This is a genomic window from Vreelandella olivaria (assembly GCF_023507745.1).
Taxonomy (GTDB): Bacteria; Pseudomonadota; Gammaproteobacteria; order Pseudomonadales; family Halomonadaceae; genus Vreelandella; species Vreelandella olivaria_A.
The window spans coordinates 57,672-112,171 of sequence record NZ_JALPZO010000028.1 but is presented as its reverse complement, the minus strand read 5'-3'; the positions used below and the strand labels follow the sequence as shown (position 1 = coordinate 112,171).

Annotated in this window: 56 protein-coding genes (1 of these 56 only partly in view); 26 read left to right on the top strand and 30 right to left on the bottom strand. The window is 52.2% G+C overall.

Annotation, left to right across the window (positions count from 1 at the left end):
- Positions 1–310: 310 nt before the first annotated feature.
- From HP566_RS02650 to HP566_RS02620, 7 genes are all read left to right on the top strand, one after another.
- Positions 311–583, top strand: coding sequence for a hypothetical protein (locus HP566_RS02650; protein WP_249975714.1), 273 nt, complete (start codon positions 311–313; stop codon positions 581–583).
- 147 nt (positions 584–730) lie between these two features.
- Positions 731–1,981: a hypothetical protein gene (locus HP566_RS02645; RefSeq protein ID WP_249975713.1), complete on the top strand. Its 1,251-nt coding sequence runs from the start codon at positions 731–733 to the stop codon at positions 1,979–1,981.
- Between the two features lie 71 nt (positions 1,982–2,052).
- The gene (locus tag HP566_RS02640; protein WP_249975711.1) at positions 2,053–3,270 is read left to right on the top strand and encodes a hypothetical protein; all 1,218 of its coding nucleotides are present in this window, start codon (positions 2,053–2,055) and stop codon (positions 3,268–3,270) included.
- 266 nt (positions 3,271–3,536) lie between these two features.
- A complete protein-coding gene (locus tag HP566_RS02635) occupies positions 3,537–3,740 on the top strand; it encodes a hypothetical protein (protein WP_249975710.1) in 204 nt (67 codons plus the stop codon).
- Positions 3,741–3,871: 131 nt separating this feature from the next.
- The gene (locus HP566_RS02630; RefSeq protein ID WP_249975708.1) at positions 3,872–4,069 is read left to right on the top strand and encodes a helix-turn-helix transcriptional regulator; all 198 of its coding nucleotides are present in this window, start codon (positions 3,872–3,874) and stop codon (positions 4,067–4,069) included.
- Positions 4,070–4,583: 514 nt separating this feature from the next.
- Complete coding sequence (locus tag HP566_RS02625) at positions 4,584–4,925, top strand: type II toxin-antitoxin system RelE/ParE family toxin (protein WP_096650070.1); 342 nt, start codon at positions 4,584–4,586, stop codon at positions 4,923–4,925.
- Entirely contained in the window at positions 4,912–5,223 is a 312-nt protein-coding gene (locus tag HP566_RS02620; RefSeq protein WP_249975707.1) for an addiction module antidote protein, read from the top strand. Before HP566_RS02625 ends, HP566_RS02620 begins: the two co-directional genes overlap by 14 nt.
- A gap of 280 nt (positions 5,224–5,503) precedes the next feature.
- On the opposite strand, the gene HP566_RS02615 is transcribed toward HP566_RS02620, so the two are convergent.
- Positions 5,504–6,406 carry an extracellular catalytic domain type 1 short-chain-length polyhydroxyalkanoate depolymerase gene (locus HP566_RS02615; RefSeq protein WP_249975705.1) on the bottom strand — a complete coding sequence of 301 codons (903 nt, stop codon included), beginning with the start codon at positions 6,404–6,406 and terminating at the stop codon, positions 5,504–5,506.
- Positions 6,407–6,536: 130 nt separating this feature from the next.
- Entirely contained in the window at positions 6,537–7,901 is a 1,365-nt protein-coding gene (locus HP566_RS02610; RefSeq protein WP_249975704.1) for a PLP-dependent aminotransferase family protein, read from the bottom strand.
- Positions 7,902–8,054: 153 nt separating this feature from the next.
- Between HP566_RS02610 and HP566_RS02605 the strand changes: the two genes are divergently transcribed.
- The 3 genes from HP566_RS02605 to HP566_RS02595 all read left to right on the top strand — a co-directional run bounded on the left by HP566_RS02605 (position 8,055) and on the right by HP566_RS02595 (position 10,976).
- Positions 8,055–8,288: a hypothetical protein gene (locus HP566_RS02605; RefSeq protein WP_249975702.1), complete on the top strand. Its 234-nt coding sequence runs from the start codon at positions 8,055–8,057 to the stop codon at positions 8,286–8,288.
- Positions 8,289–8,290: 2 nt separating this feature from the next.
- On the top strand, positions 8,291–9,643 hold the full coding sequence (locus tag HP566_RS02600) for a tripartite tricarboxylate transporter permease (protein ID WP_249975701.1): 1,353 nt from the start codon (positions 8,291–8,293) through the stop codon (positions 9,641–9,643).
- A 67-nt stretch (positions 9,644–9,710) separates the two neighbouring features.
- Positions 9,711–10,976 carry a hydroxymethylglutaryl-CoA reductase, degradative gene (locus tag HP566_RS02595; protein WP_249975700.1) on the top strand — a complete coding sequence of 422 codons (1,266 nt, stop codon included), beginning with the start codon at positions 9,711–9,713 and terminating at the stop codon, positions 10,974–10,976.
- A 14-nt stretch (positions 10,977–10,990) separates the two neighbouring features.
- Here HP566_RS02595 and HP566_RS02590 read toward each other — a convergent pair whose 3' ends face one another.
- Positions 10,991–11,203, bottom strand: a complete 213-nt coding sequence (locus HP566_RS02590) for a hypothetical protein (protein WP_249975699.1) — start codon at positions 11,201–11,203, stop codon at positions 10,991–10,993.
- A 155-nt stretch (positions 11,204–11,358) separates the two neighbouring features.
- On the opposite strand from HP566_RS02590, the gene HP566_RS02585 reads away from it, so the two are divergent.
- From HP566_RS02585 to HP566_RS02555, 7 genes are all read left to right on the top strand, one after another.
- A complete protein-coding gene (locus HP566_RS02585) occupies positions 11,359–12,360 on the top strand; it encodes an aldo/keto reductase (RefSeq protein ID WP_249975698.1) in 1,002 nt (333 codons plus the stop codon).
- 99 nt (positions 12,361–12,459) lie between these two features.
- The gene (locus HP566_RS02580) at positions 12,460–12,627 is read left to right on the top strand and encodes a hypothetical protein (RefSeq protein ID WP_249975697.1); all 168 of its coding nucleotides are present in this window, start codon (positions 12,460–12,462) and stop codon (positions 12,625–12,627) included.
- A 360-nt stretch (positions 12,628–12,987) separates the two neighbouring features.
- Positions 12,988–13,668, top strand: coding sequence for a Bax inhibitor-1/YccA family protein (locus tag HP566_RS02575; protein WP_249975696.1), 681 nt, complete (start codon positions 12,988–12,990; stop codon positions 13,666–13,668).
- Positions 13,669–13,766: 98 nt separating this feature from the next.
- Positions 13,767–14,156: a sulfurtransferase complex subunit TusD gene (gene tusD, locus HP566_RS02570; RefSeq protein WP_249975723.1), complete on the top strand. Its 390-nt coding sequence runs from the start codon at positions 13,767–13,769 to the stop codon at positions 14,154–14,156.
- A 10-nt stretch (positions 14,157–14,166) separates the two neighbouring features.
- Positions 14,167–14,532, top strand: coding sequence for a DsrE family protein (locus HP566_RS02565; RefSeq protein ID WP_249975694.1), 366 nt, complete (start codon positions 14,167–14,169; stop codon positions 14,530–14,532).
- Between the two features lie 13 nt (positions 14,533–14,545).
- A complete protein-coding gene (gene tusB / locus HP566_RS02560; protein WP_249975693.1) occupies positions 14,546–14,833 on the top strand; it encodes a sulfurtransferase complex subunit TusB in 288 nt (95 codons plus the stop codon).
- Between the two features lie 2 nt (positions 14,834–14,835).
- Positions 14,836–15,183, top strand: coding sequence for a TusE/DsrC/DsvC family sulfur relay protein (locus HP566_RS02555; RefSeq protein WP_249975692.1), 348 nt, complete (start codon positions 14,836–14,838; stop codon positions 15,181–15,183).
- A gap of 36 nt (positions 15,184–15,219) precedes the next feature.
- Here the strand turns inward: HP566_RS02555 and HP566_RS02550 are convergent, their stop codons facing one another.
- Complete coding sequence (locus HP566_RS02550) at positions 15,220–15,852, bottom strand: helix-turn-helix domain-containing protein (protein ID WP_249975691.1); 633 nt, start codon at positions 15,850–15,852, stop codon at positions 15,220–15,222.
- 84 nt (positions 15,853–15,936) lie between these two features.
- Entirely contained in the window at positions 15,937–16,878 is a 942-nt protein-coding gene (locus tag HP566_RS02545) for a histone deacetylase family protein (protein ID WP_249975689.1), read from the bottom strand.
- Positions 16,879–16,983: 105 nt separating this feature from the next.
- Between HP566_RS02545 and HP566_RS02540 the strand changes: the two genes are divergently transcribed.
- Positions 16,984–19,731 (top strand): GNAT family N-acetyltransferase, encoded by a 2,748-nt coding sequence (locus tag HP566_RS02540; protein WP_249975688.1) that lies wholly within the window; start codon positions 16,984–16,986, stop codon positions 19,729–19,731.
- Between the two features lie 102 nt (positions 19,732–19,833).
- On the opposite strand, the gene pdxH is transcribed toward HP566_RS02540, so the two are convergent.
- A complete protein-coding gene (gene pdxH / locus HP566_RS02535; protein ID WP_249975687.1) occupies positions 19,834–20,478 on the bottom strand; it encodes a pyridoxamine 5'-phosphate oxidase in 645 nt (214 codons plus the stop codon).
- Positions 20,479–20,585: 107 nt separating this feature from the next.
- Here pdxH and HP566_RS02530 point away from each other — a divergent pair, with 107 nt between their 5' ends.
- Positions 20,586–21,272, top strand: coding sequence for a cytochrome b/b6 domain-containing protein (locus tag HP566_RS02530; protein WP_249975686.1), 687 nt, complete (start codon positions 20,586–20,588; stop codon positions 21,270–21,272).
- A gap of 54 nt (positions 21,273–21,326) precedes the next feature.
- Here the strand turns inward: HP566_RS02530 and HP566_RS02525 are convergent, their stop codons facing one another.
- The 3 genes from HP566_RS02525 to HP566_RS02515 are packed head-to-tail and all read right to left on the bottom strand — an operon-like array spanning position 21,327 to position 22,873.
- Positions 21,327–21,722: a DUF2069 domain-containing protein gene (locus HP566_RS02525; RefSeq protein WP_249975685.1), complete on the bottom strand. Its 396-nt coding sequence runs from the start codon at positions 21,720–21,722 to the stop codon at positions 21,327–21,329.
- The gene (gene wrbA, locus HP566_RS02520) at positions 21,719–22,345 is read right to left on the bottom strand and encodes an NAD(P)H:quinone oxidoreductase (protein ID WP_249975684.1); all 627 of its coding nucleotides are present in this window, start codon (positions 22,343–22,345) and stop codon (positions 21,719–21,721) included. Before wrbA ends, HP566_RS02525 begins: the two co-directional genes overlap by 4 nt.
- Positions 22,346–22,402: 57 nt before the next feature.
- Positions 22,403–22,873: a gamma-glutamylcyclotransferase family protein gene (locus tag HP566_RS02515; RefSeq protein WP_249975683.1), complete on the bottom strand. Its 471-nt coding sequence runs from the start codon at positions 22,871–22,873 to the stop codon at positions 22,403–22,405.
- A gap of 120 nt (positions 22,874–22,993) precedes the next feature.
- Between HP566_RS02515 and smrA the strand changes: the two genes are divergently transcribed.
- The 3 genes from smrA to HP566_RS02500 all read left to right on the top strand — a co-directional run bounded on the left by smrA (position 22,994) and on the right by HP566_RS02500 (position 25,385).
- Positions 22,994–23,587: a DNA endonuclease SmrA gene (gene smrA, locus HP566_RS02510; RefSeq protein ID WP_249975681.1), complete on the top strand. Its 594-nt coding sequence runs from the start codon at positions 22,994–22,996 to the stop codon at positions 23,585–23,587.
- A 158-nt stretch (positions 23,588–23,745) separates the two neighbouring features.
- Positions 23,746–24,075: a helix-turn-helix transcriptional regulator gene (locus HP566_RS02505; RefSeq protein ID WP_249975680.1), complete on the top strand. Its 330-nt coding sequence runs from the start codon at positions 23,746–23,748 to the stop codon at positions 24,073–24,075.
- A complete protein-coding gene (locus HP566_RS02500) occupies positions 24,069–25,385 on the top strand; it encodes a type II toxin-antitoxin system HipA family toxin (protein ID WP_249975679.1) in 1,317 nt (438 codons plus the stop codon). Before HP566_RS02505 ends, HP566_RS02500 begins: the two co-directional genes overlap by 7 nt.
- 75 nt (positions 25,386–25,460) lie before the next feature.
- Here HP566_RS02500 and HP566_RS02495 read toward each other — a convergent pair whose 3' ends face one another.
- The 4 genes from HP566_RS02495 to metH form a co-directional block, all read right to left on the bottom strand.
- Positions 25,461–26,006: a DUF934 domain-containing protein gene (locus HP566_RS02495; RefSeq protein WP_249975678.1), complete on the bottom strand. Its 546-nt coding sequence runs from the start codon at positions 26,004–26,006 to the stop codon at positions 25,461–25,463.
- The gene (locus tag HP566_RS02490) at positions 25,996–27,651 is read right to left on the bottom strand and encodes a nitrite/sulfite reductase (RefSeq protein WP_249975677.1); all 1,656 of its coding nucleotides are present in this window, start codon (positions 27,649–27,651) and stop codon (positions 25,996–25,998) included. The genes HP566_RS02495 and HP566_RS02490 overlap by 11 nt, the downstream gene beginning before the upstream one ends.
- Positions 27,652–27,764: 113 nt before the next feature.
- A complete protein-coding gene (locus HP566_RS02485) occupies positions 27,765–29,096 on the bottom strand; it encodes an MATE family efflux transporter (protein WP_249975676.1) in 1,332 nt (443 codons plus the stop codon).
- The gene (gene metH / locus HP566_RS02480) at positions 29,096–32,791 is read right to left on the bottom strand and encodes a methionine synthase (RefSeq protein WP_249975674.1); all 3,696 of its coding nucleotides are present in this window, start codon (positions 32,789–32,791) and stop codon (positions 29,096–29,098) included. Before metH ends, HP566_RS02485 begins: the two co-directional genes overlap by 1 nt.
- Positions 32,792–33,087: 296 nt before the next feature.
- Here metH and nfuA point away from each other — a divergent pair, with 296 nt between their 5' ends.
- On the top strand, positions 33,088–33,693 hold the full coding sequence (gene nfuA / locus HP566_RS02475) for a Fe-S biogenesis protein NfuA (RefSeq protein ID WP_249975672.1): 606 nt from the start codon (positions 33,088–33,090) through the stop codon (positions 33,691–33,693).
- A 63-nt stretch (positions 33,694–33,756) separates the two neighbouring features.
- Here the strand turns inward: nfuA and HP566_RS02470 are convergent, their stop codons facing one another.
- On the bottom strand, positions 33,757–34,800 hold the full coding sequence (locus HP566_RS02470; protein ID WP_249975671.1) for a DNA-binding protein: 1,044 nt from the start codon (positions 34,798–34,800) through the stop codon (positions 33,757–33,759).
- A gap of 288 nt (positions 34,801–35,088) precedes the next feature.
- On the opposite strand from HP566_RS02470, the gene HP566_RS02465 reads away from it, so the two are divergent.
- Together HP566_RS02465 and HP566_RS02460 are read left to right on the top strand one after the other, a co-directional pair.
- On the top strand, positions 35,089–36,210 hold the full coding sequence (locus HP566_RS02465) for a tyrosine-type recombinase/integrase (RefSeq protein ID WP_249975722.1): 1,122 nt from the start codon (positions 35,089–35,091) through the stop codon (positions 36,208–36,210).
- Between the two features lie 34 nt (positions 36,211–36,244).
- Positions 36,245–36,661, top strand: a complete 417-nt coding sequence (locus HP566_RS02460) for a SufE family protein (protein WP_249975670.1) — start codon at positions 36,245–36,247, stop codon at positions 36,659–36,661.
- An 11-nt stretch (positions 36,662–36,672) separates the two neighbouring features.
- Here the strand turns inward: HP566_RS02460 and yidD are convergent, their stop codons facing one another.
- From yidD to gorA, 10 genes are all read right to left on the bottom strand, one after another.
- Positions 36,673–37,011 (bottom strand): membrane protein insertion efficiency factor YidD, encoded by a 339-nt coding sequence (gene yidD / locus HP566_RS02455; protein ID WP_249975669.1) that lies wholly within the window; start codon positions 37,009–37,011, stop codon positions 36,673–36,675.
- Complete coding sequence (hisI, locus tag HP566_RS02450; RefSeq protein WP_249975668.1) at positions 37,012–37,479, bottom strand: phosphoribosyl-AMP cyclohydrolase; 468 nt, start codon at positions 37,477–37,479, stop codon at positions 37,012–37,014.
- Between the two features lie 2 nt (positions 37,480–37,481).
- Positions 37,482–37,928, bottom strand: coding sequence for a transcriptional repressor (locus HP566_RS02445; protein WP_249975667.1), 447 nt, complete (start codon positions 37,926–37,928; stop codon positions 37,482–37,484).
- Positions 37,929–37,959: 31 nt separating this feature from the next.
- The gene (locus HP566_RS02440; RefSeq protein ID WP_249975666.1) at positions 37,960–38,958 is read right to left on the bottom strand and encodes an alpha-L-glutamate ligase-like protein; all 999 of its coding nucleotides are present in this window, start codon (positions 38,956–38,958) and stop codon (positions 37,960–37,962) included.
- Positions 38,955–40,478 (bottom strand): inactive transglutaminase family protein, encoded by a 1,524-nt coding sequence (locus tag HP566_RS02435; protein WP_249975665.1) that lies wholly within the window; start codon positions 40,476–40,478, stop codon positions 38,955–38,957. The genes HP566_RS02440 and HP566_RS02435 overlap by 4 nt, the downstream gene beginning before the upstream one ends.
- Positions 40,479–40,516: 38 nt before the next feature.
- Positions 40,517–41,353, bottom strand: coding sequence for an ATP-dependent zinc protease family protein (locus HP566_RS02430; protein WP_249975664.1), 837 nt, complete (start codon positions 41,351–41,353; stop codon positions 40,517–40,519).
- 294 nt (positions 41,354–41,647) lie between these two features.
- The gene (locus HP566_RS02425) at positions 41,648–42,043 is read right to left on the bottom strand and encodes an ectoine synthase (protein ID WP_249975663.1); all 396 of its coding nucleotides are present in this window, start codon (positions 42,041–42,043) and stop codon (positions 41,648–41,650) included.
- A gap of 70 nt (positions 42,044–42,113) precedes the next feature.
- Positions 42,114–43,382, bottom strand: coding sequence for a diaminobutyrate--2-oxoglutarate transaminase (ectB, locus tag HP566_RS02420; RefSeq protein WP_249975662.1), 1,269 nt, complete (start codon positions 43,380–43,382; stop codon positions 42,114–42,116).
- Positions 43,383–43,459: 77 nt separating this feature from the next.
- A complete protein-coding gene (gene ectA / locus HP566_RS02415; protein WP_249975661.1) occupies positions 43,460–44,038 on the bottom strand; it encodes a diaminobutyrate acetyltransferase in 579 nt (192 codons plus the stop codon).
- A gap of 234 nt (positions 44,039–44,272) precedes the next feature.
- Positions 44,273–45,655 carry a glutathione-disulfide reductase gene (gene gorA, locus HP566_RS02410; RefSeq protein ID WP_249975659.1) on the bottom strand — a complete coding sequence of 461 codons (1,383 nt, stop codon included), beginning with the start codon at positions 45,653–45,655 and terminating at the stop codon, positions 44,273–44,275.
- A gap of 160 nt (positions 45,656–45,815) precedes the next feature.
- On the opposite strand from gorA, the gene can reads away from it, so the two are divergent.
- Positions 45,816–46,463 (top strand): carbonate dehydratase, encoded by a 648-nt coding sequence (gene can, locus HP566_RS02405; RefSeq protein WP_249975657.1) that lies wholly within the window; start codon positions 45,816–45,818, stop codon positions 46,461–46,463.
- A gap of 20 nt (positions 46,464–46,483) precedes the next feature.
- On the opposite strand, the gene HP566_RS02400 is transcribed toward can, so the two are convergent.
- The 6 genes from HP566_RS02400 to HP566_RS02375 form a co-directional block, all read right to left on the bottom strand.
- Positions 46,484–46,999, bottom strand: coding sequence for a c-type cytochrome (locus HP566_RS02400; protein ID WP_249975656.1), 516 nt, complete (start codon positions 46,997–46,999; stop codon positions 46,484–46,486).
- A gap of 13 nt (positions 47,000–47,012) precedes the next feature.
- On the bottom strand, positions 47,013–47,633 hold the full coding sequence (gene msrA, locus HP566_RS02395) for a peptide-methionine (S)-S-oxide reductase MsrA (protein ID WP_249975655.1): 621 nt from the start codon (positions 47,631–47,633) through the stop codon (positions 47,013–47,015).
- Positions 47,634–47,642: 9 nt separating this feature from the next.
- Positions 47,643–51,656 carry an autotransporter assembly complex protein TamB gene (gene tamB, locus HP566_RS02390; protein WP_249975653.1) on the bottom strand — a complete coding sequence of 1,338 codons (4,014 nt, stop codon included), beginning with the start codon at positions 51,654–51,656 and terminating at the stop codon, positions 47,643–47,645.
- A gap of 9 nt (positions 51,657–51,665) precedes the next feature.
- On the bottom strand, positions 51,666–53,522 hold the full coding sequence (gene tamA, locus HP566_RS02385) for an autotransporter assembly complex protein TamA (RefSeq protein ID WP_249975652.1): 1,857 nt from the start codon (positions 53,520–53,522) through the stop codon (positions 51,666–51,668).
- Between the two features lie 65 nt (positions 53,523–53,587).
- A complete protein-coding gene (locus HP566_RS02380; protein WP_249975651.1) occupies positions 53,588–54,418 on the bottom strand; it encodes a hypothetical protein in 831 nt (276 codons plus the stop codon).
- A gap of 9 nt (positions 54,419–54,427) precedes the next feature.
- Positions 54,428–54,500: the 3' portion of a nucleotide sugar dehydrogenase gene (locus tag HP566_RS02375; protein ID WP_249975650.1), read on the bottom strand. Its footprint extends 1,220 nt past the window's final position; the window shows 73 of its 1,293 coding nt (coding positions 1,221–1,293); the start codon falls outside the window, past its right edge; the stop codon is at positions 54,428–54,430.

The window sequence follows — 54,500 nt, the reverse complement described above, 5'->3', positions numbered from 1 at the left end:
AGAAAGACCGAAGAAGAGTCTTGGTGGGCTGACACCTTCAGCCTATGCCGAGCAACTGGTGGTAAAACACGATAAAGTTACTTCTGACTCTAAACCCGGCTGCTACTGAAGATGGGGTGACGTCGCACTGTAAGGTGAGGATCTGGCCCTTTTAGTGCTGATCTGAACAGACCCAACAGGCCCTCTTAAAGAGGTTCTGTTAAAACTCCTTTACCTATCAAGCCTGGCACCTGCTGGGCTTTTTTACGCCCGAGTGATGAGGCTGTATATTCATTCAGTTAAACGATACCGCTAACCACCGGGGAATCTCATGCGCCGCCGCAACTTTGCGACTGATGCCCGCAAGATTAACGATAACTCCTTTAAGCACACCTACCGCGATGCTGAGCAGTACCGGGACGAACGCCTAGACAGTGAGCGCAAACGCCTGGAGCGCCGCTTAGCATGGGCCTTTGCCCGTGGTGATGGTGCAGGTGTGAAGCGGATACAGCACCGCCTTGACCAACTAGCTGATGAAGCGCTAACCGATATTGACCCAGGTTGTACACCTGGTTACCTGGAGCGCTGGAAGCGGAGACTGTGACGCTGCTTCCAATCACCCGTGCTGCCGTATAGTTGTTTTTACTGCTGTGTAGGTACGTCTTATGGGTAGTGTTAGACTGTATTTTTAGACAGTTTTTGCCATAAGAGAACGCCCCGCTTGGGCCTTCTCCTGCTTACTGGAGGCCCTATGTCTACCCGATCGCTTGGCCGCTTAACGCTTGATATGGTGCTGCAAACCGGCAACTTTCTAGGGCCGATGGAAAAGGCGCAGCGTGATACAGAACGCAATATGCGCAAGATGGAGGCAGACGCTAAGAAGGCGGGCGCTGGTATAGCGGCGCTTGCGGCGGGCGCTCTAGCTGCTGCCGGGGGCATATATGCTTACGCCAAGTCGAACATGGATACCATTGACGCCAACGCTAAGCTGGCGCGATCGCTAGAAGGCACTATTGACGGGCTTCGTGCCGTGAATATGGCGGCTTCCGATAGTGGTATTGATGGCATGGAGGCATCGCTTAACCGTATGAACCGCCGCCTGGGTGCCGTGGAAATGAGCGGCGGGCCTGCGTTGAAGACTGTGGAGCGGCTCAACCTTAACCTTCGCGAAATGGAAGGGATGGATGTTGACGAAAAGCTAGCGTATATAGCGGATCGCCTGCGTGATTCTGGCGTGTCCTCACAGGAGGCCGCACGGCATTTGCAACAGCTCGGATTTGAACAGCGTGGCGCAACAGAGCTGTTTCTTAAAGGTGGCGATGCTATTCGATCCGCCCGACAGGATATTGAGGATTATGGCCTTTCGGTTTCCATGATGGATGCCGCTGCTATCGAGGAAGCTAACGACGCTATTGCCCGCATTGGCCTATCTACCGAAGCCATGGGTAACGCGGTCGCCATTAAGCTATCGCCCGCCTTGAATGATATGGCAGATTCAATCAACTCGGTAACCCGCGCTTTCCATGCTGGTGATTACGATCTGCAACTTCAGTTGATTGGAGGCGTGGCTGCAGGTGCCGCCGCATCTGCAGCGGCTTATGTGGTGTATAGCACTGCCGTTAACGTGGCCACTATTGGCACGTGGGCCTTTAATACTGCTGTGCGGGCCAACCCTCTAGGGCTGGCTGTTATTGCGATTGGGGCAGCGGGCGTTATGTTTGCCTTTAGAGATGAGCTGGGGCTTACGTCCGGTGCGCTTGAGGATGCTAAGAAGGAGGTGAGCGAACTCACTGGAAGCATTGAAGGCCTGACCCAGGCCCAGCTTGAAAACAAAAAGGTACCACTGGTGGCCGGCCTGATTGATGCCCGCATGGAAGCAACACGACTCGCAGGAGAGATAGGCAAATTAGAGAGCCAGCAGCGCAGCCAAAACATACAGTACCAGGGGCGGCCCGGAGCAGCGACCGCACAGCTAAACGGCGCTACTGGTGGGGTGGTCTGAATGCTGAGCTGGCAGAACAGCAGGCCCGGGCTGAGGCATTCGCCGATGAGCTGCAGAAAATAGACCAAGTCATGGCAGAGCTTGGCAATCGCCGGACGCCTAGTGATCCCCCTTCTACTGATGGCAGTAGTGCCGCTAAAGCGGCGGCAGATATTGATAAGCAGGTAGCCGCGCTCCAGCTTCAAGCGGCTACATTGGGTATGGCTGAGGATGAGCTGGTTCTTTATAAGCTGGCGCAAGAGGGAGCGACTGACGCCCAGATGCAAGCGGCACGGGGGGCGCTTAATGCTGTTGCAGCGTACGAGGCCAGCGAACAGTCTGCCAGTAATTACCAAAGCTTATTGCTCGAGCTGCGTACCACTGAGGAGCAGTTAACAGACCAGATGTATGACCGGTTGGCCGTTCTGGATGCTGTAAACGTCGCCAGTGATGAATACGCAGAAGCCGCAGCCAAAATCGCAGAAGCTGCCTTTGTTGAAGCCCCTGGTTATGGCGGGCTAGATGCCACGATCGGTGGCCCCTTTGGTGAGCTGGATAAGATAGACGAGTCTGAGGAAAAGCTTCAGGAGTGGTATGACACTCAGCTCGAGATGCTCGAAGAATTCCGCAAAGAGCGAGCTGACTTGACGGCTCAGTGGGATGATCAGGAGAGTGCCCTTAAAGAAGAGCATGAAAACGAACTGTCTCGGATTGAGCAGGCTCGCATAATGGCCCAAATGGCTGGCGCTGAAAGCATGTTCGGCGATATGGCCGACATTACTAAGCAGTTTGCCGGTGAGCAAAGCGGGATCTATCAAGCCATGTTTGCTGCTGAAAAAGCCTTTGCTATTGCGTCTTCGATCATTGCCATTCAGAAAGGCATTGCGAGCGCCGCGGCGATACCCTTCCCAGCCAACATACCCGCCATGGCCAGCGTTGCCGCTGCCACTGCTGGCATAGTTTCCACGATCCAGGGTACAGGTCTAACAGGCATGGCCCACGATGGTATGGATTACGTACCCGAGACAGGCACATGGTTGCTTGAGAAGGGAGAGAAGGTGACTACTGCGTCAACTAGCGCGAAGCTAGATGCCACGCTGGCGCGGGTAGAGAGTCAGATGAATCGCCCAGGCGATAGTGGTGGTAGTGGTGCTGGAGGTGATGGCCTTGTGATTAACGTGGATGCCCGAGGGGCATCTGATCCAGCCGCCACCAAGCGCGCTGTTGGGGATGCTGTGCGACAGGCTTTAAATGAGGTAGGGCAAGACTTTGCTAATAACGGCATATTGAGAAGGCAACTGGGGGTTTAAATGGATTCGCAATTAAGGCCAGAGGTCGCCGCAAAAAGATTAACCATGAGCTATATAGCGCGCCTGGCTGGCTGTGCTGAATGCCTCGATACGCGCTTGGCTTTATGCGCAGATGAGCACGGATACCGAACAAATCACCTTATGGCCCGTCGGGCCTTAATTGCGTCAGAACGCGCTTTGAAGGGGATACGGGTCACTCATAATGCTTTATGGAGTCGTGGGGGGGGGATTTTACTGTAGTCGTTGAGTATGAAGGCCAGCCCCCGATGGTTGTCACTGGACACCTAGAGCTTACCTTAGAATTCCTCGACAAGGCCGAAGAGCAACTGCTCGAATATCTAGCCGACCCCACCGCGGTAGATGATGAACTGCCCATGATAGAGGGGTTGCTGGATTGGGTGCGTTACTGTCAGTGGGATCTTAGTAACCTGAAAGACAGCCCCAAGCCAGCAGTACACCGCACCAATTAACGTGTAGCGCCGACTGGAACACCCGCCATCTTGGTGGGTGTGTTAATGCTCTATCGTGTCGAGCCGATTACCCCAGCGGTGATAGAGGCGGCTATACGCCTCGCCCGCTTAGAGAGCAAGGAGACCGCACTATGACACTTCATCTTCTAAGAATGCGGGAGGTTGCCGCCCGGATTGCTTACAGCGAAAGCAAAGTTTACGCGATGATTCGTGATGGTGACTTCCCACGTGGTCGAAAGATGCCTATGGGTGGTGTCCGTTGGTCTTCTGAAGTGGTAGAGGCATGGATCCGTAAGACCTATGCCGAATCTGAGGAGGCTTCCCTGTGACTACTATCAACCATCTTGATACCGCAGGCGGTAGATGACGCATAAAACCTCTAATCGATACCCTGAAAGGCCCGCGAAGTGCGGGCCTTTTGCGTGCTTATGTTGCTATATTCCCGCCTGTTAGGTGCTCTAAGCCTGCCCAGATAATTACTTTACCGATGACTGCCATAGGCTGAAACGCCCGCGCCATGGGCCTATAGGGGGGAGGGGGGTAGAATCTCTAGGGCACCTATAAGCGGACACCGCACCCCCAGGCTGTTTTTTATGCGCGAGAAATAACGAAACTTTTTTCCCAATATTGCGCTGGTAACGTGAGGGGGTAGGGGCTATTCCAATCCCTCCAGCGTTCACTTGAGCGGACACCGTTCCTCCAATGAAATTCTCACACCCGCGAAATTGAAAAATCAGCTACTAAGGATTTGTTGGTAAAAAGGGCCATTGTCGTTTGAGTTTTTCAATCTCTTAAAGTCACGCTATCTCTTTTAATTTGTAGCTTTTAAGCTACAATGGAAATATGACCGAACTTACCCACTACCTTACCGCTGATGGCTATGACCCTTTTCAAGCCTGGCTGGATGCTACTAAGGCTAAAGACCGTCAAGCCGCTATGCGGGTACTAACACGCCTTAACAGGCTGGCAGCGGGTAATGCTGGCGACACCAAGACGGTAGGTGATGGGGTATGGGAACTACGCATTACCTATGGCCCTGGCTACCGCGTTTACTACGCCAAGGTTGGGGCGCGTTTGGTAATGTTGTTAATAGGTGGTACCAAACAGCGCCAGCAGTCTGACATTGAACAGGCAAAAGCGTTTTTGGCCGACCACAAAAGGAGAACACGTCATGAAAAGTCATGATGAAGCCGTTATTGAAATGCTGCGCACTGACCCCGGTATGGCTCTGGACTACCTGCGAACAGCGTTTGATGAGCTGGACGAAGATGAGGGGGAGTCAGCTTTCCTAATGGCGCTGCGTCATGTCGTTGAAGCTCAAGGCGGAATGGCGCTGGTAGCAGAACGTGCCAAAGTATCACGCGAAAGCCTTTACCGCGCCTTATCCCCGAAGGGCAACCCAACACTTCGAACTATGACTGCGGTGATTAAAGCCACAGGCGTTAACTTCCACGATCTTACCCATCAAGCGCCAGCAAGCTGATACCACCAAAAAGCCTTGCATAGTGTCGCATCGCAGCGCACACAAGCACCTGTATTTATGTTGGGTGGGATGTTGGGTAGAAATAAATTAACAATATAAGTTGTTGTATTTAAATAGCCATCAGCGGACTGTCCTCCGCCATCTTGATACTAAAGCCTCGTTTTTACGGGGCTTTTTTCATTTCCAGATTCTCCGTTTCTTGTCCTGCATCACCACCGTAGAGATGTTTACCGAGAGCGCTTCACTTTAGTCGTTATATTAGCAAGTGATAGTTTCTCTACTACGTAAGGCCCCAAAAGTTTGCGATGTGGCGGGTAGAGGAAATACCGACTTCCAGCATATATTTGCCTTCTGCCCCGAGTCCCCCAGCTCCATCAGCCCTGATTGGAGTACCGTGGGCCATTCCTCCGATGATGTACTCCTCAATCACCTCCCGACCGTCCGCGTTGCACCAGACCTGTCGGGGATAACCGTCAACCATTTCCACCCGCGTAGGCGGTCCTTCGACCTTGTGGATCTTCTGCCACTGCCGGACGATGGAATCGGCGTTGGACTTGTCGACAGTCGAGTCGCGGCCACCATGCCATACTGAGATCGTCGGCCAGGGACCGTTGAATTTCGAGGCTCCGCGAACAAGCGCGTCGAGTTTGCGGTCCGATGGGCCACCATATCCCTTCATACGGAAAATTGCCTGCATCAGGGTGTTTGCGCTGCGATAGGGCAACCCGGCGATGATTGCGCCTCCTGCGAATACCTCCGGATAGGTCGCCAGCATCACAGATGCCATGGCGCCACCTGAAGATAGGCCCGTAATGAAGACGCGCGACGGGTCGATGACGTGGTCATCAACGACCTGATTGATCATATGACGAATAGAGAGCGGCTCGCCTCTACCGCGGCGGCTGTCGCCAAATTTGAACCAGTTGAAACTGCCGATGGGGTTGTTGGTTTGTCGCTGCTCTGGAAACAGGAGCGCTATCCCGCATTCGTCGGCGAGAGCAGACCAGCCTGATCCACGATCGTAGCTTTCAGCCGACTGGGTGCTGCCGTGAAGCACAACAACAAGCGGACCATGCTTTGGGAAGTTCTTTGGAATATAGGTGTCCGCGTGCAGCGCCCCAGGATCAGCACCAAACCTTTTCAGGACAGTAAGACGATCACGGCTATCTGAAGGTTTTTGCATATGGCCTCCTTAGCTAGTTTAGTATGGCGCATAATGCTGTCTGCAGCGACAATCAGTACATTCAAAATTTGAGCTGCTTTCATCTATCAGTTAGGCAGTCAACGTTGTATTCCCCCAGACTTATGCGACGCTATTTTAAGTGACGCGCTAAAAAGCTCAGAAAACGGTAATCGTTGGCATAGGCGATGTGAATGCGCATCGCAGAGGCGTCGGGTCCATCCGGCCTTAGTGAAAATATTGAGCCTGGGGCGATAAAAATGCCCTCATCAGATGCCTTGCGGGCTAATTTCAGTGTATTGACTGTATTAGGTAGCTGTGCCCAGAGGTAATAGCCGCCATTAGGGCCTTCGATATGCTTAACCCCTGCCTCTTTTAGCGCGATAGTGGCACTGGCACTCGCTTTGGTAATCCGTTCCCGTAGTTGAACCAGGTGTCGGCGGTAACGCCCTCGGCTGATCATGTCATGTATGAGCCGTTCATTAAAGGTAGAGGTGTTCACCACTGTGAGCATTTTGATATCAGTCAGTGCACTTACCAGTGCGTTGCTACCTGCCAGATACCCCGAGCGGAGTCCCGTTGAGAGTGTTTTCGAGAAAGTACCCACATAGATAACCCGGTTAAGGCCATCAAGAGCGGCAAGGTGGGCGTTGCCACGGGGAAGAAGATCCCCAAAGGCATCATCTTCAATCAGCACCAGCCCATAGCGCTCCGCTAAGGAGAGCAGGCGATGCATTTGATAAAGCGACAATGTGGTACCGGTGGGGTTATGTGCGTTTGGCTGGAGGAAAAAGAGGCGAGGGCGATAGTGCTTAATCTTGCGCTCCAGGTCGTCAATATCCAACCCTTCACGGTGACGGGAAACCCCTACCAGCTTAGCCTGGGCGAGGCGTAATTTACCGAAAAGAGGATAGTAACCCGGTGTTTCGACCAGGACGCGATCCCCCGGTGCAACAAAATGCCGGATCAGCAGGTCGAAAGCGTGGTTGGCACCAAATGTTAGCAGGATCTGGTCGTGTGACGTGTGGATTGAGCGGCCAGCAAGCACCATGGCAATGGTTTCGCGCAAGGGCGGATAGCCCTGCGGAGCGCCATACTCAATATCGTCCTCCCCTGTGGCGTTAAGGCGCTTGATTTGCCGCGATAATGCTTCTCCCCCCATCCAGCTTGCCGGAGCACGGCCATCACCGGCACGAACCTTAAACTTACCCTCCAGCTGCTCTCTGAGCAGGGAAACACTGTCTATGGCTTCTCTCAAGTCGACGGTTTTTTCTGCTGTTTCAAGGGAAGGGGGCTTTACAACAAAAAAGCCTGCGCCGTGACGGGCCTTTAACCGTCCTAGTGCCACCAGTTGGTCATAGGCATCAACAATGGTGTTTTTCGACACCCCGTGTTGCAACGCTGCTTCGCGGATAGAGGCAAGCTTGGTGCCAGGCGCTAAGCGACCCTCTTCAATAGCACTTTGTATACTTTCTGCTACCTGCCGGGATTTTGACATTTTCGCGCCCAAAGAGAGTGAAAAGGAAAACTGTACCAATGTAGTGGCAGGTACAGTACCTCATACAATTGACAGAACTGTACCTATGAGTGTCATGCAATATTATTGATCATGGCTCTGCCCAAAACCAATAACAATCCTATGGAGCTGCACATGCCAAAAAATACAAAGGGTTATTTAAATGTATGGGATGACACGGTAAGTGGCCGTGATCTTCTGCTTGCTTTGATTATCTCAACACCACTAACGCTAGGTGGTTATCTACTAGCGCCTGGTACACCTCCTTTGCCCCTTATCCTTGGCTTAAGTGGTGCCATTGTGGGGTTCTTCATCAATGCTGTGCTGTTCAAACCGAAACGGCTACTGGACTTCGGTAAGGAGCAGTAATTATGGAACCCGTCTTACTGTTACAGATGCTGATAGCAGCGGTGGTTGCGGTAGTTGTGTATACCGCGATTGGTGTGGCACCAGGTACCGATGAAACAGCGGTATTAGCTCCGGTTACTCTGGCGCTAGTGGTGGCTGGTATTCCACTGTCTGTGGTGTTGGCGTTTTTTATGGCGGCTATTGTGGCCAAGAAGCTTACCGATTCGATACCCGTGTCGGTGGCAGGCATCCCCGGCGGGGTTATGTCGGCCCCTATGGTGGAGCATGCGCTTATTTTAAAACGTGAGGGCCATGCCACCCTGGCGATCCGCAAAATGGCATCCGGCTCGGTTATTGGGACGTTGATAGCTGTTCCCATCAGTCTACTTCTGGCGTTTCTGCTAACGCCACTGGCTAGTGTGCTAGGGCAGTATGCCAGCCAGCTTTTCTTTGGAGGGGCGGTTTTCCTGGCACTGATGAGTCGTGAGAAGGTGATTAGCCTAATCAGTATCATCCTTATTGCCGCGCTGGTTCAAAGCTTGAGGCATCTCTATTGGGGGATGGGGGTAATCCCAGAAGGCCAAGTGGTCTTTATCTCCTTCTTTTTGGGTATCACCATTGGCCCGATGATGTTCAACCTCGCGCAGTTAACCGTTAATAAAGAACGCGCAGCTATGGTGGAACCAGAACCCAAGAGTATTCAGATATTTGGCGATGATGAACGGGGCAGACTGCCTAATCCTTTTCGTATTCTCACTCGCCAGGAAACAGTATCTGCGGCGGCCAGTTCCGTGCTGGGTTCGGTAACGTTCTTCATGAGTCCGGTAGGTATCACCATTTTCCTGGGTGAGGTGATGTCGAGCTGGGTTAAGGGCACGGTGAATAAAGCAAGCCGGGCGCTCTCCTCCATGGATGCGGTAACCAATGCCTCATATATCGCGGGGATACTCATTCCGTTGGCCGCATTAGGCATTCCCATGAGCCCCATGGCGATCGGCCCTGGTAACGCATTTTTTAATGCACCTCCGGTATTAACCCTTGAGCAGAATGCTCATCACCTTATGAGTTTCTCAGAAATTGCGATTGCCAGTGTGCTGGGAGCCGGTATCGCGCTACTGATTACTTATCCTATTGCTGTTCGTTATGCCCGGAAGATATGCGTTTTTGTTTTCCAGCATGTTCCCCACGAAGCCTTCCTGGCCATGTTCTTCTCACTGGTCATGTTGCTGGCATATATGGACGCCGGACTCATGGGCATTCTGGGCGTGATGGTATTGGCATTAGTCGCCGGTTTATTGAATCGCTGGGGTGTTAACTACGGCGTGCAGTTTATGGCGCTCTATGCGGCGCCATGGTTAATGGGGCTACTGGTATAAGCGCTATCAGTCAATTGTTTTGATACTACTTAACCAATTGTAATTTAAATATTTTAGGGTGATGACTATGACACATGCTACGTCGCGGATTCCGGGTTTTTACCAGCTTCTTCCACATGAAAGACTTGATAAGGTGATTGAGATTGCAGGTTTGGAGGATGAGGCGCGTGGGCATTTTAATGACTTTGGCAATATCCCAGCGGCATCTGCGGATGCCATGATCGAAAATGTTATCGGCACCTTCAATCTGCCTATTGGGGTAGCCACGAACCTGATTATTGATGGTGCAGAGCAACTGGTGCCGATGGCGACTGAAGAATCATCGGTGGTCGCGGCTGTGTGTAATGCCGCGAGACAATGCCGTGACTCCGGTGGTTTTTACACGGACACATCGGAACCGGTAATGATTGCCCAGATTCAGTTGGTGGATGTGCCGAATCCTGAGTTTGCCCGGCTGAGGCTGCTATCTAAGGTAGAGCGGATCAAGCAGGTCTGTGACGCAACGGACCCGGTACTGCTACAGCATGGCGGTGGCTTTCGCGACATGGAGGTGCGTGTATTGGAAGATATGCTGATCGTACACCTGTTAGTGGATGTACGTGATGCCATGGGGGCCAACGCGGTTAATACCATGGCGGAAGCAGTAGCCCCCTTATTGGCTGAGTGGACCGGGGGTAAGAGCCGCTTGCGTATTCTTTCGAATCTGGCTGACCGGCGTTTGGCCAGGGCTCGGGCAACCTGGACGCTTGAAGCTATTGGTGGAGAGGCAGTACGTGACGGGATGATTTCTGCTTACCGCTTTGCCGATATCGACCCTTATCGTGCGGCTACCCACAATAAAGGCATTATGAACGGGATAAGTGCCGTTGTCCTGGCATCCGGAAATGATACTCGGGCAGTGGAAGCGGGGGCTCATGCTTATGCTTCACGCTCTGGGCGTTACCGTTCGCTGACTCACTGGGAAGTGGGGGAGGAGGGGAATTTGACAGGTACGCTGGAAATTCCAATGCCGGTTGGGTTGGTGGGTGGCGCTACACGTTCACACCCCACAGCGCGGCAGTGCTTGAATATTTTGGGAGTGCAAACTGCTGATCGCCTGGCGCGTATTATTGCTGCCGTTGGTTTAGCGCAAAACTTCGCGGCCATGAAAGCACTGGCCACCACAGGTATTCAGAAGGGCCACATGGCTCTGCACGCCAAGAATATAGCACTTATGGCGGGGGCTGAGAGTGATGAAATAGATAAGGTAGCTGCGCTGCTGGTTGAGGGAGGTAGGGTGCGGTTCGATATTGCAGAGCAGTTACTGGCTACTTTGCGTAGCCAGCCATCGTAACTGCTGAGCTTTGTTTAAAAACCTGAGCGGTTAACGCTTGTACCGCGTATGCAGTCTCCGTAAGCCAGGGTGTCGCCAGTTTCTTCAGCGAGTTGGCGGCAATCTGCTGTTCGTGATGATGACACGGAGGAGGGTGAGCAGCCACTCAGCACAATCAGGAGCGTGGCTAAACTAATGGCTGTTAATGCTTTCATAAAGCGAGATCCATATGCTTCGAAGGTCGTCATATTCCACTCCCTGGTTTATGTTCGGCTCTAACAAGATAGTACAGGCTATCTAGTACACGCAGTCTCTATTTGAAAATACGTGCCTGCTGAAAAATACCTCTCCAGGATAATTTGTTAAGCTGAGTCATCCTTTTCCAGTGGCTTTGAGGTTAACCATGTCAGCGTTTTTTGATCGGCTCCATGAAGTGGCATCACCAACGATTGGACTTGGTTGTATGAATCTTTCCCATGGTTACGGGCATCATCTCCCTGAGGTGGATGCTGTTCGGGCACTTGATGAAGCATTTGATATGGGGTACCGCCATTTTGACACCGCCACGCTCTATGGCGCTACCGCCAACGAGCGCATTGTAGGGATTGCATTGAAAGCGAAACGCCATGAATTGCTTTTGGCGAGTAAATGCGGCATGGCGATAGACCCAGAGAGTGGCAAGCGGGTTATTGATGGTCGGCCCCAGACACTGCGTCGCCAATGTGAAGCCAGCCTGAAGCGTTTACAAACGGATCACCTGGATATCTATTACCTCCACCGTTTGGATCGTAACGTACCGGTGGAGGAGAGTGTGGGGGCATTAGGCCAACTGGTTGAGGAGGGCAAACTGCGTGCAGTTGGATTATCCGAAGTCTCGGCAGCCACATTAAGCCGCGGTAATGCGGAGTATCCAATTGCCGCTATGCAGTCTGAATACTCACTCTGGACACGCAACCCCGAGATAGCTCTGCTGGATGCATGTGCCGAACTGAATACGGCGCTGGTGGCGTTTAGCCCTTTGGGGCGTGGCTTTCTTTCTGGTGCCGTTCAGTCTGATACTGTTTTTGCGGCAGGCGATATGCGTGCTGGAATGCCACGCTTCACTAAAGAGAACCTGACACATAATCTTGAGCTACTGAACCGCTTTAACGCACTAGCCAATATGTTGGCGATTACACCGGCGCAATTGGCGTTGGCCTGGGTGAAGGCTCAAAGTCAGCAGATTGTGCCTATTCCAGGGTCGCGCTCCGTTGCCCATATGCGTGAGAATCTTCTTGCTGAACAGGTTGAGCTTCACGATGCCACTTTGGAGGAACTCAAAGGAATGATGAGGCCTGAGGACGTGGCAGGAGCACGCTATAATGAGACTCAGCAAGCGGATATTGATACGGAAGAGTTTGCCTGAATGCTTTTTTTACATTTCCCCGTTGCTTTCTATAAACGTTGGACTAATCTATTCGCGTACTCCCCCTGACGTTGTCGCTCTTATCTAGGAAAAGCCGCCATGCTAAAAGGCCTTATTCTCTGCTTCATAGTACTGTTTGTGCAGCTGGCGGTACTGAATGTCGTCGATGCACGTTTATACAATAGCCAGGATGCTCGTCAGGTATCTACCACGATGGTTACGCCTCATAGAGAAAAAGAGGGTGAAGACGACATGAAACAGAGTTGAAAAAATGCCCAATGGGTGGCGGTGAGCTTTTATCGCCACCCCCTTATTACTCCTTGTATCTCTCAAACCCATTCCATCTCATCTCTCTCCACCGGCACCGTTCCCGTTGAAAGATGCAGGACCCAAGGGTTTTATGCCTGGGGGCATCCGTTGTACTGTTAATAAAGCCGCACCCTGCTGATGGGAAGGATTTTTAGCGTATTGTTGTGTTCCAACCAGGTATTGTAGGGTGTGAATGGGCGCTATCCGCCAGGAGGTATCTATGAGGTTGCGGTTGCGTGGAAGACAAAAACTTGCGTCTGGAACTTGGTAACGGCATGCTTGTCCGTTGTTAGTATTATCATTAGGGAGCACAGAACGATGGCTTTTAACGATTCACATACGGCAAGACCGCAAACGGGCAACGCAGTCAGTGGTACAACTGCGAATAAAGTATTGCGTAACACCTACGCTTTACTTGCCATGACGCTGCTATTTTCTGCGGTTACCGCTGGCGCTTCTATCGCGCTGGGCATTCAGCAAATGAACATATTTGTGTTCTTTATTGGTGCCTATGGACTCATGTTCTTGGTCCATAAAACAGCTAACTCTGCCACTGGACTGCTGGCCACTTTTGCCTTTACGGGCTTCATGGGCTTCACCCTTGGCCCGATTATTTCTGCCTACCTGACGCTGCCCAATGGCGGTGCACTGATCATGAACGCGCTAGCTATGACGGGGCTGACCTTCGTAGGTCTATCCGCAGTAGCGCTTACCACTAAGAAGGACTTTAGCTTCTTAGGCAATTTCCTGATGGCTGGCGCCATTGTGCTCATTCTGGCAATGGTTGCCGGTCTGATTTTCAATATTCCTGCACTTTCACTGATGGTATCAGCTGGCTTCGTGCTCTTTGCATCTGCGGCCATTCTGTATCAAACCAGTGAGATTGTGCACCGTGCTGGCGAGACCAACTATATTCTCGCTACCGTCACGCTCTATGTATCGATCTATAATCTGTTTATCAGCCTGCTGTCTATTCTTGGTATCATGAGCAACGATTGATACGTATCTGGCATGCGATGTTTTGGCTGTTAATCTCCACAACAGACCCTACCTAGTAGGGTCTGTTTTTTTGGTGACGATATACAAAAGAGGTGATGATGGAGTATGGCCTGTTAGTTATGGGAGCGCCTTACAGCAGTGCTGCGCCGCACTCTGCACTGCGCTTTGCCTATGGGTTACTTGAGGCTGGTCATCGTATTGCTGGTGTTTTCTTCTATCAGGATGGTGTACACAATGCTTCCATGTTGATGATGCCGCCTCAAGATGAACTTAATATGTACGACGCCTGGGTGGCGCTGAGTCGCGACCATGGTGTCTCGCTTGACGTGTGTATTGCCGCAGCACTCAGACGGGGGATAATGAGTGAGACGGAAGCACAGCGCCACGGCCAGCAACACTTCAACCTGGATGCGCCTTTTGAATTAACCGGGCTCGGTCAGTTGCTGGAGCTGCAACAGCGTTGTGACCGTTTTATTACGTTTGCGTAGAGGAGTGGCAATGGTTGAGCAGAATGAGCGTCTGGTGGTTATTCGTCATGCGCCGTATAGTTCGCACTGTTTACGTGAAGGTCTTGATGCCGCACTGGTGGCGGCTGCCTTTGGCCAAAAGGTGAGCCTGCTTTTTTTGGGGCAAGGGGTATTCGCGTTACTAAAAGATCAGGCAGTGGGAGCGCCGGGCCAGAAGTCAACCTTACCTACGATAGATATGTTGGCGATGTACGATATTGAACAGTTGATGGTGCCTCTGAATGAGCTTGATGCCCTCAATATCAGCGTTGATAAGCTGGTGGCGGGTATAGCAGTAGTGCCAAGCCAATCGTTACCTGACTTATTTCAACGCTACACGCATATTCTTACGTTTTAAAAACGGAGGCTCAGTGCTGCATATTCTCAATAAAGCACCGCATAGCGATGCCGCCCAGCAGGTGCTACAGGTACTAGGTAAGGACGATGTCCTCCTTTTGATTGAAGAGGCTGTCCAGATAATCGTTTATCCTGATTGGGAGGGTTGGAAGCAGCATTCTTCACGTATTTATCTTTTGGAAGAGGATGTATTGTCGCGAGGTTTTCAAGCTGAAATCCTGTCTGGTTCGTTGCCGGTGGTAAATATTAGCAAGTTTGTATCACTTACTGAGCAACACAAACAGAGTGTGACATGGTACTGACAATGAATACGAAGTTATACCGTTATCTTGATTCAGAGAAAAATATTGCCTTAGACCCAGAAGGCTATCTAGTTAATCAATCACAATGGAACGAAGCCGTTGCCAGCTTGCTTGCTGAAGATGAAGGAGTAACGTTAACCCCTGAGCATTGGGAAATTATTAATGTCGTTCGGGATTTTTATGCGCGCTATGAGATGGCTCCGGCAATGCGCCCGTTAGTGAAAGCAACCCAACAGGCACTTGGCAATGAAAAAGGGCGCTCGGTGTATTTGATGATGCTGTTTCCTGGTAGTCCTGCTAAACGCATTGCACGCTTGGCAGGGTTGCCAAAACCTACCAATTGTTTATAGCTGCAACTATTTTAAGACAGGAAGCAACCTGCTTTTCTAAACGGCATCTCCCCGTGTACAGACTGACAGCACAATAGCATCTTCAGGGCTGGTCGATACCAGAGCGTGGCCCATATCGCTATCAAAATAAATACTATCTCCTTCCGCAAGTACTAATGGGGCATAAAACTCGGTATAGAGCATGATATCGCCATGCAACACCATCAGAAACTCTTCGCCATCATGGCGCACCCACTGGTGATACTCGTCGAAGCTACGGGCACGCACGATGGTTTTAAAAGGGATCATGCGTTTTTGTGCCAGCTGATGACCAAGCAGCTCATGCTCATAGGTAGGCGTAGGGTGAAGTTGGCCTTTTCCTTTGCGCGTCAGGTCTCGGCGCCCCATGGTATAGCGCTCGCGTTTTGGCGGTGTGAACAGTTGGGGTAGGTCGATATTCAACCCGGTAATCAGCTTTTGCACCACGCTAAAGGTAGGCGATACCTGGTCATTCTCAATCTTGGAGAGTGTAGAGCGAGCCAGGCCGGTGCGTTGGCTAACATCTTCCAGTGTCCATTGGTTGGCCAGTCGAATTTGCTTGAGCCGCTCGCCAAGACGCAAGGGCTCTACAAAGGGCTTTCGCCCTGACGCAATGCGCAGTGCTGCATGCTCTTCAGAAGTAGCGGTCATAAAAAGTCACGTAGGGAAGATGCCAATAAAACCGCATGGTATCACACACCCAGTGCATCACAGCTGCAAATGGTGGTTGCCATTTCAGGGAGTATCCGTAAACGGAAGACCAAGCAACGCTTTTATGTGCGCTTCGGCACTGCTTGCCAGAGAGGTTGGGTTGTAGCCTCCTTCAAGCACTGAAACCACACGGTTCTCTGCATAGAGAGCAGCGATTTCCATTGCAAGGTGAGTCACCCAGTAAAAATCCTCATCCTCAAGGCAGATATCACCCATCGGGTCATCCTTGTGGGCATCAAACCCAGCGGAGATCATTACCAAATCCGGCTTAAAAGCATGCAGCGAAGGTAACCATTTACGTTCAACTATGCGCCGAAACTCAGCGCTGTCGGTACCCACCTCCAAGGGCGTATTGACCACATTCTGCCATTCACTGCGCAAATAGCGCCAGGGGTAAAACGGGTACTGGAAGCTGGTACAGATGAGGATATCTGGATCGTTTTTAAAGATATCGATCGTGCCATTGCACTGGTGTACATCGAAGTCGAGAATGGCGATGCGTTGCGCGCCATATTTGGCCCGTGCATGAGCGGCGCCTACAGCAATGTTGTTATAAAAGCAAAATCCCATGGCGTCAGAGGCTTCAGCATGGTGGCCCGGCGGGCGTACCGCACAAAAAACGTTATCTGCCTGGCGCTTAAACACCTGGTCGACACCACGTACTACCGCTCCGGCTGCCACCCGGGCAGCCTTGAGGCTATCCGGATTCATCATGGTGTCGCTATCCAGTGTAATAATCCCTTCTTCCGGCACGCATTTTTCCAATGCATGCAGGTGCCTTACCGGATGTACTCTGGCCAGAGCTTCTGCGCAGACCTCTTTCGCATCGGCTTGCATCGTTTGCTGAAGTAGTCCGGTTAGAGATAAACGTGCACGAATCGCCTCCAACCGCAGGGGACTCTCAGGATGTTCTGGCCCCATATGGTGCAATAAGCAGTCTGGATGGGTAAGGTAGGCAGTAATCATGCAAGCGCTCCATTCATGTTGAAGCCACCATAATCGCCACGAGGGCTTGCGCGACAGTGTCAATAAGTCGTACACAGTGGTTATTTATTTCAGGGGAGATCATCTGTGAGCACACGATTCCTGCATCATTTCTTTGAGCCCCGCACAATCGCGGTGTTTGGTGCCTCTGAAAAACCAGCCTCTTTGGGGGGCTTCGTACTCACTAATCTTCAGGAAGGAGGCTTCAAAGGTAAGCTCTGGGCGGTAAATCTAAGGGGTTACGAGACAGTATTTGGTGAAGACTGTGTACGCAATGTTAGCGATTTACCGGAAGTACCCGACCTGGCGGTTGTTTGCTCACCGATCGAAGGCGTTCCCAGTCTGATTAAAAAGCTAGGCCAGTTCGGTGTAAAGGCAGCGCTTGTGCTATCTGGCGGGGCGTATCTGGATCGTGATAAGGGCAACAAAGGGTCCATCAGACAGCGTATGCTACAGGCGGCAAGAGAGTCGGGCATTCGCGTACTGGGCCCGGAGTGTATGGGCCTGATTGTACCGGGTAAAAAACTCAATGCATCCTATGCCAGCCAGCCGGTAAAAGCGGGCAGAGTGGCTTACTTGGGCCAGTCGGGTATGTTGGCGAATGCCATGATCGACTGGGCCGCAGGACGCGATGTGGGCTTTTCCCACCTGATTACCGTGGGTGACAGCGTGGATGTGCTGTTGCCGGATTTAATTGATTATGTAAATCAATTTTCACCCGCCCAGACGATTCTACTTCACCTGGAGCGTGTAACTGACGCGCAGCATTTTATGACTTCTGTACGTGATGCTTCGCGTAACCGACTGGTATTGGCCATCAAGAGTGGGCGAACCCCTCAGTCCGACATTTCAGGTATGGCACCAACACCGGGAATTGCCAATAGAGATGTTGTGTTTGATGCCGCTTTTGCCCGCGCCGGTGTCGTGAGGGTGAATGATTCGGATGAATTGCTGGACGCTCTTGAGACTCTGTCACGTATGAAGCCGCTGCGCGGCGATCGTCTGGCCGTTGTCTCCAACGGCTTGGGGCCTGCGATGTTGGCGATAGATAAGTTGGTGAGTGCGGGCGGTAAGTTGGCCGAGTTTAGTGAGCCGACGCAAGCGGCACTGCACAAAAGCCAGGTGGATATGAGTAAGCCCGGTGAGAACCCGGTGGATTTAGGGGGCAACGCGACACCAGAACGCTTTGTTGAAGCGCTGAAAATTGTTACTTCAGACCCAAATGTTGATGCCGTATTGGTCGTACACGCACCTACCCGCATGGCACCGTCAGTCGCCACAGCACAGGCGCTGATTGATAACCGTAAGTTATTTAAACGTAATCTGCTAACCAGTTGGATGGGCTTGAAAGAAGCACTTAAAGCCCGGCATGTCAGTAGCCTGGCAGGCATCCCTACCTACATTTCGCCAGAAAAAGCGGTCAAAGCGTTCATGCATATGGTGGATTACCAGCGGGTACAGGCATTACTTCATGAAATTCCACCCAGCCTGCCATTTTCCACCAGCCCCGAAATACGTGCTGAATGCCGTGCGTTGATTACCAACGCCAAAGAGCAGGGGAGACAAATGCTTACCCACTCCGAGACGGCTCAGGTGTTGGAAGCTTATGGTATACCTACTGCCCCAAGCGTTTATTTAACCAGCCCTGAAGATGCACTGTCCCAGGCTGGCAGTTTTCCGGGGCCAAAAGCGCTTAAAGTTATCCATGAAGGTAATTGCCGTCCCTATCGTTATCGCAAACACCCTCACAAAATATCCGCGGGCTTGTTACAGGACTTGGAAACCCCTGAGCAAGTGGCAGCGGGTGTTAGGCAACTGGGTGAGAAAGTCCATGAAAAATTTCCCGAATACACTATCCGGGAATACTGTCTGCAACCGATGCAGCGTGGAAAGCATTCGATGCAGATTTGTGCCGGCATTACCCGCGACCCGGTATTTGGCCCGCTGATTGTTTTTGGTATTGGTGGTTACAAAGTGAATGTATTGGCAGATCGCCAGGTCGCCTTACCACCGCTCAATATGAGCCTGGCAGCGGACGTGGTGGGTAGAACTCACGCAGCATCGCTGATTCGGGAGCATTCAGCGGATCCTGAGCGCGATATTCAACGGCTTTGCCAACTGCTGGTGAAATTATCGCAAATGGCATCTGACTTGAGTGATTTACGTGGGCTGGAACTGAATCCGCTGCTGCTCAATCGCGATGGCATACTGGCCGTGGACTTTGCGATGGATTTGGGGACACCTTCACGCTTTGCCATCATGCCTTACCCGGAAGAGCTACGGGAGTGGGTGACCTTAAAAAATGGCTGGCAGGTAGAGGTGCGGCCAATACGGGCTGAAGATGCGCCTCTGATCACTACGTTCCACCGTCAGCTTTCAGAAGAAAGCATCCGTTTCCGTTATTTTCATAACAAGTCCAGCCTTACCCAGCGCGATTTATCAATCCTGTCACATATTAACTATGACCGACAGATGGCTTTTATCGCCGAACACCAACACGAGGATGGCAGTAAAGAGATGCTGGGTGTCGTTCGTGTATGGAATGACCCCGATAATATCCGCACTGAATTCTCTATTATTATTCGCGACGACTTGCAGGGGCTTGGCATCGGCAGCCTATTGATGAAAAAAATGATCGACTACTGCACCAGTATTGGCACGCTTGAAATGATTGGGAAAATCATGGTCGACAACCACCCCATGCGGGCACTCATGAAACACCTGGGCTTTAAATGCCGCTACAACATGGAGGAGCAGGTGATTGATGCCGTACTGCGCTTAAACGAACCTGGCAGCGAATGGCAACGGCACCGTCTGGAAAGCCTGCCTGATTGAACCCACACTTCACTATGATGGTAAAAAGGCCTGCTCCATTTTCAGCAACAAGCCTTTTGTATTCTTGTAGAATAACGTGCTCGCTCGACTTTCTGGTTATCATCAAGGCGCTAAACGGAAACGGCTCCATTCACCACCATCACGCCGCTCAAAGCGCAGGCGGTCATGTAAGCGGCTGGGTTGGCCCTGCCAGAACTCGATCATTTCGGGAGTTATGCGATAGCCTCCCCAGTGAATGGGGCGGGGAATATCCTGGCCATCATAAGCCTGTTCAAAGCGTTTTTGGCGCTCTTCAATCCAATTACGATCAGGGATTACGACACTTTGGGTGGCGATCCAGGCGCCTAGTTGACTACCTCTTGGACGACTGGAGAAGTACTCATCAGATTCCTCCGGTGACACTTGTTCGACAGGGCCTTCGATGCGTATCTGACGAGCCATTGATGGCCACCAAAACGTCATGGCAGCATAGGGGACGTTGCTTAATTCGCTGCCCTTGTGGCTATGATAATTGGTAAAAAACACCATGCCCCGCTCATCAAACCCTTTCAATAACACCACGCGCGCATGGGGGCGGCCTTGGCTATCTACTGTCGAAAGGGTCATGGCATTGCCGTCTTTGCCCTCATTCTCCAGTGCCAGAGTGAACCACTCGTCAAATAGCACGAATGGGTTGTCGGGGGTTTGCGATTCCTCCAGGCGGCCGCCCTCATAATCCCGCCTGATGTCAGCTATGCTACGAGTCATTGAATGGTGCTCCCTTGCGGTAATGTTAAACTTTGCTGTCCATGTTCGCTGGTATGCTGGTAAAGCTCAAGTATTGATCAAATAGCATGACAATAGAGGGAATGTGAATGCGCAGCGATAAACAACGCGTGGCCGTCTGGGACACACTGATACGCCTGTTCCATTGGGGTTTAGTGGCAGCGGTAACTATTTCGTTTTACACCACCAAAACAGAGGGTACGCCCTTTTTGTTCCCCATCGAAGTGCACGCCCAGGCAGGCTACCTCATAATAAGTTTGTTGGTATTTCGCGTTATCTGGGGGTTCGTGGGCAGTGTTTATGCGCGTTTCGGTACCTTTTTATACTCGCCAAAAGAAACAGCTACCTACACCAAAGCACTGGTAGCGCGTCGTGCTTCCTCTTATGCGAGCCACAACCCGCTCGGCGGATGGATGGTGGTCATTATGTTGTTATCTCTTTCGTTTCAGGCAATCAGCGGGCTTTTCTTAAGTGATGATATTTTTTTTCAAGGCCCCTTTAATGAACTCGTTGGACGTGATGTCAGCCGGGAACTCTCCCGCCTGCATGCGCTCAACAGCGATTTGCTGCTGATACTCATCGGCCTGCACGTTGCAGCACTGACCGCGCATAAACTACTGGGTGAACGTCTGGTGACGGCAATGGTGACAGGCGTAAAGTATTTCAAACAGTCTCCTGCAGACTTGCAAACATCCACTACGGGGAAGCATCGTCTACAAGCCCTCGCTGCACTTCTGGTGGCCGCAGGTATCACTGGCTGGCTATGGTTTTACTGAGAGAACTGAGAACGTAGTGGCCTTGGAACAGATACTGCACCAAGGCCATATGACTCAGGCGTTAGCACGCTGCTGCCGACTGCGAAAGCGGGCATATGCCATGCAGCCAGTGAAAAGGGCCATGGATACCACAGCCTCCAGCACACCGCGCAGGCCCTGTCCCGGTAGTGTTGCCAGCATCACACCCTGGGTAAAATAGAGCAAACTGACGAACGCCAACCAGGCATGTCCTCTGGCCCGCTGACCAATAATCGACGGTAAAAACAGTACCAGCGGCAGAACGAATGCCACAACAGGACGCCAGTTAAACGCACCTCCCTGGATAAAAAAGCCCCGATACACCACCAGAAGCAACAGGACACCAAAGCTGATCAGCACAAGCTGCCGTGATTGATGCGTCAACCTATCCAGCCCATGGCGCGCCTCCAATTCTTCAAGCCACTGCCTCATGAAGTTTCCCCCTGACGCATGTTGTTAAGTGCCAAGGCCAGCCTGGCGAGGCGTTTTCCCTGTGCCAGGCACAATGTACGCTCATGTTCGTCCACGGGGCGATCACTACGTGCACCGGCGACATGACTGACACCGTAAGGAGTGCCCCCTGTCTGTGTCTCAATCAGGGTGGTTTCGCTGTAAGGAACACCTGCATACACCATGCCATGGTGAAGCAGCGGAACCAGCATCGTTAACAGTGTACTTTCCTGGCCACCATGGAGGCTTGAAGAAGATGTAAAGGCACAGGCGGGTTTGTCGATGAGCGCGCCATTCATCCATAAACTGCTGGTATTATCCAAAAAGTACTTTAATGGTGCGGCCATATTGCCAAAACGTGTAGGGCTACCCAGCGCCAGAGCGCTACAGTGGCGTAAATCCTCTAACTCAGCGTAGACAGCGCCTTCCTCTGGAATCTCCGGCTCAGTGGCCTCACAGGTTGTGGAAACCGCTGGCACTGTACGCAGACGAGCTTCGATGCCGGACACACTTTCAACGCCTGCTGCTATTTGGCGTGCCATATCCGCAGTGGCCCCAAAGCGCGAATAGTAAAGAATGAGAACAAACGGCGTGGTATTACTCATAAAGGTTCCTAAAGATAAAAGGTAACAGTGAAATAAAGAAAACACGGGATTATGAACCTATGGTACCAGAGCTACCCACTGGTCAGGAGAGGGCGTCAGTAATTGACTCAGGGTTGGCAAGCGCACATACACCCAGGCGGTAGAGCCATCTGCTAAGGTCTGTTGAACCCGTTCGTAGCGAATACCTAAACGTTCATAGCGGTCCAGGCGAGCAAGCTGCTGTGGTGTCACTTCCAGCCTTAGCCCCTTAGTCTGTGCGTCTTCATTGGGTGCCAGATCCAGGCGTTGCCGCTTAAACCCTTCGAGAATGGCGGGCTGTGGGTTTCCCGACGCCCCCATCACGACCCAGCGCACCGGGGCGTAGCGTAGTGTGCCATACACAAAGACATGGTGGGTTCGTGGTTCAATGGCAGGTAAATGCGAAGGGCGCTCATAGAACCAGGGGCTTAGCATGGTCAGCCATAGCCACCCAGCGATGCCAACGACGATCACCGCGCTGCCTATCATCAATCGTTTAATCCACACCATGCCATTTCCTTTTGGTACGTTAGGCTTAGAGCTTGGCTTGCCACCTTAATGAAGACAAGTCTTAAGCATTAGCGAGCGGTTTGCTAGGATAAGCAATAGACCCTATCGGAGGAGACTGCTATGAACCAGCCACTTCGTAATGATGAAATGGATTTTCGTGCGTTTGTAAGTGATGTGAAACCACTACCCAAGCGTAACAGGGCAGATACAGGAAATCCGCGCCAGCGTCCCTCAGAAGCTCAACTGGCAAGGCGTGAAAGTGCCGAGGAGCTTTTGGCAGAGCGTAATTTCCTATCTGATGATTTCGTTGATTTACTGCCCCCCTTTGACCCGATTGAGTACCGGCGGGAGGGTATCCAGCAGGGAGTGGTTGATAAACTCAAGCACGGTGGCTATAGCGTGCAGGCACAGCTGCATCTTTTACGCCGCCCCCTGGCAGAGTGCCGCAGGATGCTGTTTCCTTTTATTCAGGAGGCCTATGCCCACGATCTTCGCTCGGTGTTGATTGTGCATGGTCGCGGGCGCGAGCTTGATAGCCCTGCTAATGTACTTCGCTCCTACTTAGCGAAGTGGCTCAGCCAGTTTAATGAAGTGCAGGCTTATGTATCGGCCCAACCTTCAGAGGGCGGCTTGGGGGCTACCTGGGTCATGCTGCGTAAAAGTGACCGGGCCAAAGCCAATAATCGTGAGCGACAACAAAAACGGCGTGGTTAATAGCAGCCATAAAGCACCCATATAGGGACTTTATCCAAAAATAATAGGCTAAAGTCCTTTTTTTGTAACCTTATGGAATATTAATTATATTTCTGTAATGTGCTATTATTGTCACTTAAAGCATTATTTTGTCCTTTGTGTGCTTAAAGAGGTACCTTATGTGCATTGAAGATAAAGCACCTGCTGCGATGGCAGAAGAGTTAGGTAAACGCTTAAAGCAAGCACGTCTGAATAGCGATATGACCCAAGCTGACGTCGCTATGCGAGCTGGGGTATCACGCAAAGTTGTGCTGAATGCGGAAAAAGGGCACGTTCAATTAGAAGCGCTGTTAGCGATTATGCAGGTGTTGCAATTAACATCGCAGATAGATCGCTTCTTGCCACCTGCCATCGTCTCGCCGGTACAGCTTGCCAAACTTCATGGTAGGCAGCGCCAACGCGCATCGGGGCAGCGAAAAACACACGATGAGGATGCGCTGGAATGGTAATGGAGGTCGTCAACGTCAATTACCTCGACCACTTCGTGGGGGCAGTCAGCTTTGACAGCGCCCAGGGGCAGGGGGCGTTTGAGTATGATACAGCCTTCATCAAGAAGGGAATTGAGCTTTCCCCAATCAAAATGCCGCTAGCCGCCAACATATACACCTTTCCGGAGCTCAACTTTCATACTTTTAAAGGTCTGCCAGGCCTAATAGCAGACTCACTACCTGATGACTTTGGTAATGCGGTGCTTAACGCCTGGGTGGCCAGTCGGGGTGGGCAGCCGAGTGATATCACACCACTGCAACGCCTGCAGTATACCGGTAAACGTGGGATGGGAGCGCTTGAGTATGCACCCGCTACTCAACTCAAAAGCCTCAATGCGTCATCCCAGATTGAGATAGCCTCCTTGGTGAGTATTGCACAGGACATCCTGGATAGCCGATCGCACTTTACCGTTGAGCTGGCGAAAGAGGGGCAAGAGGACCGAGAAGCGATGATGGCATTGTTATCGGTTGGCATGAGCGCAGGGGGGGCGCGACCAAAAGCTGTGCTGGCATTTGACGATACTTTTTCCCATGTTCGATCAGGACAAACAGACGTCCCAGAAGGCTTTACACACTATTTGATGAAATTTGACGGAGTTAGCGACCATAATAAAAACCGCGAGACCTTTGGTGACCCTCTGGGTTACGGCGCAATGGAGTTCGTTTACCACCTGCTGGCTCACGCCTGCGGGATCAATATGATGCCTTGTCGGCTGTTGGATGAAGGGAGTCGTCGTCACTTTATCACCCAGCGTTTTGATCGCATTGGCAACCGTAAGCAGCATGTGCAAACGCTAAATGGCATTGCCCATGTAGACTATAAGCAGCCTGGTTCGTTTTCGTATGCTGAGTTATTCGCCGTTGCACGACGTTTACGGCTGAGTGCCACTGAGGCAGAACAACTGTTTAGACGAATGGTCTTTAATATTGTGGCAAGAAACCATGATGATCACGCTAAAAACGTTGCTTTCATACTCCAAGGGGGCATCTGGAGGTTAGCACCGGCCTATGATCTTGCTTATAGTTACAAGCCGGGTAGCCCGTGGGTGAACCAGCACTGGATGAGCTTAAACGGTAAGCGTGACCATTTCTCTCGTGACGATTTTTATTCGTTGGAGAGGGTCAGTCCTCTATTTACACGCAAAAAAATCGACGCCATCATTGATGAAGTTTCCACCTGTGTTGCCAAATGGTCACAGTTGGCCACGCAGCATGGCGTGCCCGACTTTCTAATTGACGAGGTCGCGGGCAACTTACGCCTATACCTGTAGTGTTTGAGGTGCGCAGCAAATATAAAGCCGACAAAAGCTCACCGCCTTTGTCGGCTTTATTTATTTGGCAAAGCCTTACTGACTGGTGGCGGCCAGGCGCCGCTCAAATAGTGCCTGACGCTCTTCAACATCCGTCTGATAGCGAACAGTAAATGCATTTAGCGCCCGAATAGCATCTCCCGGGTGTTGATCATCACGCAGTGCCATGCTCGAAAAGCCACAACGGCGCATATAGTCCAGTTGATCCACCAACACATCACCAACCGCGCGCACTTCACCTGTATAACCGTAACGCTCACGCAGCAGGCGGGCGATGGTGTAACCGCGGCCATCAGTAAAGGCGGGGAAATCGATGGCAATGGCAGGGGACGCGCTTAACTGTTTCCCAAGCTCAGCGGTTAATTCCGTATCACTCGCCAGTAGCGGGGCAAGCTCAGCATCGTCCTGGTTGGCCTGCCAAAGCGCCAGCGGAACGAAAGCAGGACGCTGCTCGGGAAGCGTGTCTGCATCGTAAGACACACACCAGGCATTCTCGGCCGCCAGCTCACCATTGGCGATCAAATGATCAACATGTACTGGTGTCACTTCAGTCGCTTCACTCGGTTGGTCATTAGTGGGCATAGACACGTTCCTTAAAGGGTTTTAAACCAATACGGCGGTAGGTATCCAGGAAGCGCTCATCTTCGTGGCGTTCGGCTACATATACTTCAAGCACTTTTTCAACCACACCTGGGACATCTTCGCGGAAGAAAGAGGGGCCGAGAATTTTGCCCAGAGAAGCATCGTCAGTAGAGTTACCGCCAATGGAGATCTGGTAGTACTCTTCACCTTTCTTGTCGACACCCAGAATGCCAATATGGCCCACATGGTGGTGACCACAGGCATTCATACAGCCGGAGATATTCAGATCCAGCGGGCCGAGGTCATACAGGAAGTCCAGGTCTTCAAACCGCTCCTGAAGTGCCTGCGCAATAGGAATGGATACCGCATTGGCCAGACCACAATAATCCCCACCAGGGCAGCAGATGATATCGTTAAGTGTCCCTACCGTCGGATTAGCCATGCCCAAGGCATCGAGTTCTTTCCAAAGCGCTTCCAACTCGTCCACCGGTACGTCTGAAAGCACCAGATTTTGCTCATGGGTCACACGTACTTCACCAAAGCTGTAACGGTCAGCCAAATCTGCCACGGCTTCCATCTGGTCAGCGGTTACATCGCCAGGGGCGTGTTCACGACGCTTTAACGACAGCGTCACGGCCTTGTAGCCATATACCTTATGATCAGTCACATTATTGGTCACAAAGCGGGCAAAGCTGCGGTTTTCACTGCGCAGCTGTTCAAAATTGATGACCGCACTTTCAGCGACCGGGCGGCGCTCTGGCTCGGGAAAGTGGCCTTTCGCAGCGTCAACCGCCGCTTGATTCAGTGTTTGTGGGCCATCTTTGAGGTGAGCCCACTCTTCGTCTACGCGACGACGGAACTCTTCAATCCCCAGTGCTTTCACCAGGATTTTAATACGTGCTTTGAACTTGTTATCGCGACGGCCAAATTGGTTATATACGCGAACGCACGCTTCCAGGTAAGTCAGTAGGTGCTGCCAGGGCAGGTCTTCACGCACCACATCACCGATCATCGGTGTACGGCCAAGGCCACCACCCGCCAATACCTTAATACGCAGCTCATCTTGATCATTACGCCATAGCCGCAGGCCGATGTCGTGAACCTGGATGGCAGCACGATCCTGGGCAGCGCCGCTTACCGCGATTTTGAATTTACGCGGCAAATAGGCGAATTCCGGGTGCAGGGTAGACCACTGACGAATTAACTCGCACCATGGCCGGGGATCTTCCACTTCATCATTGGCAATGCCAGCAAACTGGTCGCTGGTGGTGTTGCGAATGCAGTTACCGCTGGTCTGAATTGCGTGCATCTGCACTTTTGCCAAGTCAGCTAAAATATCTGGCACATCTTCAAGTGCCGGCCAGTTAAGCTGAAGGTTTTGACGGGTGGTGAAGTGTCCATAGCCGCGGTCATAGCGCCGGGTGATCTCAGCCAGAGCACGCAACTGGTAACCCGCCAGCATCCCATATGGAATGGCAATACGGAGCATCGGCGCATGCTTTTGAATATATAAGCCGTTCTGCAGCCGCAATGGGCGAAACTCTTCTTCTCCCAAACGCCCGGCGCGGTAGCGTTCCATTTGGTCGCGAAACTGAGCAACGCGCTCGTCAACCAACGTTTGGTCGTGAATATCATAACGGTACATGTGGCACGATCCTGCTAAAAGCGAAATGGTCACGTCGAGACGGACGGTAATGTATCGCCACCTTAACGCGGGTTTTATATTCTACAAAAGAATATATAATTATCTTTTTATCGTTAAACGCTATTTAAAACTATTTGGGTCTGCCAGCGCCGCCGCTGCCATACCCATAAAAAGCCAGTCGAGTTAAGCAATCGATAAACTAATTGCATCAGCCATACACCAAGCAACCCATAGCCCAGTCCAATGCCAACCCACCACGCCAGTGGTAAGAAGACGAACCATTGCATACCAAGGGTTAGCAACATCACAGTACGCTGGGCACCAGCGCCCATCAACGCCTGAGCCAGCACAAGGGCTGCTGCATCCAGCACAATCATAACGGCTGTAATCTGCAGAGGTAAGCTGCCTAGCTGTATAAGATTGTTGTCGGTAAAGAAAATGGCTAACACATGTTCAGGTAACAGCAGCATAGGCAGTGCCAGCAGCGTCAGCAGCATACCAGCAACGTTTAAGGCATCAATTCCCCAGCGGTGAGCCTCATGCTTGTTATCCCGGCCGAGGGCCTCGCCCACCAGACTCATTACCGCCACCCCGACCCCTACACCAGGCAATATAAGCAGTAAGGATAAATTGATCAGTACATGGCCCACCGCCACGCTTTCAGTTCCCATCTTACTTAATAACCAAAACAGCACCACGTACCCTGCTGCAAACAGCAGTTGCTGAACAGAGTGGGGCGTAGCAAGCAACAGGGTGGTGCGAATCGCCCTCCAACCGGGTAGATAAGCGCCTGATCGTTGGGTGTGCTTAAGCGTCACCCAACTCCAGATCACAAGGCCCAGAAACAGCGAAAGCGTTGTGCCAATACCAGCGCCACTGGTGCCCAGGGCCGGCAGGCCCGCTACTCCATAAATCAGCCCGGCGCTTATCACAACATTAAACACATGAACGATAACAATAATACGCAGATAGAGGTGGGTATGCTGCAAGCCGTTCCAGTAACCACGCAGGCATAATGTTAAGGCGATGGCGGTCAGCGAAATCACACGCCAGCGAAAGTAGTCTACGGCCAGCGCCTGTACCTCGTCAGAAGATGCCATTAACTGCAGTAACACCGGTGCCTGCCACCAGGCCAGACACGACAGTGGCATACCAACAAGCATGCCAATAATCAGGCCAGCATATAGTGGGCGGGTGGGGGTAGCGCCCCCGGCTCCCAGCTTTTGCGCTGTCTGGGACTGCACGCTGGAAGAGAGCCCAAACACCAGTGCCGTGACCATAAACATGGCATAGCCACCTATCCCAACCCCTGCCAGGGCTTGCTCTCCCAAATGGCCAACAAGAGCAGCATCGACAAGGTTAAGCACACTCTGTGAAAGCATGCCTAACATGATAGGTAATGCCAGTCGCATGACTTTGCCCTGGCGGCGAACCACTGGCGACATCAGTTGGGATCGTAAGAGAGCACAGGAGAAAGCCAGCGCTCCATTTCCTGCAACGGCATCTGTTTTCGCGCAGCAATCGCTTCTACCTGGTCACGGGTGATTTTGCCCGTGGAGAAGTATTTGGACTGCGGGTGGGCAAAATACCAGCCAGAGACAGCGGCAGCAGGCCACATGGCAAAGTTTTCCGTTAACGTCAGTCCGGTGTTTTCTGGCGCGTTCAACAAACGGAACAGAGTGGTTTTTTCCGTATGGTCAGGGCAGGCCGGATAGCCAGGAGCAGGGCGTATACCCTGATATTTTTCCGCAATCAGTGCTTCGTTATCCAATGTCTCTTCAGGCGCATAGCCCCAGAACTCTTTACGTACGCGTTCGTGGATACGTTCCGCAAAGGCTTCAGCCAGTCGGTCCGTAAGCGCTTGTACCATGATAGCGTTATAGTCATCGCCTGCTGCTTCATAGGCTTTTGATAATTCATCAACCCCATGTCCTGTGGTAACGGCGAAGCCGCCTATCCAGTCAGCTTTACCGCTCTCTTTGGGGGCAATGAAGTCCGCCAGGCTATAACAAATACCATCGCGCCCTTTGGTGGTTTGTTGGCGGATATGGTGTAAGCGCTCAACCACTTCGGTACGGCTCTCGTCAGCATATACTTCGATCACATCATCATCAACGCTGTTGGCTGGCCATAGACCGATAACACCTCTGGCCGCAATCCGTTTCTCATCGATCAGCTTGCGCAGCATCACCTGGGCATCTGCAAACAGGTTACGGGCCGCTTCCCCAACCACATCGTCGTTAAGGATTTTGGGGTACTTGCCTGCGAGCTGCCAACTCATAAAGAAAGGGGTCCAGTCGATGCGCTCTACCAGCTCTTCCAGGTCGTAGTCATCGAAGGTTTTTAAGCCCAGTATTTTGGGTTTAACGGGGGTAACGCTGTTCCAGTCCGTACGGAAACGGCGCTTACGCGCCTGGGTGTAGTCCAAATCCGCTGCTTTGGGGCGGCGTTTCGCATTACGCTCACGTACCTTCTCGTACTCTTCACGAATCTCGCTGACATAGGCCGCTTTAAGGTTGGGCGCCAATAATCGGCCCGCCACTCCTACCGCCCGCGAGGCATCGGTGACGTAAATCACCGGGTGCTCGTACTGAGGCTCAATCTTAACGGCCGTGTGTGCCTTTGATGTGGTGGCTCCGCCGATCAGCAGAGGCAAATTCATGCCCCGGCGCTGCATCTCTTTGGCAACATGGACCATCTCATCCAGGGAAGGCGTTATCAGGCCGGAAAGACCAATAATGTCGGCATTGTGCTCCTGTGCTGCCTGAAGAATCTTGTCTGTGGGCACCATAACGCCAAGATCGATCACTTCGTAGTTGTTACACTGAAGCACCACACCCACAATATTTTTACCAATATCGTGCACGTCTCCTTTAACCGTAGCCATAACGATCTTGCCTTTGGCCTGGGTCTCGGCACTTTTTTCCGCTTCGATATAGGGAATCAGGTAGGCCACTGCCTGCTTCATTACCCGGGCGGATTTAACTACCTGTGGCAGGAACATTTTACCCGCACCAAATAGATCGCCGACCACGTTCATGCCATCCATTAACGGGCCTTCGATCACTTCAATGGGGCGTTCGGACTGGGCTCGGGCCTCTTCAGTGTCATCTTCAATATAGGCGGTCACACCTTTTACCAGGGCGTGCTCAATGCGCTTGTTCACCGGCCAACTGCGCCACTCTAAATCCTCTTTTTTAGCGGCGCCGCTACCATCACCCTTATATTTATCGGCAAGATCAAGCAGTCGTTCGGTACCATCACTGCGGCGGTTGAGCACAACATCCTCAACGGCATCGCGTAGTTCGGCAGGCAAGTCATCGTACACGGCGAGCTGTCCAGCATTGACAATCCCCATCGTCAGGCCCGCACGAATAGCGTGGTAAAGGAATACAGAGTGGATGGCTTCGCGTACAGGATTGTTACCACGGAAGGAGAACGATACGTTCGACACACCGCCTGAAATCATGGCGTGGGGCAGGTGCTCACGAATCCACTGGGTAGCCTCAATAAAGTCTACTGCGTAGTTATTATGCTCTTCGATGCCGGTTGCGATAGCAAAGATGTTCGGGTCGAAGATGATGTCTTCTGCGGGGAAACCAATCTCATCGACCAGTAGTCGGTAAGCGCGTTCACATATTTCGGTTTTGCGCGCAAAGGTATCGGCCTGACCCTCTTCATCGAAAGCCATCACCACAATCGCCGCTCCAAAGCGGCGGCACTTGGTGGCATGTTCTCGAAACGCCGCTTCACCCTCTTTCAGTGAGATCGAGTTAACCACCGCTTTGCCCTGCACACACTTCAGGCCCGCTTCAATGATGTCCCACTTTGAAGAGTCGATCATGATCGGCACACGGGCGATATCAGGCTCACCCGCGATCAGGTTAAGAAAGCGCACCATCGCTTCCTTGGACTCCAACATGCCTTCATCCATGTTGATGTCAATAACCTGAGCGCCGCTTTCAACCTGCTCCAACGCTACTTCCAGGGCAGTGGTGAAGTCCTCCTCGACGATCAGGCGCTTAAAGCGTGCCGAGCCAGTAACGTTGGTACGCTCGCCAACGTTGACAAACAGAGAGTCCACTTCAATGTTAAAGGGTTCAAGCCCGGATAGGCGGCAGGCCTTGCTACGCTCGGGTACCTGACGGGGAGCCATGAGCCGCACCGCATCGGCAATTGCCTGAATATGTTCTGGCGTCGAGCCACAGCAGCCGCCAATAATATTAACAAGACCGCTTTCGGCAAATTCGCTGACAATAGCCGCCATCTCTTCCGGAGTCTGGTCATATTCGCCAAATTCATTGGGCAGGCCAGCGTTAGGGTGAGCGGAAACGAAGGTATCTGCTTTGGTTGCAAGCTCCTCCAGGTAGGGGCGAAGTTCCTCAGCCCCTAACGCACAGTTAAGGCCAACCGAAAGAGGCTGGGCATGGCGGATGGAGTTCCAGAAAGCTTCCGTGGTTTGGCCGGAGAGGGTGCGACCGGACGCATCGGTAATCGTACCGGAAATCATCACCGGCAGCCGCTTGCCCAAGTCGTCAAAAAGTTCTTCAAGAGCGTAAATGGCGGCTTTGGCATTAAGCGTATCAAAGATGGTTTCGATCATAATGAGATCGGCGCCACCCGCTATTAAGCAATTGGCAGCTTCGTAATAGTTTTCACGCAGCTCATCAAACGTTACGTTACGCTTTGCCGGGTCGTTGACATCGGGGGAAAGAGACGCGGTGCGGGAGGTGGGGCCAAGCACCCCCGCCACATAGCGTGGAATACCGGTTTCCGCAGCTACAGCATCGCACACCTCTCTGGCAAGGCGTGCGGATTCCCGGTTTAACTCAGGCACCAGATCTTCCATGCCGTAATCGGCCTGGGAGAGGCGTGTACTGTTAAAGGTATTGGTTTCGATGATATCTGCACCCGCTTCCAGATAGTCGCGATGAATACGTGCGACCACATCAGGGCAGGTTAACGCCAATAAGTCGTTGTTACCCTTTAAATCAGAGGGCCAGTCGCCAAAGCGTTCGCTACGAAAATCTTCCTCGCTAAGCTGTGCATTCTGCAACATAGTGCCCATGCCGCCATCCAGAATCAGGATGCGTTGGGTAAGGCGTTGGGTAAGGGAAGCAGTCAAATCACTAGCAGCCATGGCAGGGGAAAATCTCCAGCGTCTCAGTCGAAAAGGGTATTTTTATGATCAGCGTCTATGGGTAAGCGGCGCCTATCATAACAAAGGGTGCTACATAGGGCAGCAAGTTAGGTCGGCAAGTTAGCGTAGCAAGCCGATTAAGCGATTCATTTAAGGTTCAGACTGAAGGAAGGTTCGCGCTATGGGAATAGCCTACTAAAATAGTCGGGATTGTGTCGACGGGCAGTTTTGCTTACCATAGCAACAAATGACATGTGATGTGGCAACGCCACTACCACGAGAGGAAGACACCCCTCATGACCACGACTATCGAAGCTCCCGGTATTGATATTACCGATAGCGCACAGGACTACCTTGCGGAATTGTTGGAAAAACAAAACGTTGAGGGAATTGCTGTGCGTATCTTCATTACCCAGCCTGGCACTCCCTATGCAGAAACCTGCCTAGCGTACTGCCGGCCTGGCGAAGAAGAACCTACCGACGTAAAGCTTGAGCTAGAGAAGATTAACGTTTTTCTCGATAAAAACAGCCTGGCATTTCTGGAAGAAGCCGTCGTCGATTTCAATGCTGACCGCATGGGCGGGCAATTGACGATTAAAGCCCCTAACGCAAAAATGCCTAAAGTTAATGCGGACAGCCCTCTGGAAGACCGCATCAATTATATTTTATACAGCGAGATTAACCCAGGGCTGGCGGCCCATGGTGGTGAGATCAAGCTGGTGGAGCTTACCGAACAGAAGGTTGCCATTCTGGCGTTCGGTGGTGGCTGCCAGGGCTGCGCGGCGGTCGATTTAACCCTTAAGGATGGCGTTGAAAAGACCCTGATGGAGCGTATTCCTGAATTGGCGGGTATTCGTGATGTCACTGATCACACCGATAATACCAACGCTTATTACCGCTAAATTACTTATCGCCATACTTGCAGAGAAACCAGCCATTGCGGCTGGTTTCAGTCGGCTCCCCCCTTACTGAGGTGGCTTTTCAGCCTCCTTTTTCCGTTTATCATTTGCGCTCAGTGTATCAGGCAAGGCGGTTAGCTGCACCTGCAGTGCCTCCATATGCTGCCACAGCTGTTGCTGCCATTGGGCATCCTGCTCGGCGCGCTTTTGCTGTTGTTCCAGTGAGCGATAAGCTTCGTCCAACTGGCTCTGAAGCTGTGACTGCTGTTCATTCAGTTCCTCGTTCTGGCGCTCAAGTGCCTCAATACACTGCTGCTGGGCACTATTATCCATTTGATATTGATGCAGTGTCTCTTTTTTACGTTGCAGCTCTTTGTCCAATGCATCTGCCCGCAGCTCCCACTGCCGTAAACGCTTTTGCAAGGCTTTTTCTTCTTGAGTCCGCTCCTGCCTCAAGGTGTCCAGTAGCGCCATCAGCTTTCCTTCAGCTGCCTCGTTGCGTTTTTCTTCCTGGGCCAAGCGCTCTTCCCATCGCTTTATTTGCTGCTTTTGCTCTGTGGCGTACTGCGTTTGCAGTGCTTCCACTCGTTGCTCAGCCTGGGTGTGTTTTTGCTGGTACTCCTGTGCCGTCTGAATAGCTTTCTCTGCCTGCTGCTGCCATTGGCGCTCTTGGCTTTGGTTGGCTGCCAATTCACGGTTTAGTGTTTCCAGCCGTTGTTCGGTATGGCGAAGGTGCTCTGCCAGGGCACTTTCGCGCTGCTCTGCATTGGCCGCCTGTTGGGCTGCATCGGCCGCTGTTTGCAGAGCAGTTTCCACCTGACGATTGGCATCCTCCCGATAGTGGGCCAGGGCGTGATTGGCAACCTCTTGCGCCTCGCGCCAAAGCTCCCCCGCCACATTGACGATGACTTCTGGAACACCTTTTGGGGGTGGAACGTCACGATTCTGCTCTCGCTCAGTGCGCCAGATACGAAAATGCTCACTTATGGTCGTGAAGCTACCGGTACCCAACACTTCACGTATGCGCTGAACGCTAGGCGTATCGCCACGGGCGAGTAGCTTATCAATCGCCTGCTGAACATCGCTGTATTGAATCCCGCTGCGCGCCATATGCTTTCCCCTGGTGAATCTAAAACGCCATTCTCGCCACTATGGGGTCAAAACTCAATAATTACGTAATACATAAATCGTAATAATATTTATCTTTATATGAATAAATTCAAGATTACCCTTATTATCTTGAATTTATACGCTTATAGCATCAGACTTACCCCATTGAAAAACCGTATAAGTTAATGGAAACAAAAGGGTGTCGCAGTGGATGATGACAAAAAGGGCGGCTCATCGGTAAATATTAGGCAGTGCAGCACCCTTGGCACGGCATTAACGTGGCCGCTCCTGCCGGTGGAACAACACAACCTGGTTAATACTGATCTGCATATCGCTGCCCAAAATGATATTCAGGCGGTTGCTGCATGGCTTGCAGAGTATCAAGACAGCCCCCAAACCTTGAAAAGCTACCGCCGGGAAGCAGAGCGACTGTTACTTTGGCTGAGTAGAGAAAATAAGCAGCTAAACCACGTAGACCGGGAGATACTGCGTCAATTTGAAAATTTCCTGATGGACCCACAGCCGTCTGAATATTGGGTTGGGCCAACCAAACCGCGCCATCACCCAAATTGGCGACCTTTCCGGGGAGGGCTTTCTCCTGCCAGCCGCCGCCAAAGTCTCGTTATCCTGCAAGGCCTGTTTGATTGGCTGGTAGAGGCGGGATGGGTCAGCCGTAATCCGTTTAAGCTAATGCGTGATAAGTCCCGTCGGCTCAATAACCAAATCCAACGCATCGAGCGTTATTTCGAACGTGAGCTATGGGAGTGGCTTTGGCAATGGATCAACCAACCGCCACATGAGCAGAGTAGCCGAGCGCTTTACGAGCATGCCCGGCGCCGGTTTATTTTTGCTTTCGCTTACCTGCTGGCCCCTCGTATCAGCGAAATGGCGAATACACAAATGCTAGACTTCCAGCAAAGTGAGGGGCGTTGGTGGTGGGTGGTGGTTGGAAAGGGCAGCAAGCTGGCCCGAATCCCTGTGCCCGACGATATGCTGACTTGCCTGAGACAGTGGCGGGGGGCACTAGGATTACCCGGCCTGCCCGAACACCAGGAGCAGTCACCGGTTATTCGCGCACTGGACAAACAACGCAGGATTAGTGACAACCAGCTGTATCGACTGATTAAAGGTGCGTTTACCGATGCCGCAGAAGCACTGGAAGCTCAAAACGGAAAACCTGCGTATATCAGCGCGTTGCGGCAAGCTACTCCCCATTGGCTTCGCCATACATCGATTACCCACCAAGCGCAATCAGGCGTAAGTCTGCGCTATCTGGCAGAGAGCGCACGCCACGCCAGGCTGGATACCACAACGCGTTATTTACATAGCGAAGAGGCCGAGTGGCATCGCGAACAGCAACGACATCGATTAGGAGGAACAGCCCCAAAAGCGCGTATTGAGCCGTTATAATAAGTCACACTTTTTTAACCCTAAGGGAGTCGCCATGAGCATGTCGGGCGCAGAATTGGCTCAACAAGAGCTAGTTGAGGAATTTGAAATGTTCGATAATTGGATGGATCGATATCAATACATTATCGATATGGGCAAGCAACTGCCTGACTTCCCTGAAGCGTATAAAACGGAAGAGTTTAAGATTCAGGGATGTCAATCCAACGTATGGATGCGCCATGAAGAGCAGGGGGGGCAGCTTATTTTCAAAGCCACGTCCGATGCAGCGATTGTATCCGGTTTGATTGCGGTACTGCTCAGAATCTATAGCGAACGCACCGCAGAGGAAATTAGACGTACCGAGCCACATTTCCTACAGGATTTAGGCCTGGATAAACACCTGTCGCCAACAAGAAGTAATGGCCTGCACGCTATGTTGGAACGTATCTACCAGATTGCTCAGCAAGCGTAACTTTTTTCTTTTTAACGACAGGAGTGATGGCTGCGCTTCTCTGCTGGCACGTCACTGTCTGCGGCATCTTCTTTACACAATTGTTCGCTGCGCCCCCCCGGCACAGGGTCCATACCGCCGGGATGGCCAGGGTGGCACTTAATAATTCGCTTGGCAGCCATCCACCCACCTTTGATGGGACCATGCACCTGGATGGCCTCAATGGTGTAAGAGGAACAACTGGGCCAGAAGCGACAGCGCGGCCCTAAAAGCGGGCTGATGGTATATTGGTACACGCGCACGAAACACACCATCACACCCGCCAGCAAACGGGAAAGAAGCCGCTGCACTGCCTTTAACGCCCTGACCATTCACTTGTTACTGTAGAGGGTTGCAGGGTCTATCAGCGGCTCACTGTTAATAACTGACCCTTCTTGGCTCAATGTCAGGTAGAAGCAACTGCGGCGGCCAGTGTGGCAGGCTGGCCCGGTTTGATCCACCTGGAGCAGCAGGGTGTCACCATCGCAGTCCAGTGCTACAGAGATCAATTGCTGCTGCTGACCAGATGTTTCCCCCTTGCGCCACAGCTTTTTACGCGAGCGGGAGTAGTAGCAAACGCGGTGTGTAGAGAGGGTTTCTTCCAGTGCCTCGCGGTTCATCCATGCCATCATGAGCACTTCGCCCGTATCGTGTTGTTGGGCAATGGCAGGTAGCAGGCCAGTTTCGTTAAAACGCACCGCATCCAAGAGAGTGGCTAGATGGGGCAACGTATCGGAAGGGCTGGCAGACTCCAGTGCTTTGAAAAGCTTGGTTGGTTCCAACTGCTCATAACAAGGCATGGCTATGCTCCCGATTCCCGACAATTTTGGCAGAGCCCCTGGAGCTCAATCGTTTGACGTTCGACATTAAACCCTTGCTGTTTGGCCAACTGGGCCAGTTTGTCACTTATCGCATCTAAATGCAGCTCTTCGACGTATCCGCACTGCCGACAAATCAGCAGCTGGAATCCGTGGGTATGTTCCGGGCATGCGCAGGCAACGTAGGCATTTTGAGACTCAATGCGGTGTACAAGCCCCTGATCGATTAAGAACTCAAGAGCACGGTATACCGTAGGTGGCCGCGCAGCGGCATGTTCAGTGGAGAGTTGATCCAACAGATCATAGGCTTTTAAGCCCCCACCATTTTCTGCAATCAGCTCAAGTACACGGCGTCGTATAGGCGTAAATCGGACGCCTTTGGTATAACACTGAGACTCCGCTTGTTGCAGTAGCGTATTGGCTTCAGTCATAAAGCAACTCATTGCACGTCGTCAGCGTAGTCTACGCGCTTGCAGAGGCAGTGTCAGGCGTTTCTACCAGCTCGCTCTGCCGGGCAAAGTGATGCTGGGCAAATGCCACCCGATCTGCAACAGAGACGCCGTTAGGTTGACGTTCGATTAGATCGAGGCGTCGGCGTAACCCTTCACCATTGGTCATCTGTATCGCCAAGCCAGGGCGGGCATTCAGCTCCAGCAACATCGGCCCATGCTTGCGATCCAGCACCATATCGGTACCCAGATAGCCAAGCCCAGTCATTTCATAACAGCCTGCAGCCAAATGAAGCAGTGTATTCCACTGTGGCACAACCAGACTTGCCAGATCATGCCCGGTATCGGGGTGGATAAAACAGGGCCGGTCAAACTGAACCCCGCGCAGGGCGGCACCTGTTGCAATATTCAAACCTACTCCTACAGCGCCCTGGTGAAGGTTCGCTTTACCATCAGACGCGGCGGTGGAAAGCCGCATCATGGCCATCACCGGATAGCCTTTAAAGACGATGACCCGGATATCAGGCACACCCTCATAGGTATAAGCCAACAGGCTGTCATCAAAATTGATCAGTGTTTCAATGACAGCAACGTCTGGCGAGCCACCTAGAGAGTAGAGCCCGGACAATATGTTGGAGACGTGGCGCTCGACATCCTCAATCGAAAGGTGGGCACCACTCGGCTTGACAAAGGCATCGTCTTCCACTTTCTCAATCACTAGGATGCCTTTACCGCCGCTGCCTTTGGCCGGCTTGATCACGAAGCCGTTATGGCCCACCAACATCTCACTAATATGCTTGACACCAAACTGCGTAGTGACGGTGCCAATCAGCTCTGGGGTAGTAATGCCGTAGCGCTGGGCCAGTAACTTGGTCTTCAACTTGTCGTCAACAAGAGGGTATAGGTGGCGGGAGTTATAACGACCGATGTAGCGGATGTTACGCCGGTTCATGCCGATAATTCCCTTGTCGCGCAAACGCGTGGGCCATGTCCAGTTTTTCCACCAGCTCATGACGGCTTCTCGTCATCAGTAATGGGTTTAAAGCGACGTAGCTCCAGCAGACGGTAGCCAGTGTAATTACCCAACAACAGAATCAGCGCCATCAGGATGAGCTGCACCCCCAGGAAGTTAAAGGTGATATGGCGCACCCATGGGTTATTCATGGCCAGATAAGCCAGCACCGCAGTCAGCAGACTTCCTCCGCCCTGGATCAATACTTCTTTAGGGCCTTCCTCCTCCCATAGAATGGACATCCGCTCAATGGTCCAGGCAAGAATGATCATGGGGAAGAAGGTCACGGTAAGGCCGGCACTCAGGCCCATACGGTAAGCCAACACGGTAAAGATGGAGATAATGGCGATAACCGTTATGATGACCGCCGACACCCTTGCCACAAGAAGCAGGTTAAGATAAGACAAATAGTTACGGATAATCAGGCCTACCGCTACAATTAACAGGAAGCCGATCAGGCCTGTCAGTAGCGTGGTTTGAATAAACGCCAGCGCAATTAAGACGGGCATAAACGTACCGGACGTTTTAATCCCTACCAGCACACGCAGGAACACCACCACCAGGGCGCCAATCGGTATTAGCAGAATAGTCTGGAATAGCGCTTGCTCTTCCAGTGGCAGGCTATGAATAGAGAAGTTTAGCAGGGTATCTTCTGAATAGTGGTTACGAACCGCCGCAGAGGCTGGCTGGTGATGGGTCAGCATAGAGAAGCTGACACGGGAATTCGTTCCCCCCTGGACTTCCAATACGGCGCGTCCACCTGTTTCCCAAAGCAGTAAGTTTTCCGGCTTGCCTTGTTCACCCGTTAGCGGATTAAAGATAGCCCAACGCTCGCCTTGCTCGTCAAAAACCTGAATCCAGCTACTTAATGACTGACGCCGACGTCCATCTTCCAGCAGCAAGCCACTCACTTCTCTGGCCTGCACGCCCGCCTGATTAAGTAGCCGCACAATCAGTGCTGAGGGCTGCTCTTGGGTAAGCAGCAAACGTGCATTTTCGCCTTGCCGTTCACCGTTGATATCCAGAATCAACTCTCTTGCAAACGTGGCATTGGTAGCACTTCGCGCCCAGGCGCGATCAATCAGTTGGCTGGCAGCAGTGTCATACGGGCTCTCCCAAGGTGGTGGGGAGGAGAGCCCAGGCGGCGTTTGTGCTGGAGCGCGGGCATCCGGAGAGACCAGCATCTGAACAGAATAGTAAAGCTGCTGGCTACCGGCGGCCTCGCGTATTGTCCATTGCGCCTGGCGTCCCAGTTCATCCGCCTGATAGGCCAGCCCATACCCGGATGAGGCCGTGTTTTCCGTGAGCACACGATAGCCAGCCTGGTGCGATGGCAGCGCCAGATCAACCTGAACAGGCCCATTCTGGGCATTAAAGTTAATGACGGCTTCGATTTCCCAAACTTGCCGCTGCTCACCTGGCACCCAGGGGATTTCAAACTGCATATGTCTGTGGACACTGGTCGCAATTCCTGCCACCAGTAAAAAACCAACGATTAAATAAAAGGGTAGCCGTGACATGAAGATTCCTTTCAGCGAAAAGCGGCAGGGGAGTGCAGTTACTCTTCTGTATCATCTTGATCAGCTGCTTCATCATCTGCAGCTTGTTCGGCTGGTTCACCGCCAGGAAATTCAGGTCGCTTGTGAATGTAGGTTTGGGATACGTCAATCGTGGCAATATCCATCATAAACCGGCGCCCCAATAAAACAGGATAATCCAGATGGGTTCGATCATTCAGGGTAAATTCGACATTCTCACGGATGGGTCCCAGCGTCATCAGTAACGAGATCACCGGGCGTGATTCTTCGCCTGATGCCTGAACAATGCGCACCCTGCGCTGAATAGGTGCCTCTATCCATTCATCACGTGTCTGCTCAACAACGACATCATCATCATTGAGTGCAAGCTTAAAGCGTACCCAGTTTTCACCATCTCGCTCAAAACGTGTGATATCCGAGGCTGATAGTGATGAGGTGTTGGCTCCCGAGTCCACTCGTGCCTTGAGATAGGTACCAATACTGGGCAAGCCCACCCATTCACTTCGCCCAAGCAGTGTTTTGCTGTCTTCAGCGCTTTCCACTGCACACTCTTCACGAATAATAACAGGCTCCTCGCCACGCGCTTCCAGGCTGGCGACGTCTTTACGCAAATAACGTAACAAGCTGCCAACCTCACGCATGTCAGCAGTAAGTACCTGCTGCTGATTAAGCTGACGCTCCTGCAGTGATCTGGCTGTGCTGCATTGGAGTGTTAATGCGTTTTCAAGTTCAAGGATGCGGGCATTGAATGACGCTTCGCTCAACGGCGGGGGTTCATTAGATTCTGGCTGGGTAACGGCACAGCCTGCGAACGAGAGCGACAAACCAGCCATTAGCCACAAAACACCTGGGCGCATAACGAGTGATATCCTTGGACAATATGAGCACGAATGATAAGGAGAAGGGAGACCAATTGTCCAACTTAGCAGTGTGTTTTCATCATCGGTTTTCATTGTATTTAACATAATATATATTATGCGAACCAAAGCATAACATCAAATGCAACGATAACGCCCTAACAGCTTGCAGTGAAAGTACGTCCGTTTCAAAAAAGCCAGATAATTCTCCTGCATATCCAACGGCAAAAAGCAGCCTGCAAATGTGCATGGCTGCCTTTCATCACGCCAGAATCTCTAGCGAACTTCTGGGGATCAATCTTCAGCAGGCGCGTAAGAACCATCTTCGCGGTGCACTTCATTACCGGTGATGGGTGGCGTGAAGACACAGGCCACCGTCATGCCCTTCTCCTTACCACGCAGCAAATGCTCATCATGCTGGTCAAGCAGGTAAATATCCCCGGCTTTGATAGGCCAGATTTTACCATCGGCAAGCGTTTCCACTTCGCCTTCGCCTTCATAGCAAAAAACGGCTTCATAGTGGTGCTTGTAATGTATATGTGTTTCAGTACCAGGGAAAATACGGGTAATGTGGAATGAGAAACCCGCGTTATCTTCTGCCAGGACAAGACGCGTGCTATCCCAGTTGCCATTCTCAGCTGTTACCAAGCGATCCGTTTTACGTGCTTCTTCAAGATTGCGAACGATCATACTTAAGCTCCATTTAAAGGCGGCCCGCTATGGAGCCGCATATTTATTAAACGTGGTAACCACAGCGTTATTACTCGCTGGCAACAGCTTTAACACAGGTTTCAAGTATATCCAGCGCTTCCAGTAGATCTTCATCGCTAATGGTTAGCGGGCACAGGCATTTAACCACTTCGCCATCCTGGCCACTGGTTTCGATAATCAGGCCGTGCTCAAAGGCTTTACTGGTAATTTTATCGGCGATTTCGCCTGAAACCACATCAATTCCACGCATCAGGCCGCGACCACGCTCAGTAGCGGGTTTACCATGTTCGGTCAGCAATGCAGCCAGTTGCTGGAAGCGTTCTTCAACAATGCGCCCTTTGCGCTGTACATCCCGCTCAAACGTATCGTTTGACCAATATTTTTTGAGCGCTGCGGTTGCCGTGACCATGGCCAGGTTAAACCCGCGGAAAGTACCGTTGTACTGCCCCGGCTTCCATTTATCCAGTTCCGGGCGCATGAGCACATGAGCAAACGGCAGGCCAAATCCAGACAGTGACTTTGAATTGGTAACGATATCCGGAGTAATGCCAGCGTGCTCGAAGCTAAAGAATTTACCTGTACGGCCACAGCCAGCCTGAATGTCATCAATAAGCAGTAGAATATCGTGAGCACGGCAGATACTTTCCAGGCGTTTCAGCCAGTCGAGCCCCGCAACGTTAATCCCTCCCTCGCCTTGCACGGTTTCAACAATAACGCCGGCAGGAATATCCAGCCCACCTGATTTGTCGTTGAGCAGCTTTTCAAAGTAATCAAGGGTATCCGCATGCTCCCCCATATAACCGTCATAAGGCAGGAAGCTGGCGCCCTGGGTAGGTATGCCGCCAGTCGCTTCGCGGAATTTACGGTTGCCGGTGGTCGCCAACGCCCCCATGGTGACACCATGGAAACCATTGGTGAACGTCACAATATTATGCCGCCCTTTGGCAACCCGAGCCAGACGGATGGCCGCTTCCACCGCGTTGGTGCCTGTCGGGCCAGGTAGATGTACTTTGTAGTCCAGGCCACGTGGCTTAAGGATCACTTCCTCAAGCGTTTCCAGGTAATCACGCTTTGCCACCGTCCACATATCAAGGCCATGCACTATGCCATCCGTAGACAGGTAGTCAATCATCGCTTGCTTTAAATGCGGGTTGTTATGGCCATAGTTAAGCGTTCCGGCACCGGCAAGAAAATCAATATATTCGCGCCCATTTTCGTCTGTTAGTCGCGCATTCTGTGCCTTGGTAAAGACCACAGGGAAGGAGCGCGAGTAAGTACGAACATTGGATTCCATGCGTTCAAGCGTCTGGGTCTGCATAGCGACCTCCTTTTTTTGATCGTTGAGCCGAGCAAGCGATTGGCAGGCTGAGGCAACACGAGCGGGAAAACGAAACGTTAGATAGCTCCGGTTTGAAACGGACCTATGCGAACCAGGTTTTCCGGATCGTGCTCTCCACCCAGCTGTTCAGTGGAAAAGTATTCACGACTGTTTAACGGCGCCTGCCAACTTGCAGCAAGTCGCCGGAACAAGCCCCAAGAGGCTTGGTTGTCAGGGGTAATGGTGGTTTCCAGGTGATGGACCTCCGCCAGTTCCGGCCGGGACATAATGGCCTCCACCAGGCGGCGGGCCAAACCGGTACCACGGGCTTTTTCGCCAACGGCAACCTGCCACAGGAAGTAGGTGTCCGGAGCGTTGTCTTTTACATAGCCAGAGACAAAGCCGACAATCTCACCTTCTTCATTCGTCGCGACCGCACAGGTGTCGCGAAACTGTGTCGCTAGCAGTAAGTAGGCATAGGCAGAATTCACATCCAGAGGTGGGCAAGCTTTGACAAGCTCATAAACACCCCAGCCATCATCCGCATTTGGTTTACGGATGAAAAGCGATGTTTCTGCATGACCAATCACAGCATCAGCAACGGTTGGCCGCGCAAGATCAGCAGAGGGTGTAAAAGGCTTTATTGGCGCACTCATGGTTATGCTTCGCTGTAGCGAATTTGGCGCTTATTATAACAGCGGATTATTAGCAATTCAAAAACCATATTATCCTCTGCTTTATTTTCCATAATTTTTCGTTATCAACTGGATTAAAAGCTTGTACCCAGAGGCTTTAGCTGGCGTGCCCACATAGCAGTTTAGATCAACCTTTTAATAGCGCGAGCTTAAAAAGGCGGGCAGGTGCCCGCCAAATGAAGAGTAAAAATCAGCTTAATAGCGTGAGAGGGTTCGCATCGTGACAAACTCCTCAGCTACTGTCGGGTGAATGCCTACCGTGCGATCAAAATCGTTCTTTGTGAGCCCCGCTCTTACCGCAATCGCAATGCCCTGAATCAGTTCGCCGGCCTCTTCACCCACCATATGTGCCCCCACCACCACGTCAGTTGCATCATCCACAATAAGCTTCATTAGCATGCGTTCTGTACTGCCTGAAAGCGTGTGCTTCATAGGCTTAAAGTCGGTGCGATAAATACGGATGCTGGCAAATTTCTCTCGCGCGGCTTCTTCAGAAAGGCCAACAGTTCCGATATTGGGGTGGCAAAACACCGCCGTTGGAATGGTCGTATAATCCAGCGGCATTGGTTCAGTATGATTGAAGTGATGGTCAACCAACTGCATGGCTTCGGCCAGAGCAACAGGTGTTAATTCAGGGCCGTCGGTTAAATCCCCCAGCGCCAAGATAGAAGGGACTCGCGTTTCATAGCGTTCATTAACGGGAATTTTACCGTTTTCATCCAGCTCGATACCTAATGTTTCAAGCCCCAGCCCCTGCGTGTTGGCCTTACGCCCAGTCGCTGCGAGCACTGCGTCCACTTCCAGCAACTCTCCCGTGGTGAGGTAGACGTTAAGTGCCGCACCATGAGGCTCTATACGCTTGATATTCGTACCAAAGTGAAGTTTGACTCCCTTTTTGGCCATCTCATCACGGGTAAATTCACGAACTTCCTGATCAAACGCCTTTAAAAATAATTCATTCCGATAGATTAAATGGGACTCACTACCTAACCCATTAAAAATACTGGCAAATTCAACAGCAATATAGCCCCCCCCTAGAACCAGAAAGCGCTCTGGGAACCTATCAAGGTCAAATATCTGGTTAGAATTCAGTGCATATTCGCTACCAGGAAAGTCAGGTGTCCAAGGCCATCCACCGGTCGCCAGGAGGATTTGTCTGGCGGACACCTGAGTGCTCCCCTCCTCTGTTGCCAAATCAACGCTATGCGGCCCACTCAGTTTAGCCCGGGCATTGAACAGGGTAACGCCAGCGCCTTCCAACAGGCGCTGGTAAATGCCATTCAGGCGTTTAATTTCGCTAGTTTTATTGTCACGCAGCGTTGCCCAGTCAAGCGAAGCAGGCCCTGGCAGTTGCCAGCCATAGCCTATCGCATCATCAAAACTGTCATGAAAGTGCGCCGCGTAAGAGTACAGTTTTTTAGGTACGCAACCAACATTGACACAGGTTCCTCCCAGGTAACGGTCTTCTGCCACCGCTACCCGGGCTCCTGCCGCTGCTGCCATCCGGGCTGCACGCACACCCCCCGACCCGGCACCAATCACAAATAAATCATATTCATACTCAGCATCAGCTGACATGGTTGACTCCTATCCACTGCCCATGAATACAGGCATTAAAGGTAAACCGACGATTGACCTTATATTCGGGGAAGGTTAAAACCTCCTACTCTAATCACGGTTACGCAGTTATTACGTTGCCAGCCCCTTTAACCTGATGACGTCATCCTACGGAGATTCAATGTCTGACCCTATTGCGACGCTCCTCGAAAACAATCGTGCCTGGGCTGAACGCATGTGTGAAGAGGACCCTGAGTATTTTAAGCGCCTCTCCAATCAGCAAAAACCCGACTATTTATGGATCGGTTGTTCCGATAGCCGCGTACCAGCTAACCAGATCATTTCACTCCCCCCCGGAGAAGTCTTCGTCCACCGCAATGTGGCCAATCTTCTTCACCATACAGATATGAACGCGCTTTCCGTGGTGCAGTACGCAGTTGATGTGCTGAAAGTAAGTCATATCATGATTGTGGGCCACTATGGTTGTGGTGGCATTAAGGCAGCCATAACCGGTGGCGAGTGTGGCGTGGTGGATTACTGGCTTCACTCGGTTCGGGAGCAGTACAACCGCCACCGTGACTCATTGGATCACCTGCCAATGGATGATCAGATCGACCGCATGTGCGAGCTAAACGTAAAGGCCCAGGTTAATAGTTTATGCCGTACCAAGATTCTTCAACGCGCCTGGCAACGTGGTCAACACATTTCAGTACACGGCTGGGTTTATGGTTTAAGCGATGGCCGGGTTAAAGACCTTAATTGCACCATCAGTGGCCTGGACCAGGTAGAAACGTTATACCGCATTGATCGTATTCAGTCAGACGACTGATAACTCCTGCCTGCCGATAGCTAGTCGTATCGGTAGGCGCGGTGGCAACTGCGGCAGCTCAGGCCGACATCAGAAAATGCCCGGGTTGCTGCGCGGTAATCTTCCTGCTCAGCAGCATCAACCAAGATCCCGACCTTGTCTTCCAAATCCTGGAACCCTGCCGCAAACTCATCCCACTCTTCCCAAATGTTTGGACGCGCATCTGAACCACGACCATGCGTTCCCTCAATAAACGCAGGCAGGAAATGGTCGGGGGTTGCGCGCGCTTGCAGCTCAGACAGCCGGGGTGCTGCACCACGAGCATCCTGGTTATTAACCAAGTCAAACCGTAGCTGACGCAATAAGCGCTCTAAATCCTTTAGCTCATCCCGCCGCCAGGTAACCGCTTCCCGTTCGCTGGAAAACGGCGTGTCATCAATGGAAAGAGGCATGGCCTGTGGTATGTTTGCATCTGCTGACAGAGCTGAGGCAGAACACATCACCAGGGTAGTCATCAAACCACTGGTGAGCATATAACGTTGAGCACTTCGCTTCATTTATTGTCCCTGTTTATCCAATGGGGCAAGTGACCCCCGTACCTTTTAAACCGCAGTAGCCATTGGGGTTTTTATCCAAATACTGCTGGTGATAGGCTTCGGCATAGTAAAAGGTATCCAGCGGTTTTATTTCCGTGGTAATCGCTCCCCTGCCGGCTTGATCAAGTGCCTGCTGATAAGCGGCAACGCTATGTTTCGCCACCATGAGCTGGGCATCGGTAGTGGTATAAATGGCCGAGCGGTATTGGCTGCCAATATCGTTACCCTGCCGGTTGCCCTGGGTTGGGTCGTGTTGTTCCCAGAAAATCTGTAACAAGCTGTCCAGTGCCACCTGGCTTGGGTTATAGATCACCCGTACAACCTCCGTATGGCCTGTGCGCCCGGTACAGGTTTCCTGGTAGGTGGGGTTAGGTGTACCACCACCGGCGTAGCCCGCTGCGGTTACATACACTCCAGGCTGCTGCCAAAACAGCCGCTCTACTCCCCAAAAGCATCCCATCCCCAACACTATTTCCTCATAACCATTGGGAAAAGGTGGATGCAGAGAGTGTCCACTGATCGTGTGAACCTGGCTGGTTTCAATAGGCGTTTCACGGCCAGGTAATGTGGATGTCGCGTTAGAAAATAGTGCCATGATGCCCTCTCACTGCGGCGGATAAATTGCTGGGTTGCCAGAGCGCGTAAAGGTGTAGATCAAGTCCACCGCCTGATTAGCTCCCGATACTGCCTGAACGTATAAATTACGCCAAAGCGTATAACGAAGTGTTAGTTCCGCGATTGGCGAGAAGATTCCCACACCATAGCTAATCCGGATATCATCTGTCAGTTGACCACTCAATGCCACCTGGCTTTCATCGCCCGCTCCCGTGGTATCCAGAGTCAGGTCATGAATACCAAACGCCTCTCCAATAGAACCAACAGCACCGCCTGTCTGGCCAAGCGACATTCCAATTAAGGCTGTGGTTAAAGCACTATCAATACCTCCACCTGACTCATCTGGTGCCCGGCCGCGCAACAGATAGGAAAGCGCACGTGTTTCGTCCATGGAAGGTTCTGAGAAAATCGAGATGTTAGGTTCTTCAGCATTACCGGTGACACGTAATCCGGCAATAACCTCATCTTCGGTAATCTCAGGATTACGGATAGCCTCAAAATCCAGCACAGGTAGCCCCGGAGGACCACTGAATAACAATTGACCACGGCGAATCAACAGGTCCTGGCCAAAGGCACGGAAGCGTCCATCCACCAGATTCACTTCACCAAATAGCTGGAGGGCGCCACTGTCCTGACGTATTTCCAGCGTACCCCCTAAACCTGACTCAAGCCCATAGGCAGAAAACAGCATGTCACTACCCAGCGTTAAGGTGATGAGGATATCCAACTCCATACCGGTTTGAGCCAGCTCATCAGCCGCACTTGGCTCTCCATTGGCAGCGCGCTGCTGGGCCAAACGTTCGGCCTCGCGATCCTCACGTTCAGTAATAATGATTTCATCAGAACTGGGACTGATCGCCGAAGCGGGCAGGTCACCGACCTCCAGACGCGCCCAGGGCAAGTCGACGTTACCCCTTATTTGCAAGCGCTCAGGTGTTATCCTGATACGGATATCAGGTGCAGCTTCCAGGCGGCCAAACTGTGGCAGCACCACTAATAGAGGCTCCTGGGTCGCATTGAGATCCACCCCAATACGCCAATCGTCACCGGAAGGCCAGAAAGCATCCCCGGTAATATTCAGGCGGCCACGCTCTGCAGCCAAAAACCCGTTGATATCCCCCTGCTCTCCATCAAACGCAACCACTAGTTCCCCACCTTGTACATCAACGGGAATATCTGGGCCATGGACACGAATACCGCGCAGTGCAAGCTCACCTTGTAAGTCGGGCTGGCTAGTGGTGCCTGTAATTTGTACACGACCATCCAAATCACCTTCCAAACGATCCATGCCTACCATCATCGGGCGGTACGGCTCCAGCGATACATTATTCGCGTGTAATTCTCCCTGCAGCGCTCCTCGTCCCAGCGGGTCATTAACCGACAGGTTGAGGGAAAACTCACCCGCTTCAGAGAGCGATAACGCAATATTGGCATCTGCCTGCGCCTGATTGGCGTCTAGTTGGGCATCAAGATTAATAACCGGTAGCTGCACGGGCTGACCGTAATCATTAACTGCGGTAATCGCCAGTTCGCTGAGCAGTTGTACATTGGCTTGCCATTGCGCACCACCCTGTCGCCATGCGACCACCATGTCTGCTGTGGTGTCACCTTCAAAGCTCCACTCTTCTGGAAGGAAGGGTTCAAGCATTTCCATGGGTACTTCGCGGACACTTAGAACTGCCTGGCCCTGGTCGGTCGATGCAGTTATCGGCTCATCGGAACACACCAGCCCTCCCTGCAAGCGCCGCAAGCAGAAAGATGTCAATCCAGCCTGTCCACTCTCCAGGTTGTAGCTCAAATCCAATGGCGCTTCGAGACGTATATCACCTGCTTCGGAGTCAATCTCAAGTGGAGTCAAGCGCCCCTGGTAGAGCTGGCGTTGCTGATCAAAGCGGCCATTCAAAGAGAGCAATGCACGACTTAACGGACTGTTGGGTTCACCTTCTGCCCGCACCGTTAAGTCATGTTGGGAGAGCTGACCATTTAGCTCTAGTGCCACACTGGAAAGCGACTGCCCACCTGCATTGACCTGCTGTAAGTCCAGGCCAATATCGAGACTTGGATCATCAATACCTTGCACGTTGGCATCGAGGGAAAGCTGCTCAACCCGGTTGTCAGCAAAACGCAGGCTACGGCCGGTAAGCTGGGCAATCAGCGTTGGCTGAGAGAAGCTGCCACGCGCCTGTACATTACCTGTCAGGGTGCCTGCCAAATCGGGATGCAGGGTTTGCAATTGGTGTAAGGCAATATCTGCATCCAGTGTCATGGCTTCCTGGCTTACCTGACCAGCTGCGGTTAAGCGGTTTTCCCCTTGGGTAAAGAGCAGTTGTTGGATATCGACTTCTAAATTACTGTTTGCCTCCAAGGCGGCTTCTAACGTAAGGGCGTACTCCTGCAATTCGCCATCAATGGCCAACTGCGGCAGGCTGACTTCCCAAACATCACCCAACTGACGGACGCTGACTGTAATATCGCCATTCAGATTGCCATCGAGTTGATCAACAAAATGCGCCGGATCAAACTGCTCCAGGTGAATCTGCGACTCTATCTGTAAGGGAGCAGCCCAATTAGTTTGCCCTTCACTGTGCAGTGAACTCTCATCAATGTGTAGCGTTAAGGGTGCCCAGCGAAACGAGGTCAGGTCGCCGTCACCGGTAAGATTGACCTGAGTCGAAGGCACTTGAGGGCCTTGTGCGGTTAAGGCAAGCGATGCATGGTAAGCCTCCAGGTCACCGGTAACTTGTGCGTCCAGGGCCTCAATGACATAGGGCTCTACGGTTTCATCGTCTGGCTCTGTTAACGGCCACTGGAGTCGTTCGCTTTGAAGATGCAGCTCAAACGGCAGGGTTGGTGACAAAGCGTCCACCTGACCGTTCAATGTGGCATTAACGACGCCAGACACTGAGAGATCTGCGTAGAGTTCATCCAGGGTGCCCGAAAGCTCAAGCACCACCTCCTCGCCACTCAATTCGGGGAACAGCTCAGGCAACCACAACACTGCTGTCAAACGCGCATTCAGTGGATAGCGGTCAGCCAGCGTAGCGTCGGCAGTCAGTGATGCATCGGCATCCGGCGTCACCACCTCCAATGTGGTTATCGCGATGTGATTACCTTGAGTTTCAAGCCCCAGCACCAAACGCTCAACGTGGTAGTCAAAGGCCCCTTCCAGATGGAAATCAGTGACCGTTAAAGCGTCGAGCTGCACATCAATAGGCAGCGTTATGTCAGGTAGTTCCAAGCGCTCCCTGGAAGCCAGATCCCCACTTAGCTGCTCATGGTGCGCTGTTTCATCCGCCGGAGGGTGCGCAACCAGAATAGCGGCGTCGATACTTTCCGCCATAAGGGGCGCTTGCAGATCCTGGGTTAACAGGACGCCGGGTGAAGGCGGTAAGTACACCGTAGGCTGAATAAGTGTCGTAGGCGCAATGCGAACCACACTTTGCTCGGCTACCGCAGAGGTTGTAAATGCCTCCCAGGTGATGCGAGTGCCATCCGCCAGCTGGACATTAACGTCATTAAGTGAAATGTCGCGCAGCTCGATAGGAAACGGCAGCCGGATCTCAGCCATGCCGTCACCATCATCAGGTGTCTCTTCAGCGGGCGCAGTGCCACTACCGAGACGAATATCTACCCCAGCTAAGCGTAATGTATCCAGGCACAGCCGTCCGGACAGCACACAGTCATCAGCCCAGGCAAGTTCAACGTCGTCAATGTGAATGCGGGTTTCACCTAACGCCAGATTAAAGCCCTGCAAGGTGAAACGATCCAGCAAGGCCCCCTCTTGATGCTCAAAGGTGAAATAGCCACGCTGTTCACCTTGTGTGAACAACAGACCTGTCCCCCAAGGCGACAATGCAATACCTAACACCAGGGCCACTAAACCAAATAGCCATAGTGGCGCAACGATCAGTAGGCGTATAAGGCTCCATACAGCCAGCCAAAGGCGACGTTTGGGCGAGAGCAACTGACGCTGTGCGGCCCCTGCTGATTCAACCTTAGCCAAAATGCTCTCCTAGAATTCCGGTCCAATGGAAAAGTGCAAACGCCAGTCGTCTTCGTGGTCGAAGGGATGAGCGACATCAAGACGAATGGGACCAACAGGAGATACCCAGCGCACACCAACCCCCGCACCGGTTTTAAGCTCCTCCGGCCCCCAATTGTCGAATGCATCACCACTGTCCACAAAGGCGGCCCCCCACCAGTCACCGGTTACCCGCCGCTGATATTCCAGTGTGGAGGTCAACATTTGCTGACCGCCACGCAGACGCCCTTCCTCGTTTCTGGGTGATAGACTTTCATAGGAGTAACCCCGAACGCTTCGGTCGCCGCCGGCAAAGAAGCGCAATGAAGGGGGCAACTTATCGAAGTCATCGGTCTCTATGGCCCCTACACTCAATCTGGCCAAAAACCGGTTATCGTCGCCGATAGTGCGTATCCACTCGGTATCCCCTGTTAACCGGGCAAACTGGGCATCAGACCCCCAGATGGTATCGGAGTATTCGATAGACAACTGCTGGCGATCCCCCCAGAGCGGGAAGCGCGGCGGGCGAGTACGTGTTCTTGACCACTGAATACCCGGATAAAACAGCCAGACCTGATCCGACATTCCCCCTTGGGTAAAGTCTTCATAGGTGGTCCGGAAATAAAGTGTCTGCACCCAGCGGTTCTCAAACTCCCACCGGCGGGCGACCTCAACCGTTCCTTCCATGGAGCGAGTATCCCCGTCATCACGGTTCCTCAGTCCGTACTGAAGGCGGTAGCTATCACGCAGAGGGTCTTCCAGCGGGATGTTATAAACCCCGGTAAAGCGCTGCTCAGGCGCAGAAATATAGAGGTCGTGATTAAGGCTGTGTCCGAACCGGTTAATCCATGGCTGCTTCCAGCCAAAGCGTAACCGAGGGCCTACATCGGTGGCATAACCAATACCCACTTCATATTGATGGCGGTTAGCAGGCTCAACGCTCACATCGATAGGAAGACGGGTATTGTTTTCCTCCCTCCGGCTCATACTTAATGCACTGGCAAGCGCGGCACTTGAAAGCCGTGGGCGCTCAGGTTGAGCAGAGGTGGCTTCATTCCACCACGGGTCTCCACCACTGGGCGGCGCAATAATTAGCTCTTGAGTTGTGGCTAGTCGTGGCCGAACGGTTACCGAGCTAAACCACTCCGTTTCACCCAGCCGTTGGTTGTAAAGCGCCAATGACTCAGCCAAATACGGGTCACCAGGCTCAAATGTCTGCATCTGACGAAGCCGCTCGGGGTCAATATGGCTCCCCCTGATGGAGGTATCACCAAACTGGTAACGCGGGCCGCTATTGAAATCCATATAAAGGCGCGCACTTTCCAGGTAAGGCCTGACTTCCATTCGGCGGTCCGTGAATCCCCAGTCGAAATAGCCACGCTCAATGGCCAGGCCCGAAAACTGGTTACGCAGCCGGTCCCATGGCGCATGGCGAAGCACATCACCTTCGCGCAGTGGAAAGTTATCGAGAGCTTCCTGAAACGGTGGATCGTCTTGTGCCTCACCCTCAACATTGATCGACAGCACCTCAATCTTCACTTGAGGTCCGGGTTCTATACGGACTGCAATAGGTGTCTGATCAAGTTCAACGGTAATATCCGGGGAATAGTAACCAAAAACTCTCATGGCCTCTTGAGTGCGCTGCCGAATCTCACCTTCCAGCCTTACGTCGGTGTACTGCTCTTCGTCAATATTTTGCAGATATGCATCAATATTGCGCTCCACTTGGCCACTAACACCGCTAATTGCAGCATTTAGCGCCCATGTGGAGGGGCTTAAAGTGAGCAAAGGCAGCACCATACAACAAGCCACCTTGTTGGCTAGAGGCCATTTCCGTTGTCTTCCCATACAGTCCATCCCTAACCAAACCATCACTCAGCGGCTTGAGTACAAAATATATTACCGAACATTACTTATCGGAGCATTTCCATCTGCGCGCTAAACGCTAACTGTGCCTGACGCACTTGGCGGATATCACTCTCTAGGGTATTCAAACGCTGGGCCCACTCCTGCTCCAGGGCATTAAAAGATTCTTCACTAACAAATGCATCCTCTGTAGATGATTCTTCTATGTTAGCGGTAATTTCAGTTAACCGCTGGTCTACCTCTTCACGCCAGGCCACAAACTGAGCTTCCAATTCACCACTTTCACTTTCCAACTGGCGTTCAAGTGCTGCCAAACGCTGTGATGTGCTCTGCTCAAGGTAAGATATTTCCTCAACCAAATTTTGCCTGCCTGAGGTTCCCGTCTGTTCCAGGGCATCCAGCGATGTTCGAATAGCCGCCAGCTGTCCGTCACGTAACGCCGCTTGCTCTTTAAGTTGCTCTAGCGTCTGTGAAAGTGAGCTTAAAGCGTCACTGGATACCAGGTCGTCATTGGCAGTTAAAAACCCATAAAGCTCTTCACGGGTATTGGTGACCGTCATCGCCAGTTGCTCTTGCTCCTGGAACAGTGTCGACATCTGCGCTTGTATTAAGGTTAACGTATCCTCAGTATCTGTGTCGCCAGAGTCGAGCCTGGCATGCAGGTTAGATGCCTCCCCACTCACACGATAAACCTCACCCAATAAACGCTCACGCTCATACCAGAGGCCTACCGCAGCAGCACCCAGCGCGATGATGATTAGAATGATCATCAGCCACAATGGCCACAGCCGCGGCCCCTTGCGGTGACGCAAGTGCTGCGCAGTCATGCTTTGACCCACATCGGGAACAATGCGCTGGGACGGAGAGCTATTGGGCATGGTTTTTCCTCACAGAGTCGTCGGATCCGCACGTCGGCCGATCCCTCTATAGCGTAAGCCACAGCTGGCCACAAAGGCCGGA

Excerpts from the sequence above, each read along its gene's own strand:
- HP566_RS02470 (WP_249975671.1), bottom strand. The coding sequence starts at position 34,800 with ATGGCGCGCAGCGGGATTCAATACAGCGATGTTCAGCAGGCGATTGAT.
- HP566_RS02615 (WP_249975705.1), bottom strand. The coding sequence starts at position 6,406 with ATGCAAAAACCTTCAGATAGCCGTGATCGTCTTACTGTCCTGAAAAGG.
- HP566_RS02590 (WP_249975699.1), bottom strand. The coding sequence starts at position 11,203 with ATGACGACCTTCGAAGCATATGGATCTCGCTTTATGAAAGCATTAACA.
- HP566_RS02605 (WP_249975702.1), top strand. The coding sequence starts at position 8,055 with ATGCCAAAAAATACAAAGGGTTATTTAAATGTATGGGATGACACGGTA.
- HP566_RS02490 (WP_249975677.1), bottom strand. The coding sequence starts at position 27,651 with ATGTACCGTTATGATATTCACGACCAAACGTTGGTTGACGAGCGCGTT.
- HP566_RS02435 (WP_249975665.1), bottom strand. The coding sequence starts at position 40,478 with ATGTCACGGCTACCCTTTTATTTAATCGTTGGTTTTTTACTGGTGGCA.
- ectA (WP_249975661.1), bottom strand. The coding sequence starts at position 44,038 with ATGAGTGCGCCAATAAAGCCTTTTACACCCTCTGCTGATCTTGCGCGG.
- HP566_RS02575 (WP_249975696.1), top strand. The coding sequence starts at position 12,988 with ATGGCTTTTAACGATTCACATACGGCAAGACCGCAAACGGGCAACGCA.
- HP566_RS02550 (WP_249975691.1), bottom strand. The coding sequence starts at position 15,852 with ATGACCGCTACTTCTGAAGAGCATGCAGCACTGCGCATTGCGTCAGGG.
- HP566_RS02620 (WP_249975707.1), top strand. The coding sequence starts at position 4,912 with ATGAAAAGTCATGATGAAGCCGTTATTGAAATGCTGCGCACTGACCCC.
- HP566_RS02425 (WP_249975663.1), bottom strand. The coding sequence starts at position 42,043 with ATGATCGTTCGCAATCTTGAAGAAGCACGTAAAACGGATCGCTTGGTA.
- HP566_RS02505 (WP_249975680.1), top strand. The coding sequence starts at position 23,746 with ATGTGCATTGAAGATAAAGCACCTGCTGCGATGGCAGAAGAGTTAGGT.
- HP566_RS02430 (WP_249975664.1), bottom strand. The coding sequence starts at position 41,353 with ATGCGCCCAGGTGTTTTGTGGCTAATGGCTGGTTTGTCGCTCTCGTTC.
- tusD (WP_249975723.1), top strand. The coding sequence starts at position 13,767 with ATGGAGTATGGCCTGTTAGTTATGGGAGCGCCTTACAGCAGTGCTGCG.
- HP566_RS02545 (WP_249975689.1), bottom strand. The coding sequence starts at position 16,878 with ATGATTACTGCCTACCTTACCCATCCAGACTGCTTATTGCACCATATG.
- HP566_RS02635 (WP_249975710.1), top strand. The coding sequence starts at position 3,537 with ATGGTTGTCACTGGACACCTAGAGCTTACCTTAGAATTCCTCGACAAG.
- HP566_RS02485 (WP_249975676.1), bottom strand. The coding sequence starts at position 29,096 with ATGTCGCCAGTGGTTCGCCGCCAGGGCAAAGTCATGCGACTGGCATTA.
- HP566_RS02600 (WP_249975701.1), top strand. The coding sequence starts at position 8,291 with ATGGAACCCGTCTTACTGTTACAGATGCTGATAGCAGCGGTGGTTGCG.
- HP566_RS02460 (WP_249975670.1), top strand. The coding sequence starts at position 36,245 with ATGAGCATGTCGGGCGCAGAATTGGCTCAACAAGAGCTAGTTGAGGAA.
- HP566_RS02440 (WP_249975666.1), bottom strand. The coding sequence starts at position 38,958 with ATGAGCTGGTGGAAAAACTGGACATGGCCCACGCGTTTGCGCGACAAG.
- HP566_RS02380 (WP_249975651.1), bottom strand. The coding sequence starts at position 54,418 with ATGCCCAATAGCTCTCCGTCCCAGCGCATTGTTCCCGATGTGGGTCAA.
- ectB (WP_249975662.1), bottom strand. The coding sequence starts at position 43,382 with ATGCAGACCCAGACGCTTGAACGCATGGAATCCAATGTTCGTACTTAC.
- HP566_RS02400 (WP_249975656.1), bottom strand. The coding sequence starts at position 46,999 with ATGAAGCGAAGTGCTCAACGTTATATGCTCACCAGTGGTTTGATGACT.
- HP566_RS02445 (WP_249975667.1), bottom strand. The coding sequence starts at position 37,928 with ATGACTGAAGCCAATACGCTACTGCAACAAGCGGAGTCTCAGTGTTAT.
- HP566_RS02565 (WP_249975694.1), top strand. The coding sequence starts at position 14,167 with ATGGTTGAGCAGAATGAGCGTCTGGTGGTTATTCGTCATGCGCCGTAT.
- HP566_RS02495 (WP_249975678.1), bottom strand. The coding sequence starts at position 26,006 with ATGCCCACTAATGACCAACCGAGTGAAGCGACTGAAGTGACACCAGTA.
- HP566_RS02580 (WP_249975697.1), top strand. The coding sequence starts at position 12,460 with ATGCTAAAAGGCCTTATTCTCTGCTTCATAGTACTGTTTGTGCAGCTG.
- HP566_RS02585 (WP_249975698.1), top strand. The coding sequence starts at position 11,359 with ATGTCAGCGTTTTTTGATCGGCTCCATGAAGTGGCATCACCAACGATT.
- hisI (WP_249975668.1), bottom strand. The coding sequence starts at position 37,479 with ATGCCTTGTTATGAGCAGTTGGAACCAACCAAGCTTTTCAAAGCACTG.
- HP566_RS02500 (WP_249975679.1), top strand. The coding sequence starts at position 24,069 with ATGGTAATGGAGGTCGTCAACGTCAATTACCTCGACCACTTCGTGGGG.
- HP566_RS02610 (WP_249975704.1), bottom strand. The coding sequence starts at position 7,901 with ATGTCAAAATCCCGGCAGGTAGCAGAAAGTATACAAAGTGCTATTGAA.
- metH (WP_249975674.1), bottom strand. The coding sequence starts at position 32,791 with ATGGCTGCTAGTGATTTGACTGCTTCCCTTACCCAACGCCTTACCCAA.
- can (WP_249975657.1), top strand. The coding sequence starts at position 45,816 with ATGTCTGACCCTATTGCGACGCTCCTCGAAAACAATCGTGCCTGGGCT.
- HP566_RS02515 (WP_249975683.1), bottom strand. The coding sequence starts at position 22,873 with ATGGTGTGGATTAAACGATTGATGATAGGCAGCGCGGTGATCGTCGTT.
- tamA (WP_249975652.1), bottom strand. The coding sequence starts at position 53,522 with ATGGGAAGACAACGGAAATGGCCTCTAGCCAACAAGGTGGCTTGTTGT.
- gorA (WP_249975659.1), bottom strand. The coding sequence starts at position 45,655 with ATGTCAGCTGATGCTGAGTATGAATATGATTTATTTGTGATTGGTGCC.
- HP566_RS02525 (WP_249975685.1), bottom strand. The coding sequence starts at position 21,722 with ATGAGGCAGTGGCTTGAAGAATTGGAGGCGCGCCATGGGCTGGATAGG.
- yidD (WP_249975669.1), bottom strand. The coding sequence starts at position 37,011 with ATGGTCAGGGCGTTAAAGGCAGTGCAGCGGCTTCTTTCCCGTTTGCTG.
- HP566_RS02645 (WP_249975713.1), top strand. The coding sequence starts at position 731 with ATGTCTACCCGATCGCTTGGCCGCTTAACGCTTGATATGGTGCTGCAA.
- HP566_RS02650 (WP_249975714.1), top strand. The coding sequence starts at position 311 with ATGCGCCGCCGCAACTTTGCGACTGATGCCCGCAAGATTAACGATAAC.
- msrA (WP_249975655.1), bottom strand. The coding sequence starts at position 47,633 with ATGGCACTATTTTCTAACGCGACATCCACATTACCTGGCCGTGAAACG.
- pdxH (WP_249975687.1), bottom strand. The coding sequence starts at position 20,478 with ATGACTCGTAGCATAGCTGACATCAGGCGGGATTATGAGGGCGGCCGC.
- nfuA (WP_249975672.1), top strand. The coding sequence starts at position 33,088 with ATGACCACGACTATCGAAGCTCCCGGTATTGATATTACCGATAGCGCA.
- HP566_RS02625 (WP_096650070.1), top strand. The coding sequence starts at position 4,584 with ATGACCGAACTTACCCACTACCTTACCGCTGATGGCTATGACCCTTTT.
- smrA (WP_249975681.1), top strand. The coding sequence starts at position 22,994 with ATGAACCAGCCACTTCGTAATGATGAAATGGATTTTCGTGCGTTTGTA.
- wrbA (WP_249975684.1), bottom strand. The coding sequence starts at position 22,345 with ATGAGTAATACCACGCCGTTTGTTCTCATTCTTTACTATTCGCGCTTT.
- HP566_RS02555 (WP_249975692.1), top strand. The coding sequence starts at position 14,836 with ATGAATACGAAGTTATACCGTTATCTTGATTCAGAGAAAAATATTGCC.
- HP566_RS02630 (WP_249975708.1), top strand. The coding sequence starts at position 3,872 with ATGACACTTCATCTTCTAAGAATGCGGGAGGTTGCCGCCCGGATTGCT.
- HP566_RS02595 (WP_249975700.1), top strand. The coding sequence starts at position 9,711 with ATGACACATGCTACGTCGCGGATTCCGGGTTTTTACCAGCTTCTTCCA.
- HP566_RS02530 (WP_249975686.1), top strand. The coding sequence starts at position 20,586 with ATGCGCAGCGATAAACAACGCGTGGCCGTCTGGGACACACTGATACGC.
- HP566_RS02640 (WP_249975711.1), top strand. The coding sequence starts at position 2,053 with ATGGCAGAGCTTGGCAATCGCCGGACGCCTAGTGATCCCCCTTCTACT.